Below are 57,671 nucleotides of genomic sequence, written 5' to 3' on the forward strand. Positions count from 1 at the left end.
TGACCACACCCCATCCCCCTGTCTACATCTCATCCTCCAGATCCCCTCTCCCGGCGAACGCAAAAACGCCCTCGGATTTCTCCGAGGGCGTCCCATTTTGTACCCCGTACGGGATTTGAACCCGTGTTACCGGCGTGAGAGGCCGGCGTCCTAGGCCGCTAGACGAACGGGGCGCTGGCCTACCAGGACTCGAACCTAGAATGACGGTACCAGAAACCGTAGTGTTGCCAATTACACCATAGGCCATCGTTCGTCGAACAAAACTCGCACGTCACACACCCTTTGAATGCAGAGCATTTAACGCAGCGAACCTCGTTCGCAACGAGGAATACTATAACCAGAACAGTGAATTACAAGCAAATCAGCTGCTCAGCGCAACTTTTCTAGCGATGGCCGACCGCGTTTCGGCGATGGCTGCCCACGTCTCGGCGACAACCGACCGCTTCTGGCGACAGCCCCATCCGCTTCCGGCTCCAGCCAGCCACTTCCCCGCCCGCGGGAACCGCCTACTGCTGCGCGGGCACAAACGGCGTCTGTTCGCGGGCGGACCGCAGGCGTGCCAGCGTGGACTCCTTACCCAAAAGCTCCATGGACTCGAATAGCGGCGGAGACACAGCCGCGCCACTGATGGCCACACGCAGGGCACCATAGGCCTTACGTGGCTTCAGCTCCATCTCCTCGATTAGCTTCGACTGCAGAGCCTTCTCAATGACATCAGTCTTAAACTCCCCGTCCGCGATGGCCTCCAGCTGCGCGTTGGCAACCTCGAGAACCTCCACCGCGTCCTCCTTCAGGTTCTTCTTCGCAGCCTTCTCATCCAGGGACAAGTCGGCGTCAGAAGTAATGAGGAAGCGCAGCAGACCGTCGGCGTCCGAAAGAGTCTTGATGCGCGTCTGCACCAGCTCCGCGGCGAACGCAAACTTGTCCGCAGGATAATCCGCCGGGAAGTCCTTGTGCTCCTCCAGATAGGCGCGCAAGCGCTGGGTGAAGTCGCCGAGCTCCAACAGGCGAATGTGGTCGGCGTTGATGGCCTCCAGCTTCTTCTGGTCGAAACGCGCCGGGTTGGGCTTCACGTCCGCCACGTCGAAGTTGTCGATGAGCTGCTGCATCGTGAAGATATCCTCATCCGCAGACAGCGACCAGCCCAGCAGCGACAGGTAGTTCAGCATGCCCTCCGGGATGATGCCGTTGTCGCGGTGGTTAAACAGGTTCGACTCCGGGTCGCGCTTCGAAAGCTTCTTGTTGCCCTCGCCCATCACGAACGGCAGGTGGCCGAATGTAGGTACTTGTTTAGCGACGCCTACTCGTACCAGCGCCTCATAGAGTGCGATCTGTCGCGGTGTGGACGGCAGCAGGTCTTCACCTCGCAGGACGTGCGTGATCTCCATCAACGCGTCGTCCACCGGGTTAACGAGGGTGTACAGCGGCTGGCCGTTGGAGCGAGCGACCACGAAGTCCGGGACGGTCTTGCCGTCCACGCTCATGTCGCCGCGAACCAGGTCATGCCATTCGTAGATGCGGTTGTCGGGCATCCGCAGGCGCCAGACCGGCTCGCGGCCTTCGGCCTGGAACTGTGCGATCTGCTCTTCAGTGAGGTCGCGGTCGAAGTTATCGTATCCCAGCTGCGGGTCGCGACCTGCGGCCTTGTGGCGAGCTTGAACCTCCTCATTGGTGGAGTAGGCCGGGTAGACGTCGCCAGATTCCTTTAGCTTTTCTAGGACATCGGCGTAGATGTCCATGCGCTGGGACTGGCGGTAAGGCTCGTGCGGGCCGCCAACCTCGATGCCCTCATCCCAGCCGAGGTTCAGCCACTTTAGGGAGTCGATGATGGCCTGGTAGGACTCTTCGGAGTCTCGCTTCGCATCGGTGTCCTCGATGCGGAAGATGAGCTTGCCGCCGGTGTGGCGGGCATAAGCCCAGTTGAACAGTGCCGTGCGGACCATGCCGACGTGCGGAGTACCAGTCGGTGACGGGCAGAATCGAACGCGAACTTCGCTAACTTCACTCATGGTCTTTAACTGTACCTTTTCGCTTTCAGCGCTTCGCGTTCGCTCGGGAGCCGGGTGCGAAGGAAAGTGGATCTGCTGGCGGTATAAAGAAACCCCCGCGGGTTAGGCGGGGGTTCAGCCACAAACTGGATGCGGATCCATTAAGGAGCTAAAGGCCTAAAGACCTAAAAACCAAAAGGGCTTGAAGCCTAGAGGTGACGCTGGCGGGAGAGGAAGTGCCATGCAGCCTTTGGAGCGTCCGGGGCAAAAGCATTCCAGTTGTGGCCACCGGCATATGCACGCCACAGCACGGTGGAAGCACGGCAGCCGTCGTAGGTGAATCCAGCGGTCAATGCGTGAGCGCGCACCCCATGGAGCGTACGCATGTTGCAGGAGTTACGGCGCGCCGCGTTGTCGAAGGCAGCGCGAGCACCGTAGTAGTGCATGCCGTGGCGGACACCCCCGCCGTAGCGGACCACGTCATCGTGTATGCCGTGGATCAGCATGGTCGGTACATTCCGCCCCGAGCAGTCATTCATGGTGGCGTCATAGTAAGCACCTGAAACAGATACGACACCGGCGACCAGATCGGGAGCCTGGCAGGCCAAGTTCATTGCCATACCGCCGCCATTGGACATGCCGGCTGCGTACACGCGATGAGTGTCAACGTTGTAGCGCTTGGACAGGGAGCGCACCATCTCACGGACGAAAGCAACGTCTTCGCCACGGCGGGTCTTGGAGTACGGCGCACCCTCCCAGGCGTTGTCGATTCCTTGCGGGTGAACGATAATCGCGTTTTTGCCCGCGATGGCATTCAGGCGAGACATGCTCTTGGTTGCAGCAGCGTTGACACCGAGGCCGCCGAACATGAACAGGATTGGCTTCTTGCGGTTCGCCGAGTTTGCAGGGACGTCGACGATCGCGGTGCGGGTCTTTCCCTTGACATTGAAGGTCTGGTATTTATTCGCCGGACGTGGGGAGAGTGAGCCTGCTAGGTCGCTGAAGCCGGCAGAAAGTCTGCTGACGAGGTTCGGGGCGGCACTAGCCTGGGGCGTTGCAGTTTCCGTACCGGCAACTGTGTCCAAAGCTGGACCTGCAAGGGTGCCCATGCCGAGGCCAAGGGCTACCGCCAGGGAGAGAGTGGCCTTGCGGAAGCGACTGGAGCGACGGGACGCCGGGTTGAATGAGCCGGATCCACTGTGGGTCGCTGCAGTTGAGCGGGTTTTACTGTGGGTTGTTGCGGAGCTAGTCAGGCTCGAACGCATGTAGTTGAAAAGCACCGTTCAAATATACACGTTGATCCGAAGAATCAGAAGGTTTTACTTACAAAGCATTTAAGGTGAGTGTCCCCCATGTTAAACAACCCAAAAATTGACCACTTATGTGACTCATGTGAGGCGTTTTGGGGGTACCAATCCCCCCTAGCCAGCGGCTCGCGGCAACGCTTTGTTCTGACGCGCAAGGAAGTTCCACGCCTCGTTTGCAACATCTGGCGCAAAGTGCCAGTTGTGCCCCTGGTCATTAATGCGCCAGAAGACAGCTTCATCCCGGCAGCCAGGGTAACCGAACTGGGTAACATTGCTGGGCTTCTGCTCCACTACCGGCTGCGGAGCGCACCCATTGCGCATCGCACGCGAGTGAATCAGCCTTGGCGCAGGAAGATACGGAGCATTGTGCAGCATCCCACCGTCGTAGTGGGTCAGCTCATCCTGCCGACCATGAATCATGAACGTCGGCACCGACCCTGGCGCACACCCCTCGTTCACCGGGTTATAGAAAGCTCCAGACACGCTCACCACACCCGCAACCAGGTCGGGCGCCTGGCAAGCCAGGTTCATCACGAACCCACCACCGTTGGACATGCCCGCAGCGTAGATGCGGTTGCGGTCGATATTGAATTTCGTACCCAGTTCATGGACGATCTGCCGTACAAAATCCACATCCTGACCGCGCTTCGTCGTGGCGTAGGGTGCACCTTCCCAGGCATTGTTTACCCCGCGTGGGTACACGACAATCGCCTCATTGGCCGCTCCCGTGTTCGAGAACCGCGAGTAGTTGCGGTAATTCTCCGGCGTATCGTCGCGCCCTCCAAAGCCTAAGAGAACCGGAACAGGTTTGGCCGGGTCATAGTTCGAGGTAACGCTCACGATCGCACTGCGGACACTGCCGTCAGGACGGGTGAACTCGATATTCTCTGGTCGCCCCGGTTGCGCCTCTTCTATTGTGGACGCCTTCTTTCCCGCCGGTGCAGGTGCAGGCTTGGGAGCCGGTGCAGGAGCGGGCGCAGGCTTGGCAGCTGGAGCTGGCGCGGGCTTAGGCGCTGGTGCTGGAGCGGGTGCAGGCTTGGGAGCTGGAGCTGGCGCGGGCTTAGGCGCTGGTGCCGGAGCGGGTGCCGGAGCAGGAGCAGGTTTGGGAGCTAGCGCCGGCTGAGCCTGCGCCACACTCCCTCCCCCGACAAGCATGGCAGCAAGCATCGTCACGGCCATTGCGATGGAAATAGCCACGAGCACAACAAACCGCGTGGCTTTCACATTTTTAACAGAAGTCACATGAGTCACAAGAGTAACAGTAGAGGCAATGAGCTCTCCATCACTCTCGTGACACGCCGATTCTCTTATAACTTCATCAGGTTCCCACTACACACAGCCTTGCCGCGCACTAAACGTGCTCGAGGACGACCTCACCCTCATAGCCAGCTTCACGCAGCGCATTGACCCACTCGCCTAGCGGGGTATCCCCACTACCCGGCACACCGCGACCTGGGAAGTCCGCGATTTGAATATGCTCCGGCCACAATTCATACCCCGGCCCACGGTCGGCAAGCCAAGTCCAGTCCTCACCGTTAGCGGCCAGGTGGTAGGCGTCAAGAAGAAGGCGACCACCTGCAGCAACGAGGGGCGCTGCCTCCTTAATACTGGTGACAGGATAGTTCTCAATTCCACTAAGCGGCTCGATAAGCGCAATCCCGCCGAATCTAGCCAGGCGCTTCGCCACCGCTGCGAAAGCCCGCACCTGACGGCGTTGCAACACACGTCCACCACGCCCCACAAGCACATTAAAGCGACGCACACCTGTGAGACGGTGCAAATACTCAATCACATTGAGGTGCTCGATAAGCTCCTCGGTAATAGCGGAGTCACCCTCATCTTCAGGATCCTCCGAACCGACTAAGTGCAGCACTCCCCGATCGCCGGCGGCCAGGTCACCGGCCCACAGGTTCAAAGCGACAAGCTGGCGCGGATTCTCCTGGCGTCCCTTGGCTAACGCCTCCACGAGCTGACGCATCTGCTGCTCAGAAGGGTGCGGCGTATCCCATGGCCACCACAGTTCCACCTTGTCGAAGGGAGAATTCGCGACAGCCTCAAGAGCCTCAGCACCGCTGTGTGCCCCAAGAGAGTAGTTCATTGCCGTGGCAAACTCGACAGACTGTGCATCCGATGTCGACTGTGCACCTGATTCTGTATTCATAACCACCATCATTTCATGCGAGTAGTCCAATCCAGAATTCACAAAAGCACTGCTGGCACCTCACAGTGCTCCACGTGCAACGACAAACTTACCCCTCCGCCCCGTAGCACCCACCCCATACCGAGGCAGCCCGCCAAAACCACAAGCAGTAAAATGGCAGCCATGACCCACGAGCAGCGACCGGCAACCGCCCCGGATTTCCTGCTTTCCCGACCAGATCGCAGTATCCGCACCCAGGGGCGTAAAGCGACCTTCCCGGATCCTTTTGAAGCATCCACAGCACTCCGAAACAAGGATGCAGACTTGATTGTGGGCGCCTTCCCCTTCGACACTTCCCTCCGTGCAGCACTCATGGAACCGGAGACCGTCACCCGTGCCGAAGGGCCGCTAGAACCACCCGCGTTCTTCCGCGGCAAAGATGCCGCCCGCCACCTCACCGTGGAATCCGTCGAGCCACAGACCACCACAGAGGAACACACTGCGATGGTCGCCGCCGCCGTCGCCACAATCCAGCAGTCGCGGTTGGAGAAGGTAGTCCTTGCCCGTGCCGTGGATATCACCTTCGCTGAGACTGTCGACCCGCTGCTTATTGCCGCCCGGCTAATCGACTTGTCCGCTTACCGTGATGGCTTCGCCGTGGATCTTTCTGCCACCGGCCGTGACGAGTACCAGGGCGCGATGTTCGTCGGCAGTTCCCCGGAGATGCTAATCCGCCGCGAAGGCCAAGAAGTCCGGGCCTTCCCCATGGCCGGTTCCGCGCCGCGCACCGGAAACTTCTCTGTTGATGACGCCACAGCGCGCGAACTCGCGAATTCCACCAAGGATTTACGCGAGCACCGCTTTGTGGTGGAGCATTATCGCCGTGTGTTGGAACCATTGTGCGAAAAGCTGGACATCCCGGATACGCCCGAAATCCATGAGACTAACGAGATGATCCACCTGGGAACCCAGATCACGGGCACCCTGCGGGATGACGAATATTCCGCACTGGATTTGGCGCTGATGCTGCACCCCACCCCGGCGATCGGTGGCACGCCGACCGATGATGCATTGGGGGTTATTGCGCAGGAGAAGTCCCCACGCGAGTTCTACTCCGGTGCGGTGGGCTGGTGCGATTCCAGCGGCGATGGGGAGTTTATGGTCTCTATCCGCTGTGCCATCGTGGAGGACAACACTGCACGTGCCTGGGCTGGCGGAGGCATCGTCGTGGACTCGGATCCGATGAAGGAGGCGGAAGAAACGTCCGCGAAGCTGCAAACAGCGCTGCGGGCACTTAATGTGCCTGCAGCGCTGCGGAAGATCTAGCGCGGAGCCGGAAGTTTCGCGGGCTTATTTGCCGTAAGCCTGCACCGGGTTAGCCAGCTTGCCTAGCCCCGGGATTTCCACCTCAATGCGGTCACCTGGAACCATCTCAGCGGTACCGGCGGGCGAGCCAGTGCAAATCACATCGCCCGGCAGCAGCGTAAAGGCAGACGAGACCCACTCAACGATCTCCGGGATGGACTTGATCATCTGGTTGGAGTTGGAATCCTGCTTGGTTTCCGTCTTGCCATCGTGCGTGAGGTGCGCCTTGATCGGCTGGTTATCAATGTCGATGCTGTCTACCGCAGTCTCGATCCATGGACCCAGCGGGCAGAAAGAATCGAGGCCCTTTGCGCGAGCCCACTGACCATCCTGGAACTGCAGATCGCGGGATGAAACATCGTTGACGATGGTGAATCCCAGCACTACGTCTTTCCAATTGTTTCGGTTGACGTCCTTGCACGGGCGGCCGATGACGATCGCCAGTTCGCCTTCGAACTCCACGCGCGTGGCCCATTCCGGAATGCGGATTGGAGCCTCCGGACCCACGACGGCTGTCGGCGGCTTGAGGAAGATAGTCGGCGGCAGGTGTTCCGCACTCTTCTCGAAGACTTCCTTGACGTGGTCAGCGTAGTTTCGCCCGACGGCAACGATTTTCGATGGCAGGATCGGAGCCAGTAGCCGGACCTCTTCGATGGGCCACGACTTTCCGGTGAATTCTGGCTGGCCGAACGGGTGGCCGGCGATCTCGCGGCAGGTGGCGCCGGTTCCATCCGGCTGCCCCCCTTCGACGATCGCAAACGCCATGCCCTCGGGGTGTGCAATTCGAGCAATTCGCATGTTTTCATACCCTACTCCACCTGGCCTGGGCTCTCTCGTTTCGCCCCTCCTCCTGTGCCCACTATTCACCTATTAACCGTGAGTTCGTTTCTGCGTCACGGCTACGACAGATTGAATCGTTAATTTGGCCGTTATGACTTCTCGCAGAAATAATCCTCAATCCTCCAATTTCGATTCCCCCTCGCACACGCCTTCCACACACTCTGCTTTCCTACACTCTGCTTTCCTCACCACCCGCCGTGCATTCCTAGCGGGAGCCGGTACCACTGGTGCCATCCTGCTCGGCACCGGAGTCGCGCAGGCTCTTGGTTCGCAAGCCGGAAGCATGGCCGGTTCCACAGCCGGATCATCGGTGGGCTCCAGCGGCGCAGTGGGATCGGTGGGACTTCGTCGCTCCCGTCCGGTGATGACACATGGCGTCGCAACCGGCGATGTACGCCCCGACGGCGGTCTCGTGTGGTCCCGTGTCGATCGACCGGCGCGGATGATCGTCGAAGCCTCGACAGATCCGGCGTTTCCACGGCACAAGACCAAAACCTTCCACAGCAACAGCGTTCTTACCTCAGAAACGGATGGAACCGGCCGCCTCCGCTTGGTCGGGTTGGAGCCGGGTAAGAAGATCCACTACCGCGTGACCATGGAGGATCAGGAGACCTCCATGCGCTCCGTGCCGGTGATCGGCAGCTTCACCACCGCACCGAGTACCGCCCCGGGCGCTAAAAAGGCGCACAAGAACATTCGCCTGCACTGGTCCGGCGATGTGGCGGGTCAGGGCTACGGCATCAACCCGGACATCGGTGGCATGTACTGCTGGAAGACAATGGCGGATCGCAACCCGGATCTGTTTATTCACTCCGGCGATACGGTCTACGCCGATGGCCCGATCGAAGCGAACCACAAACTGGACGACGGTCGCGTGTTTAAGAACCTCACCAGCCCGTATAAAAACAAGGTGGCCGAAACTCTGGAGGAGTTCCGCGGCCAGCACGCTTATAACCTGATGGACGAGAACTACAAGCTGTTCAACTCCAAGGTCGCACAGCTGGTGCAGTGGGATGACCACGAGACGACGAACAACTGGTACCCAGGCGAGATCCTGGAAGACGACAAGTACCAGGTCAAAGATGTAAACCTACTGGCGCATCGCGGCTTCCAGGCCTTCCACGAGTGGCAGCCACTAGATCGGAAGATGGCGGTGGATGGTCGCGTTTACCGCAAGATTTCCTACGGCTCGCTGCTGGATATCTTCGTACTGGATATGCGCAGCTACAAGGATCGCAACCCGGATGCCGGAGCGTCTGCCACCAAGCCGGGGCACATTCTGGGGCCGAAGCAGGAAAAGTGGCTGATCGACGGAGTTAAGAATTCCACCGCTACATGGAAGATCATCGCCAATGACCTTCCGCTGGGCATCGTCGTGCCGGATGGGGATGACCAGGAGGGCGTATCAAATGGCGCGGGTGGCAAGGCTGTGGGTCGCGAGGCGGAGATCGGTCGCGTCCTCAGTGGCATCAAGGATGTGCGAAATGTTGTGTGGCTCACCGCCGACGTGCACTACACCGCTGCGCACCACTACTCGCCGGATCGCGCGGTCTTCCAGGATTTCGCACCGTTCTGGGAGTTCGTCTCTGGCCCGTTGAACGCCGGCGGATTCGGTCCGAACAAAATGGACGGCACCTTCGGTCCGGAGGTTGTGTACGTGCACGCACCGGCGAAGGATAAGCAGAACTCCTCGCCGCTGGATGATTTCCAGCACTTCGGAGAGGTGGATATCGATGGTGGTTCGAAGGATCTCACCGTCCGGCTGTTCACCACCCGTGGCAAGGAGTTGTGGTCGAAGACGCTGCGCGCACAGTAGAGCACAGCGCAGCGCGGCAAACCACGGCGCACTCGCCCGGCCTATGTGCCGGGCTGGCAACTTTTCCTATTTGAGGTTTGCGACGACTCGGTCGCCAACCTCCGCGGTCTTGACCGGGCCGCCGTCGCGTGAGCTTGCCTCCGCCAGAACCGCGGCCTCGATGGCTTCCGCGTTGGCGTCATCGCCCAAATGGCGCAGCATGAGCGCGACGGACAGGATCGCCGCGCAGGGGTCCGCAATCCCCTGGCCCGCGATGTCCGGTGCGGAGCCGTGCACCGGCTCGAACATGGAGGGGTTCTTTCGCGAGGGGTCGATGTTGCCCGAGGCTGCCAAGCCGATGCCGCCGGTGACTGCGCCCGCCAGGTCGGTGAGGATGTCTCCAAAGAGGTTATCCGTCACAATGACGTCGTATTCCTGTGGTTTGGTGACCATGTAGATCGTCGCGGCATCGATGTGGTTGTAATCCACCTGAACTTCGGGGTACTCCTGCCCCACTGTCTCGATCGCGCGCTGCCACAGGCCACCGGCATTCACCAGCACATTCGTCTTGTGCACCCATGTCAGCTTCTTGCGTCGGCTCTGTGCGCGCTCGAAAGCATCACGCACCACGCGCTCCACACCGAAGTAGGTGTTTTGGGATACTTCGGACGCCACCTCGTGGTCAGTGCCCTCGCGCAGTGTGCCGCCGTTACCGCAGTAGAGGCCTTCGGTTCCCTCTCGCACGACGACGAAGTCAATGTCACCCGGGTTCGCCAGCGGGCTGGAAGATCCGGGATACAGCTTGGACGGTCGGAGGTTCACCGCGTGGTCCAGCTTGAAGCGCAGCGGCAGCAGCAGGCCGCGCTCCAGCACGCCGGCGGGCACGGTGCGGGGGTCGCCGATGGCGCCCAGCAGGATAGCGTCGTGCTCGCGCAGGGAGTCCAGATCCTCGTCGGTCAGGAGTTCACCATTGCGCAGGTAGCGGCGGGCGCCGAGGTCGTAGTCGGTGGTCTCTACATCGTCGCGCAGGGCGTGCAGAACTTTCAGTGCTTCTGCCGTTACTTCAGTGCCGATTCCATCACCGGCAACCACTGCGAGTTTCATTATATGAACTCCTTTGTCTCACTAGTTGGTCAATTATGACCATAGCACGACACCCGGACAGCACTTGCCTAACAACCTAAAAATGGATTACTTCCAAGGCGCTCACACCTCCGCGGCGACAGAAACACTTCTTTGACACCTCTAAACAGACGCCGCTGTTAGTGTGAAGAACATGACTTACGAGCCATATCCCTCACATACAACTACAAATCCGGAGGTCAGCGACGCAGCGCTGGTCATCCGCAATCTATATAAGAACTTCCCTGGCAAGGTGGCGGTAAATAATCTCAGCCTCACCGTGCCAAAGGGCAGCTTTTACGGAATTGTCGGCCCTAACGGCGCCGGTAAAACCACCGCCATCCTCGCAGCTACGGGCATAATTCGCCCCGATGGCGGTAACTCCTGGATCGCCGGCCACCCATTGTGGAGCGACCTTGAGAACACCCAACCCGAAGAAGAAGTACTGGCAGCAAAGCGTAGTTACGGTCTGCTGGTGGACGGCCTTCCCGTGTTCGAGCGCCTCAGCGGCAAGGAATACCTTGAGTATCTGGGCTACCTCCGCGACATCCCCGGCGACGAACTGCAGCAGCGCATTGCAGACCTGCTGCAGGCACTCGATCTAGAGGATGCCGGCAAGAAGTACATCGCCGACTACTCCGCGGGTATGAAGAAGAAAATCCTGCTGGCCGGTGCCCTTTTGCACAGCCCGGAGGTGCTCATCCTCGACGAGCCTTTTGAGGCCGTGGATCCCGTTTCCGGCGAAGTCATCCGCACTATCCTGCGACGCTATGTCGGCGCGGGCGGCACGGTCATCATGAGCTCGCACGTCATGGAACTGGTCGAGGGACTCTGCGACCATGTGGCAATCATCAACCAGGGCACCGTCGTTGCTGCCGGTACCACCGAGCAGGTGCGCGCGGGCAAGTCCCTCTCCGAACGCTTCGTTGAGGCCGTGGGCGGCAAGCAGCTGGATACGCAATCCTTCGGCTGGCTGCGCGGTGGACAAGCCGAACACAGCGGACGTGACCTGCCCACCCACCACCACGAAGGGTAGGACCAGTGTCGAAAACCAAGACCCTTCTCAAACTCCACTGCACACTCTGGGCACACGCCTTTACAGGCAATATCCAGATGATCATTTCGTCCGTAGCCATCACCATCTTCGCAGTGATGGGCTGCGTTGGCCTGGCCTTTACCAGCTACGGAGCCCTCCTGTCCGACGGCAACCCGGCCATGTTCGTGCTGACGATGGGGCTCGGCAGCGTGCTCTACCTCGCGCTATCAGCCATCTTTCCCAGCGAGGAACGCATGCTAGATCCACGCATGTTTAGCTCGTTGCCACTATCCGACCGTGACCTCCTGCCAGGCATGGTCACGGCAATGTTCCTCAACTCCCGCGCCGCGATCTCGCTGGTCAACACGATCATCATGTCTGTGCTCGGTTACCTTGCCTTTGCGAAGATGGCTTCCCCCGGCGCCGGTGCGCTGTGGATCCTCGGGTGCGTACTCCAACTAGTATTCACCCTCCTGGCGGGAGAAGCTCTCGCGGCTGCGCTCAGCAGCATTGCCACCAAGTTCAGCGAACTCTGGGGCAATGTCGCCGGTTTCGTCGTCACTTTCGGCTTTTTGGCGCTGTATCTCTCTCCACAGTTGCTTTCCGATGGCTCGGATCCCACCGCCGCCGTGGAGACCAGCTCCACGATCATGTCCTGGACTCCCTTCGCCGCCGCCGCTGGCGCTGCCGCTGACTTGACCGACATCGGAAATGGTGGCGTCAATACGGGCATCGCCAAGGGTGTGATCTGCCTCGTTTCAATCCTTGCAGTCACTGTTGTGCTGCGCGTGGCCGTCAAGCACGACCTGAACAATCCCCTCCCTCCGCAACATGCCACCCGAGCAGCGAAGGGAGACAGCCTACTACTGCCGCGAGTCCCCGCATCCCCCGTTGGCGCACTGTACTCCCGCGAGATTCGCTATTGGCGCCGCGATAACCGCTTCGTGATGAGCCTGACGTTCGTGGTCGTCTTCTGCGCTTTTTACATGCTGATGGGAATGACCAATAGCGACAGTGGCTGGATGCTGTGGTTCGCGATGTTCTTTGTATCCCTTGGCCCCCAACAGGTGGCGGGCAACTCCCTGGGCATGGACGGGCCGTCCAACTGGGTGCACATGGTCGCCGGTGTGCGCGGCAAGCAGATCGTCACCAGCCGCACCCTTTCCACCGTGACGGTATTGCTCCCAATATGGCTGATTATTTGCATCGCCGCGGGAGCTTTCAAGAGCTTCAGCGCCGCCTGGCTTCTAGCCAGCGCCTTGACGCTGGGGACCGTCTTTATCGCCTCTGCCATGGCGAACTTCAGCGCCGCCTACTTCCCCTCCCAGACCACCGCACCGGGAACCAACGCCTTTAAGCAGCGTAACGGTGGTTCCAGCGCTATCATCTCCGCATTCGTGATCATGCTGATCTTGACCCTATCCATCCTGCCGGGTGCGCTCCTGACGCTCATCCCGTTGGAGACCTCCGCTGGCAACAGCGACAGCATTGCCGACATCCCTCTTCTAAGCTGGGCAGGCGTACTGCTCCACGGGGTCATCGTCATCGGTGTCGTCTGGATCTTGAACCGCCGCGCCTCCCGCCGACTCGATCTACACTGGCCGGACATCGCGCAGAAGGTACAGCACTACCTGTAGCTGCGCGGCGTGGGGCGTCAATAGAAAAGGCCGGGCAGATCCTGCCCGGCCTGACGCGATAACAACTATCGCTTAAACCATTAGAAGTTCAGCACGAACGCGTTGGAGGCGCTCAGCTCTGCCTTGACCTCGTCGACCAGCTCTTGATCCAGATCCTGGGCGACACGCAGAACCAGCGTAGCCTGCGACTCATCGTTGGTCGGGGACAGTGCGGCGGCGTCGATGTTGATGCCCTTGCCGCCTAGCAGCGTACCGACCTTGCCCAGCGCTCCCGGCTGGTCCGGGTAAACCAGGAACAGGTTGGTGCCTGTGGCGCGCAGATCCAGGCCGCGGTCGTTGATGCGAACGATCTTCTCCACGTGCTGCAGGCCGGTCAGCGCACCTGCGACGGAGGCGGTAGCGCCATCGGTGCCGACAACCTTAACCTCCAGGACGGAGCGGTGGCTGACGGACTCGTCGTGGGTCTGTACATCCAGCTCCACGCCGCGCTCTTCGGCGATCTGCGGAGCGTTAACAAAGGTGACCTGCTCGTCGATCACGCCGGAGAACACGCCACGCAGGCCAGCCAGGCCCAGTGCGTCAACGGACTCGGTGGACAGCTCACCACGGGCAGTGACAGTCACGGTGCTCGGAGCGCCGTTCAGCAGCTCGCCGGCCACGCGACCCAGGTTGGTGGCCAGGTTCAGCCACAGGGCAACCTCTTCAGAGACCTTGCCACCGGAAACGTTCACAGCGTCAGGCACGAAGTCGCCGGACAGAGCCTTCAAGACGGATGCGGCAACGTCGGTACCAGCGCGGTCCTGAGCCTCTACAGTGGAAGCGCCCAGGTGCGGCGTAACAACGACCTCTTCCCGCTCGAACAGCGGAGAGTCCGTGCAAGGCTCGGAAGCGTATACGTCGAAGCCGGCGCCGCGGATGTGGCCGGACTTGATGGCCTCCGCCAGGGCGGCCTCGTCCACCAGGCCGCCACGGGCGGCGTTGATGATGATCTGCCCCTTCTTGGACTTGGCCAGCAGGTCCGCGTTGAACATACCCGCGGTTTCCTTGGTCTTCGGCAGGTGGATCGTCACGAAGTCGGAGCGGCCCATCAGCTCTTCCAGCTCTACTAGCTCCACGCCCAGCTGTGCGGCGCGGGCGGGGTTCGCGTACGGGTCGTAGGCGATGATTTCGGTCTCGAAGGCGGCCAGGCGCTGCGCAAACAGCTGGCCGATGTGGCCGAATCCGACGATGCCGATGGTCTTGCCCAGAATCTCCACACCCTTGAAGGAGGAGCGCTTCCACTCTCCGTCGCGCAGGGTCTTGTCCGCCGCCGGGATCTGACGGGCGGTGGATAGCAGCAGGCTGATGGCGTGCTCGCAAGCGGAGTGGATGTTGGAGGTCGGAGCGTTGGCAACCATCACGCCACGGGAGGTAGCGGTCTCGATGTCGACGTTGTCCAGGCCCACGCCTGCACGGCCGACGATCTGCAGCTTCGGCGCTGCCTCGAGCACCTCGGCGTCAACGGTGGTTGCGGAGCGGACCAGCAGCGCGTCTGCGTCTGCGACTGCCTCCAGCAGTTCTGGGCGGTTCGGGCCATCGACCCAGCGAACCTCGACGGAATCACCAAGGGCGTCGACGGTGGACTGGGACAGCTTATCGGCGATGAGGACTACCGGACGGTTGTTACTCACGAATGTTTCTCCTGAGGTGCGTGCGTTGCCTCGCCCGCGCCGAAACGACCGCGCCGACGCGGGAAGGGACCACGCCATCCAAATGTGACGTGCGACCCTTACAGCATATCCTTTACCTCTGCGTCACTCAGCATTGCCTTCCGGAAACGCTGTACTGCTCTGTCTGCATCGAAATTGACGCCGATAAGCACCACTTCGCTGGAGGGGGTGAGCCCGACCTGTCGCCATCCACCGGCGGGCTGAATCCGCAGGTCGGGACCAGCTTGATGCCAGACCTGGGCTAGCTCGGGACGGTCGGCAATCCAGCAGTAGCCCTTGGAGCGCACCAATCCGGTCGTGGAGCGAAGAGCCTCGATCAACCTACCCCGATCGAAGGGGCGATCCCCGCGGAAGACCACGGAACTGATGCCATATTCCTCAGTTTCTGGGGTGTGGGGGTTTTCCAACTCATCGAGGTAGCCCTCGTAGGCGCGGGCTGTGGCCTCGTCGTAGAGATGCGCGCCGAGGATATCGTCGACGGCCGACCGCCCGGCGCCGTCCGCAGTATCCGTCACCTCAGCCGCGCTGCCTGACAAGCCACCAGGGGTCCCGTTCCCGCCCAGCGATCCAGCGGTGACGATGCGGCCGTGAATGAGTTTTTCGATGCGCGCCCGCGGGTTCATCCTGCGCAACAGGGCGACGGTGGCGCGATAGTGTTCCTCACTGACTAGATCCGCCTTGGTCACGTAGATAATGTCCGCGAACTCGACCTGATCGACCAATAGATCCGCAATCGTCCGCTCATCTTCCTCAGTCGCCTGCAAATCCGCCTCTGTGAGCAGCTTCTTCTGCCCTATTTGCGGCAGGAACTGGGCGGCGTCGACAAGGGTGACCATAGTGTCGATCGGCGCAACGTCCGCGAGGCGAGTGCCGTCCTCCCAACGCCATTCGAAAGTTGCGGCGACGGGCATGGGCTCGGAGATTCCCGTGGATTCGATGACGATGTGGTCAAAGTTGCCGCTGCGCGCGAGCGTGCCGACGGATTCCACCAGATCCTCACGAAGTGTGCAGCAAATGCAGCCGTTGGTGAGTTCGACGAAGCGGTCCTCGCCGCGGGTCAGATGACCTTCGCCGGCGATCAGGGCGGCGTCGATGTTGATTTCCGAGAAATCGTTGACGATCACCGCGATCCGGCGACCCCCGCGATTGGCCAGCAGGTCGTTCAGCAGTGTGGTTTTACCTGAGCCGAGGAATCCGGAAAGAACTGTAACCGGTGTGCTGCTTACCTCTGGGTCGCTTGCGGTCGGGTGATCGTGAGTATGGCTATGCAGGTGTCTCATGCGTAGGGATACTACACCTTATTGGGATTCGTTTTCATTAGAGGTGTGTTGCGGTTAGCGATACGGGATTGGCAACACTCGACCCGTTTCCGGATCCCGCACTTTCAAACAGGAAATCCCAAAGAGTTTTTCAACGAGCCCTGCAGACATAACTTCTTCCGTCTCCCCCGCCGCGAGTACCTTGCCGTCGTACATAGCGACAATGGAATCAGCGAAGCGAGCTGCGTGCGTCATGTCGTGCACAACCATCACGACAGTCCGGCCGGCTACATTGAGCTCTCGCACCAAATCCAGGATCGCGATCTGGTGAGCAGGATCCAAGTATGTCGTTGGCTCGTCGAGGAGCAGCACGGGAGTTTGCTGGGCCACCGTCATCGCCACCCATACACGTTGGCGTTGCCCACCCGACAGATCCGTTGCCGGTACGTCAAGGAGAGCGGTAACCCCAGCACGCTCTGCCGCTTCCTCTACCGCGCGGTGATCCTCCGCCTTCAACGAGGCAAAAGCACCGGTGTATGGGTATCGACCATAAGCAATAACCTCCCGGACGCTCACTCCTTCAGGAGTAATGGGTTGCTGCGGCAGGAAGGATACATGCCGGGCAAACTCTCGGGCGCTCATCTCTTGGATAGTGCGATCACCAAGGTAGACCTGCCCCTTCGCGATTGGTTGTTGACGCCCCAACGCTCGCAGCAGCGTAGATTTTCCGCAGCCGTTCGGGCCAATAAGGGCGGTAATCTTCCCCTCCGGAACCTGGAGGGAAACATCTTTCAAGACATCGGGGCCACCGTAACCCACCGTGATATTTTCAGTACGCAAGGCAGTCTCGCTCATCAGGAACTCCTTTCATCCGTGGTGGGCATTGCGGAAGCGCCCGCTGGACTTCGCGACATACGTAACAAGAGATAAATGAAATATGGGGCGCCGACAATGGAGATCAACGCCCCCACAGGGATTTCGGTGGGAGCGAATGCCAAGCGGCCGAGAGCGTCACACAGAACGACAAGTCCCGCACCTGCCAAAGCGGATACAGGCAACACTCGCCTTCCCACCCCGCCGACAAGCAAGCGCGCAGCATGCGGAACGATCAATCCTGCAAACCCCAGTACACCCGCCGCGGCTACCGCGGCAGCCCCCAGCAGAATCGCAAACAACACTGTCACCGTACGCCATGTGCGCTCGCTGACGCCTACTCCTGCCATTGCCGAAGAGTCCAGGTTTAGCATGTCCAGATGCCTAGAGAGCACGACTGCTACTGCGATGACCACCAGCACCACGGGCCCTACGACTTGCGCATCTGCGAGAGTGCGGGCGTAAAGCGAGCCTTTGAGCCACGTCATTGCCGCACCGGCTTCCGGGGCAGCTTTCACCAGTAGCAGCTGAGTAAGCGCGCCCAAACCAACAGAGACCGCCACTCCTGTGAGAGTGAGCCGTACCGGATCAGTTGCTCCCCGCCCGGCAAGCAGTAACACCAGGCCTGCACCTACCAGTGCACCAACGAACGCCACTGGAGTAAGCGCCTGCGCCGGCAATGCTCCGACACTTAACAGAGCCGCTACGGCGGCAAGACCGCCACCCGCGGTGACGCCCACAGTATCCGGCGCTGCCAGCGGATTACGCAATGCAAGCTGTAATAGCGCACCGGAGACAGCCATTGCCCCGCCAGCGAGGATACCTACAAGCACGCGGGGCATGCGATAGCGCCAAATAAGTTTCCCGCCCGTGAAAAGGTCGTGAATTGTGTCCGCTGGAGGCTTCATAACAGCCCCGACACTGAGCCCCAAGACTATTGCGAACGCCAGCAGACCCAGGAGAGCTACGTACACCGCTACAACGCGAGTCGCCTTGAAGCCGGAGCCACGCCGGGAGATTAGCGTGCGATTCAACCTGCTATTCCTCCTGTTGTTCATCGGCGCGCACCGCCCGGTTGAAGTCGATTAATCCCCCATAGCAGCAGTGGCACACCGGCAATGGCAGTTACCACGCCCACCGGAGTCTCCGCGGGAGCCCACAACGCCTGCGCCACGGAATCCGCCACCAACAGAACCGCTGCACCCACCACGGGAGCAATTACCAGCCCCGCCCGGTGCCGCGGGCCTGCCGCCCGATGCGCCACAACCGCTGCCATCAGGCCAAGAAAACCGATCGGTCCAGCAGCTGCAACCGCCGGGGCGATCAGTAGCACGGCGCCCACGACCGCAAATATTCGTAGCCGGTGGGGGTTAGCTCCGACGGAGGACGAAAGGGCGTCACCAGCAAAGAGAGTATCTAGCCCCCGACCAACAGCAATCGCGAGAGGCAACACCACCGCAACAGCAATCATGCTGGGTATTACGTCCCCGAAACGCACCCCACCCAAGCGGCCCGAAAGCCACGACAGGACAGTCGAAAGCTGAGCCTCATCGATCACCAAAGTGATCGCAGTGCATGCTGAGAATAGTGCAGAAACAGCTATGCCCAGCAGAATCATCCTCTGTACCGACTGAGCACCGGTCGGATCTCCTACTGTTACACGCATTCCAATGCCCACCGTTATCAGCGCTCCAAGCGCCGCGCCACTCAGTGCACCCGGCAGCACCGCGGCGCCGGACACCGATCCCGTTATCGTCGTGCACAGAACCGCGCCAAACGCAGCCCCAGCGTTCACGCCTGTGATTTCCGGATCCGCTAGTGGATTGCGAGTAGCGGTGCGCAGCAACACACCCGCGGCACCCAAGGCCAGGCCGATCACTGTCGCCGCCAAAAGCCGGTCGCGCATGACGGCGTGCACCTCCCCTGCCAGTTCTGGCGCGTTCGGAGGCACTTCCACACTGTTCATGCGCCAAACCCACGTCGCGAGAATAACGGCCAACCCCAGCGCCAGCAGGATCCACTGCGTTGTACGGCGTGGTTGTAGCTCTCTTTGCACTTCACTTCCCTCGGTCGCTGACGCTCGAAGGTGCGTTTATTTACGAGCGTTTTCCGTTTCGATGATCTGATCCAGCATTGCTTCTGCGGCCAGTGGGCCTCGAGATCGGGACCACGTGTCCTGCTCCACGTCCACGATGTCCTTGACCACGTCCTTGTATGGGCTGGACTTAAAGCCTTCAATGTCGTTGTACAAGTACATTCGATCCAGCTTCATCGCCGGGAGCTTATCGCCTGTCATTTCAGCAACGTCAGTCTTGGATTCGATCGCGGTGCGGGAACCGTCGTAGCCGTAGACGTAGCCGGCGTCAGAAAGAAGGGATCCTGCGAAGGAATCCTTGATCCACGCATAGAGAGTGCCCTTCGACCATCCAACCAGTGCAGCACGAGTGTCCGGTTTAACGAGCTTCTTTGCCTCTGAGACTTTGCCTTCAATACGCTCGCGGATCTCCTTTGCCTTATCTTCTTTGCCCAGCTTCTTTGCGATGTCATCCATGGCATCAAGGACGTCGGTGTAGCTGGCGTCGCTGTAGGACTTTGTCTCCGCAATTTCCTCCAGCTGGGGCATGATCGATTCCTGACGCGTTGGGCTAGCGAGGATCAAATCGGGCTCAAGAGACTGAATAACCTCCAGGTTTGGCTGCTTAGCCTGGCCGACCGATTCGATGCCCTCGAGCTTGCCCTCCAGGGTTTTCGGCCCGGATGACTTGCCGATCTCGACAATTCCTACCGGTTTTACGCCCAGAGCCTCGAGGATTTCCTCATAACGCCAGTCCAGAGCAACGACCCGCAACTCGCCATCTTTTGCGCCGTTATCGTTGGTGCCACCGGAACCGCATGCAACCAAAGTTGTGGCTCCTAGAATCGTCGCGACTATGAGGGCAAGGGCGCGTCGGAGGGAGCCGCGCAGGGATTTTCGAGAATTCATCATTCCCCAGACACTACCCGATTTAGGGTTACCTAAACAAGGTAAGCCTATATCCTAGACTTGCCGCTATTGTGAACAGTTTTCCGAGCCCTTAGCAGACATTTTGCGGCCCCTCATGGCCTGCGTGTGCGGCACGCTCCACCTGAATGGTGGCGTGCGCAATCCCCCACTCCTGTAATTCCTGCTGTGCCGCGCACAGCACCGTAGCTGGGTCACAGCCGTCCGGAACCACAAGGTGCACTGAGGCTAGAGCGCTTGTGCCATCCAGCGACCACAAGTGCAGGTCGTGCACGTCCAGCACGTTGTCGACCTGCCGCAGCAAAGCGTCGATCTCAGCGGGTTGATACCCCGGAGGAGCTTGCTCGAGCAAAATGCGTAGGGCCTGCATCATCAGCTGCCAAGCCCGCGGCAGTACCAGCGCAGCGATTACCAGCGAAGCAATAACGTCGGCATATTGCCAGCCGGTCACGATAATCACACCGCCAGCCACAAGCACCGCGACGGATCCCAACATGTCCGCCAACACATGCAGGAATGCACCTTGCACATTGACAGAGTGATCCCGTTGGCGATTCAAAACCCACGCGGAGATCGCGTTGGCCAGAAGACCGATCACGGCGATAATCATCATCGGACCGGCCATAATCTCAACCGGCTGGTGGAGCCGCTGGAACGCCTCAACCACAATCCAGATTGAAATCCCCAACACAGTCACCGCATTAACGAGTGCGGCGACCACTTCTACCCGTCGATAGCCGAATGTCGCCTGCACTGTAGCAGCTCGACGGCCGATGAAAATGGCTACGACGGCAATAATCAGCCCGGCAGCGTCCGACAGCATGTGCATAGCATCGGCGAGCAGCGCGACGGAGCCGGTAATCAGGCCACCAATCAACTCTGCAAAGAAGACTGTGCCAGTGACTCCGAGAACGATAAGCAAAGCGCGCAGCGGAGAATTCGTCGGAACATAGTGCGAATGCGCAGAACCGTGGCGGTGTTCATCGACACCACCACGGTTCTGTGGTTGTTGTTGAGCTGCACTTGTTGGAGCGTTCATGCCCTCACTTTAAGCAGCTTCAACCTTATTGACAACTTATTGAAAATGGGGACTGAGAGCACGCAGCTTTTAGGGAAGCCTGTTTGGGCAGGCTGCCCTACGCAGTCTCGGCGCGAGCGTCGACCTTAACCCAGCTCATCAGGTCGCGCAGCTTGGCGCCCGTCTGCTCGATCTGGTGATCGTTGTAGGAAGCGCGCAGCTCCTCCAGCTCCTTGTTGCCGCCCTCGACGTTGGCAACCAGGCGCTTGGTGAAAGTTCCGTCCTGAATGTCGGACAGAATGTCCTTCATGCGCTTCTTGGTGTCCGCGTCGATGACGCGCGGACCGGACAGGTAGCCACCGAACTCTGCCGTGTCAGACACGGAGTAGTTCATGTTGCCGATGCCGCCCTCGAACATCAAATCCACGATCAGCTTCATCTCGTGCAAGCACTCGAAGTAGGCCATCTCCGGCTCGTAGCCAGCCTCGACCAGAACTTCGAAACCGGTCTTGATCAGTTCTTCGGTGCCACCACACAGAACGGCCTGCTCACCGAACAGGTCGGTAACGGTCTCCGCCTCGAAGGTCGTCGGGATCACGCCAGCGCGTGCACCACCGATGGCGGCTGCATAGGACAGAGCCAGGTCGCGGCCGTTGTTCTTCGGGTCTTGCTCAACGGCGATCAGGCACGGAACACCCTTGCCGTCGACGAACTGGCGGCGAACCAGGTGGCCCGGACCCTTCGGGGCAACCATGCCGATGATGATGTTGTCGGCCGGCTCGATCAGCTTGAAGTGAATATTCAGGCCGTGTCCGAAGAACAGTGCATCACCGTCGTTCAGGTTCGGCTCGATGTCCTCGGTGAAGATCTTCGCCTGGGAGGTGTCCGGAGCCAGCAGCATGATCACGTCGGCCCACTTTGCAGCCTCTGCGTTGGTCTTCACGGCGAAGCCAGCCTCTTCCGCCTTTGCACGGGACTTGGAGCCCTCACGTAGGCCGATAACAACCTCCACGCCGGACTCGCGCAGGTTCTGCGCGTGTGCGTGACCCTGGGAGCCGTAGCCGATGATGGCTACTTTGCGACCCTGGATGATCGACAGATCAGCGTCGTCGTCGTACAAAACATCAATTGCCATAGGGAGCATCCTTTCGTTGACTATCTACATTTATAGCAGACTTTATTTCATTTAGTGAGACTTTTTTGCCCACATAGTGAACTCTGTGGGCTTCTTGCCCTCTTTCGTAGGTAGTGACGCCCCCGGCTGCATACCGAGGGACATCACCACAAGCATTAAAGATTCGCTGGATACATGGCACGAGGGCCACGGCTAATCGCAGTCGGTGAGGCTTCAACCAACTCGCGAATGCCGAACGGTTCCAGAACATCCAGCAAAGCCTGCAACTTCGACGGCGTACCGGTGCACTCAATGATGACCGACTCCGGGCCGACGTCCACGACATGGGCACGGAATAGCTTGGCGGACTCCACAACCTGGGTGCGGTTCGAGTTGTCTGCGGAAACCTTCACCATCATCAAGCCGCGGGAGACGATTGCCTCCGGATCATGACGCGTGACCTTAATAACGGGGATCAGCTTGTTCAGTTGCTTCGTGATCTGCTCGACCACATGATCCTCACCTTCGACAATGATGGTGATGCGGTTGATGCCCTCCACTTCCGTGCGCCCCGAACTGATCGAGATGATGCTGAACGCACGGCGGGTGAACATGCCGGAGATTCGCGAGACGATACCGTCAACGTCCTCACACAGGACGGACAGAGTGTGGACCTGTTCCTTACTCGTGCTCATTAGTCTTCCTCACCTTCCTGGGTGATCTCGTGGATCTCCGCGGGCTCTTCCGCCGCCGAGGATTCCTCGTCGAACAACGGTCGCAGGTTGCGTGCGTACTGGATTTCTTCGTTGGACGTGCCGGCGGCGACCATTGGCCACACCTGCGCGTCCTCGCCAACGATGAAGTCGATGACGACCGGGCGGTCGTTGATTTCCTCCGCCTTACGGATGGTCGGCTCCACGTCTTCTGGCTTCGTGACGCGGAATGCCGCGCAGCCCATGGACTCCGCCAGCATGAGGAAGTCCGGCAGGTACGTCTCCCCCGGCTTCAGGTTGGTGTGGGAGTAGTGCTGGTCGTAGAACAGCGTCTGCCACTGACGCACCATGCCGAGGTTTCCGTTGTTTATAAGAGCAACCTTGATGGGCAGTTTCTCCACCGCGCAGGTAACGAGCTCTTGGTTGGTCATCTGGAAGCAGCCATCACCGTCGATGGCCCAAACGGAGGTATCTGGCTTGCCGGCCTTCGCACCCATGGCCGCGGGCACGGAGTAGCCCATTGTGCCGAGACCACCGGAGTTCAGCCAGGTGCGAGGATTCTCGTAGTCGACGAACTGCGCAGCCCACATCTGGTGCTGCCCCACGCCGGCAACATAGATAGCTTCCGGCCCGACGGTCTTCGACAGCGTTTCAATAACATACTGCGGAGCGAGCTTGCCATTGGGCTGCTCATCATAGCCGCGGGGGAAGTCCTGCTTCAGCTTGCGCAGGTAGTTCAGCCAGCCCGCGGTAGCGGGCTTCTTCAGGTCCAGGTTACGCATCGCCTGATGGAGAGCTGCAAGTACTTCCCTAGCGTCTCCGACAATCGGGACATTAGCTTCGCGGATCTTGCCGATCTCTGCCGGGTCGATGTCGGCGTGGATGACTTTCGCATCGGGCGCGAAACTCTCCACGTGACCGGTGACGCGATCGTCGAAGCGGGCGCCGATGGTGATCAGCAGGTCGGAACGCTGCAGCGCTGCCACCGCCGGAACACTTCCGTGCATGCCCGGCATGCCCATGTACAGCGGGTGCGAGGCCGGGAAGCTACCCAGTGCCATAAGAGTCGTGACGACTGGGATGTCGTTCGCCTCTGCAAATTCCAGCAGCTCCGCGTGAGCCTCTGCTTTAATGACGCCACCGCCGATGTACAGCGTCGGGCGCTTTGCAGCGCTGATCATCCGCACAGCTTCCTCGATCTGCCGCGGGTGCGGGCTGGTGACTGGCCGGTAGCCAGGCAGCTCATACGTCGGTGGCCAGCTGAAATCTAACTCTGCGTTCTGCACATCCTTTGGGATATCCACCAACACCGCACCCGGGCGGCCAGTGGAGGCTACATGGAAGGCCTCCGCGATGGCGCCGGGGATGTCCTCCGGGCGAGTCACCATGAAGTTGTGCTTGGTGATCGGCATGGTGACGCCGCGAATATCTGCCTCCTGGAAGGCGTCAGTACCCAACAGCCCCTTACCCACTTGGCCGGTGATCGCAACCAGGGGAACAGAGTCCATGTTGGCGTCAGCGATGGGGGTTACCAGGTTCGTCGCACCCGGTCCGGACGTTGCGATACACACGCCCACCCGGCCAGTAGCCTGCGCGTAGCCGGTGGCAGCGTGGCCAGCGCCCTGCTCGTGGCGAACGAGGATGTGGTTCAGCTTTTCGGAGTCGTAGAGAGCCTCGTAGAGCGGCAGCACGGCGCCGCCAGGCAGGCCGAATACTACGTCGGCACCTAGCTCTTCTAGCGAGCGCACCACGGCCTGTGCGCCGTTAATTCGCTCCGGCTGCTTGCCGCGGGGGTTCTTCGCCAAGGTGGCGGGGCTGGGTTGCGAGCGTGATGTGTGTGTCACGTTTTCCTTCGCTCCTTGAGTCCTTGAGTCCGTCCTGCCTTCAATTCTTTGCCCTTAGCTCCCTGAACGATTGGCGCAACTCTGGGTCGCCTACCGCCTCTAGGAAGCGAAAAGCCGAAAATCTTCGGTGTGGAATCGCTTGTTCGGTTTGGATGTATGTCCTCCACACAACAAACAACAAAAGCCCCCAAGCAGCCGACCCTGTGAGTCGGTTGTCGGGGGCGCCGTGTCGAGCTCGACGAGGAAGCTAGTGGCGCCCCTCGATAATGAGTACTCGTACTAGTTGCGTGGACTTCATGGCTCTAAATATAGCGCTTTCCATCAAGGCCGTCAAGCGTTTGACCACATGTTTCTCAAAGTATGGCGCCCGGATCTCATATATTGAACACTCTAAAACCGCCCCCGACCTGTGTTTCCCGGCGCCACGCGCCCGACCGATCTCAAGTCAGAAAACCGGCCTTTTACCGACGACTGCCAGCTTCCCAACAGGTTCCCTGACTACGGTGGAACACCATGTTGAAGTTCTATGCTTTCCAACTCTGGGAATGGCTAGTCGTTCACGGCATTCCTTTGAGCGCACTGATAATTATCGCAATTTTGATCCCGCGCTTGGGTCGTTTGGCGATTCGCATTGTTAGCAGTCGATTTGACGAGGGCGAAGAGGCCACCAAGTCGCGCCTAGCTCTCGTCGGCGCACTGGTTTACGTATTGCAGGCAATTGCGTATTTCGCAATCATCATGCTGGGGCTAACAAACCTCGGCGTACCCGCAATGGGCGCTGCACTGCCAGCAACGGTGGTGTCGGCTGCCATTGGTTTCGGTGCGCAGAACGTGATTGGAGATTTTCTCGCGGGCTTCTTCATCATCTCCGAGCGTCAATTCGGTGTGGGCGACTTCGTCGCCTTCGACGGAACATCCAGCAACATTTCCGGCACCGTCGTCGGGCTGACATTGCGTGCCACGAAGGTTCGCACGGCTTCCGGCGAGGTCGTAACCATCCCCAACGGCTCAGCCGGTGTAATTACCAATTACTCCCAAGACTGGTCGCGCGCGGTGGTCGACCTGGCCGTTCCTCTGCAGCCGGGCGAGTCCATGTCGAAGCTAACGCAACGCGTCGAAACGACTGCAGGTCGCGCTTTGGAAGACGAATCGATTGCCGACGACGTGACGGGCGAATTAGAAGTTTTGCCCGCCACGGATATTGTCGCCCCCACCGCTGCTGGGCAGCCGTGGCAGGTGAACTTTCGTGTGATGGTCGTTGTGAACCCAGCGCGCCAATGGGCAGTGGAACGTGTTCTGCGGTCGGCGCTGGTCAACGTGTTCTGGGATCGCTACGACATGCCACGGGCGTTCCTCGGCGGTGCTGAAGCTCCCTCCACCGACCCCCGTAAGGCCGTAGCGGCAGAGCACGCGCTGGCTCCCACGGAAGTCTTGCCCACTCAGCATTCCCACGCAGCCGCAAGCGACGCGGCTAAGGCAGAGCAAGGATCTACTCAATCCACAGTTGATAACCCGCTTCATCCCGCTTCGAAGGACGATGGTCCGGGAGTCAAGCCACTTGATAGCGACGGTACCGTTGGCCGTACGCGAGGCGCACACGCTGGCCAGGTCACCTCGGACGGAACAGTCGCTGATACAGCCACTACAGGCGGCGCACATGATGCGGACATTGCAGCCGAGTCAATCGAAGATAAGACAGGCGACGAAGAGTCGGCCGAGTTCGAGGGCATTTGGCGCAACACCGAGTACCAGTCGAAGTTCAAGAAGCTAATGAGCATCGGAGGCCGTACCCGCCCATCAACGACGGGTCTGATCTTGGCGCTACTTCTGGTCGGCGGGTTGGCCTTGGCGTCGTCCAACCCAGAGGGTGGCGACACCGGATGGCTTTCCCCGGATTATTGGCGCGATCGCCAGCCCAAGAGCGAATCGACAGTGGATCCAAAGGCAAATGAGACGTCCGACTCCGATGCAACGGGCGAGAGCGCAACCGCCGATAACGCAACAGAAAGCAATGCCACGGACGGAAATGCCGCGGATAGCAGCGTGACAGACCGCAATGTGACGGACGGCAATGCCAACGAAAACAACTCCGAAGCAGGCGGAAACAGTCAAAGTGTAGACGGCGGCTCCTCCGGAAGCACCGCCGAAACATCTGCTGGTAATCCCAATAGACAAAACGGACAGGCGCGCACGAGTGCGCCTGCTAATGGCGGTCAAAGCGCAACGCAAAACCCTAATGCGCAGAACGAGCCCAATGCGACCGACACCACCCGCGGCTGATTAAATGACATACATGAGCTCGAAGGTTTTCCACCCCAGCCGTGAACACATCCTCGGCGGGATCGTCATGTTCCTGATCTGCCTACTTTTCACGGGCTATAAGGTCGCCTGGTTTTTCTGGGTTCCACTGGTGCCGCTAGTGTTTATTCTGTGGACTTTGCGAGTGCGCACCACCGTCACCGACAAAGCCATCACCACGCGCTACCTCTTCCGCGCAGGCAAAACCATGCAGTGGGAAGACTTCCGGGCGCTGCGCTTTAACCGAGCCGGACGCGCCTACGCAGTGGACAAGCAGGAAAATAGCTTCTGGCTTCCCGGCATTACTTTCAACTCCCTTATCGACCTACACAAGGTAAGTGGCGGACGTATCCCCGACCCTGTCACCCCAGCACGCGAAGCGACGGAGGACAAGGTTCAGGTGGTCAATAAGGACGGATACGCCGTTCTCATGGACAAGGACGAGTACAAGGAGTACGAAAAGCAGCGCCGCCGCGAAGCGGGAGTGGAAACAGAAGCTGAAGTACCGGAAGGCAGCTCCAAGCACGGAAACGCCGAGCGGGGAAACAGCGAGCAAGAAAACACCGAGCGCAACACTGAAACTAGCGAATAGCGCAAACCAAAATCAGCAGTTGCGCACGGTGGCCAGTCGAAAACTGCTAAAAACAGAACAGACCTTCAACGACGAAGACGAGAACCGAGAACAGCATGAATGCCATCCCCTTGAGATCCACCGTCACCACCCAAGGCCGTAACGCCGCAGGCGCTCGCGCCCTATGGCGTGCCACGGGCATGACGGACAAGGACTTCGAGAAGCCCATCATCGCCATCGCGAACTCTTATACACAATTTGTCCCGGGGCACGTGCACCTGAAAGACGTTGGCGAAATCGTCGCCGACGCCATCCGCGAGGCAGGCGGTGTGCCCCGCGAGTTCAACACCATTGCCGTAGACGATGGCATTGCCATGGGGCACGCGGGCATGCTCTATTCGCTGCCAAGCCGCGAAGTGATTTCTGATGCCGTGGAGTACATGGTCAACGGCCACGCAGCCGATGCGTTAGTTTGCATCTCCAACTGCGACAAGATCACACCCGGCATGCTGAACGCTGCCATGCGTCTGAACATCCCGGTGGTTTTCGTTTCCGGTGGGCCGATGGAAGCAGGCAAGGCGGTGGCTGTCGATGGCGTCGTGCAAGCTCCGACGGACCTCATTACCGCCATCTCGGCCTCTGCTTCTGACAAGGTTGATGCGCAGTCTCTGTTGGAAGTTGAGTCAGCCGCCTGTCCGACGTGTGGATCCTGCTCCGGCATGTTCACCGCCAACTCGATGAACTGCCTGACCGAGGCACTGGGGCTTTCGCTACCGGGCAATGGTTCCACACTGGCTACCCACGCCAAGCGCCGTGACCTGTTCACCAAGGCTGGCACGACCATCGTCGAACTCTGCCGCCGCTACTACGGCGAAGGTGACGCCTCCGTCCTGCCGCGCAACATTGCGACTCGCGAAGCGTTTGAAAACGCCATGGCACTGGACATGGCAATGGGCGGATCTTCGAACACCGTGTTGCACATCTTGGCAGCTGCCCAGGAGGGCGAAGTTGATTTCGACCTCCACTCCATCGACCAGCTTTCCCGCGAGGTTCCCTGCCTGTCGAAGGTTTCCCCGAACTCCGATTACCACATGGAGGACGTCCACCGCGGAGGCGGAATCCCCGCCATTCTGGGCGAGCTCTATCGTGCCGGCAAACTGAACGAAGGCGTCCACTCCGTCCACTCCGCCACGCTGAAGGAGTGGCTGCTGGCCTGGGATATCCGCTCTGGCGCCGCCACAGAAGAAGCCATCGAGTTGTTCCATGCTGCCCCCGGTGGGGTCCGCACGACCGAGCCATTCAGCACAGAGAACCGTTGGTCCAACCTGGATACCGACGCAGAAGGTGGCGTCATCCGCGATGTAGAGCGCGCATACACCACGGACGGCGGATTGGTTATCCTGCGCGGCAACCTCGCCGAAGACGGTGCTGTGATCAAGTCCGCGGGTGTTGACCCGTCAATCTGGCACTTTGAAGGCACCGCGCTGGTTGTTGAATCTCAAGAAGAAGCCGTACGTGTGATCCTGGACAAGAAGGTCAAGCCCGGACACGTGGTAGTCGTCCGCTATGAGGGGCCTGCCGGTGGGCCGGGAATGCAAGAGATGCTGCACCCGACTGCGTTCCTCAAGGGCGCTGGCCTGGGCAAGGAATGTGCACTGATCACCGACGGACGCTTCTCCGGTGGTACGTCTGGCCTGTCCGTCGGCCACATCTCCCCCGAGGCTGCGCACGGCGGTCTGATCGGTCTGGTTCGCGATGGCGATCCCATCACGATCGACGTCCACGAACGTCGCCTCGAGTTAAACATCTCCGACGCTGAGATCGAGCAGCGCCGTGCCGAGATGGAGGCCTCCGACAAGCCCTGGACCCCCACCACCCGCCAGCGAAAGGTCACCAAGGCACTGCGCGCGTATGCCGCCATGGCAACTTCCGCAGACCGCGGAGCCGTCCGCGAAGTCAGGTAGTGCCCTGCCGGCAGCCATTGCGCCGTCCGTAGACTGGGAAGCATGCAAGATTCCACCTCCCAGTCCCCCGCACACAACGCAACAGATGGTGGCAGCACGGATGGCATGATCCGCGTCCGCGACGCGCATCTGCGAAATCTCAAACATCAGAACGTTGAGCTTCCGCGCAATGCGCTTGTGGCAGTGACGGGTGTTTCTGGATCGGGGAAATCTTCACTTGCGTTTGGAACGCTGCATGGGGAGGCACAACGCCGGTATCTGGAGTCGGTCGCACCGTTCGCACGGAGGTTGATCGGTGGAGCCGTGGACCCGCGGGTCGGTTCCGTGGAGGGGCTACCACCGACGGTCGCTTTACAACAAGGCGCATCCGCGGGAGGGGCGCGCTCGACGGTAGGAACGGTATCGAACCTGTCGAATACGATCCGTCTGCTGTACTCCCGATGCGGGGAGTATCCGTCGACGTTGCGGAAGCGCCGTGGCCGGCTGGATTCTGATTGCTTCTCTCCTAACACCACGGTCGGTATGTGTCCGGAGTGCCAAGGCACTGGAGTGGTGCATGAGCCGACGGAGGAATCGATGGTTCCGGATCCGTCGCTCAGCATCGACGAAGGCGCCATCGCAGCCTGGCCGGGTGCCTGGTTGGGTAAGAACTTCCACGATATCGTGGCGGAACTTGGATTCCCGATGGATACTCCCTGGCGTGACATTCCGCGTGCCGACCGAGATTGGATTCTCTTCACCGACGAGCGCCCCGTCGTAACAATCCATCCACATCGCGGGGCGGATCAGATTCAGCGAACATATGAAGGCACCTGGCGTTCGGTGGCCTCCTATCTGCGGAAAACATTGGCCGAAACAGGATCCGACTCCACGCGCCGGCGGGTGCTATCGTTTATGCGCTCGTCACGCTGCGGCACATGCAAAGGGCGTCGGCTAAATACCGAGGCGCTTTCCGTTAACTATCTCGACTACCCCATCGATAGCCTCGGAGCGCTTCCTTTAGAGGAGGTGGTAGCGCATTTCATAGAGCGTCGAGCAGACCTCCCAAACACATCCAAATCCTCCGACGGCGCAGCCGCTGAAGCCGAGAGGATCCTGCTGGATCAGGCAATTCCCACATTACAGTCGGTGGTGGATTTGGGGCTCGGACATCTCAGCCTGGATCGAGCGACAGCGACGCTGTCAGCGGGCGAGCTGCAGCGACTCCGATTGGCGTCTCAATTGCGCTCGGGACTCTTCGGCGTGGCCTATGTACTGGATGAGCCCTCTGCGGGGCTGCACCCCGAAGAACGCCGCGCAGTGTCGAAACTTATCCGCAGGTTCCTGGACGCGGGCAACAGTGTCCTTCTCGTCGAGCACGATATGCACCTAGTTGCAGAAGCCGACTGGGTTGTCGACGTCGGTCCTGGTGCAGGCGAACTCGGCGGCGAGGTGCTCTACTCCGGCCCCGTCAGTCCTACAACGGGACAGCGCGGACTGGCCGAGATGGATTGCCCCACCGGACGAGCACTCTCCGCCGGGCCTTTGGAGCTGACCAGCGACTCTAAGGCTCGCACCCCTTCCGGGGCGCTGGTACTCCGGGACATCAACCAGCGCACCCTGGACAATCTCACCGTAACTATCGGCCTCGGCACGTTCACCGCTTTCACGGGCGTATCCGGTTCCGGCAAATCCACCCTCCTCCAGGTTCTCGCCAGTACTCTACGCGAACAAGTCAAGACAGCCGTGAACGATGGAGACGTGGAATCGAAGGAGAAGAACAGCGGCGGTGAAAGCCATAGTGTCGACCGGCTAGTACAAATCTCTCAGAAGCCCATCGGCAGGACTCCTCGCTCTTGCCTTGCAACCTATACCGGGCTATTCGACCGCGTTCGGAAATTGTTCTCCCAGACCCGCGAGGCGAAGCAGCGCGGGTGGACCGTCTCCCGATTCTCCTACAATGTCACCCAAGGGAGGTGCCCGACTTGCAGCGGCGAAGGGCAGATCGAGATCGAGTTGGTCTTCCTGCCCGGCAGCTATGCTCCTTGTCCAGACTGCCACGGTGCACGATACAACGCGGAGACACTCGAAGTGACGTGGAACGGGAGGACGATCGCGGATGTACTGGGGCTGACGGTCGCCGAAGCCAAAGACGTTTTCGCGAACGAAGAGCCGATCGCTCGCGCTTTGCAAGCGCTATCTGCTGTGGGTTTGGATTATTTGCGGCTCGGCCAGCCGGCGACGGAGCTATCCGGTGGCGAAGCTCAACGGATCAAGCTGGCGACCGAGCTGCAGCGTGCGCAGCGTGGGCACACCGTGTATCTCATGGACGAACCGACCACTGGATTGCACCCCGCGGACGTAGACCTGCTGGTGGCAGAGATGCAGCGCTTAGTCGACAACGGGAACACGGTGGTGATTGTGGAACACGACATGCGCGTTGTCGCCCAGGCAGACCGAGTGATTGAAATGGGACCAGGTGCAGGCGCGCGCGGAGGGCAAGTTGTGGCAGATGGAAGCCCCGCCGCAGTGGCCCAAACGGACACCGCGACGGGGCGGATACTGGCCGAGCGCAGTTGAATGCTACGACGACAGAAGAACGTTCCCTAGTTGAACGGGTTACCTCCGCCGACCGCGAGCCAGAGACCAGCAGTCGCCGCCACTGCAACCACGAAGAAGATCCACGCCGAGGCTAGTGGACGAGTTGCCCATCCTCGGCTGCGATCAAGACTGATACGGCCAGGACCGACGAAAATAAGGCTGATCGAAACCACTGTCAGAACGACCCATAGCTGGATATAAGGGCTCATTCCATATGGCCAAAGGGATCCTTGGAAGTTGTTGAGGTTGTGGAATGCCATGAAACCTGCAACCACCGTAGCCAGCGCCGCACCGAACGGTGTGAGTAGACCAAGCAACAGCAGTCCACCGGCTACAACCTGCGCTACTGGGATGCCGATAGCCAGGATGTCCGCGAAGTTGTAGTTCTCCAGCTGGGTCTGGAAGACATCCACGCCGGGGTCTCCGCCGAAGGAGAATAGCGTCTGCAGTCCACGAACTAGCAGGTATGCGCCTAACGCTGCCCGCAGCACGAAGAGGCCAAAGCTTGTGGTTCCGCGCTTCGCGGTTGCAGAAGCGTCTTCCGTGGGCGTCCCCACAGTGTCACCTGGCTCTGCGGTGTTCTGCGTTTCAACCGCTGCCGGTGCCCCGACGGCTGCGGGCGCCACAACAGTCTCAGGCGCAGTAGTACTCTCTGGCGCAGCTGCGGTCTCAGGCGCAGCAACTGCGGATCTCTCCGTTTCCGCGGGTGCGACGCCGGCCTCTAGTGGGCGCTTCTCCTCAGGCAAGGACTGGTCGCTAGCTCCCGATTCTGGATACTGCGCGACGTCGGAATCATCGATCTTGTCCCAGCGATCCTCCGCAGTCGTACTAGCGGCGCCAGTGGCGCTTGCCGCGCCAGCTGTGCCGGCTGCGGTGGATTTGGTGGGAGCGTCAAGGTTAGTCAGATCTACGTCAGAATCCTTGGACTCAGCGGGAGCAGGTTCCGCTGCCCTGCTCTCAATTCGCTGGGGCCGGGCGCGACCAGCCAAGGCGTAGATATCCCGCTTCGCGGGTTTAGGCTTACCTTCCGCGGCTGATTCTGGAGCTGGCGCAGCCTCAGCTCCGGGCTCGTCCTCAACTTCGCTCGGCTTCTCAATTTTCGTCGAACCGGCTGAGGGCTCGTCTGCAGCAGGCTCCTCAGCGGCGGGCTCATTCGCTTCACGACGGTAGACCGGCACGTCGATGTCATTGTGCATGTCATCCGCCAGATCGTCATCTGGACTAGTGGGCCTAGGGTTGTTTGGCTTCGCGTTGTTATTCACGCCACCCAGACTATTCCGACCTTTAGAGCTTGTGGGGGAGGTCACTCGGCATGTCTCGGACGGCTTAAATGGCAGCAGCCCGCTTTGCTGCCCCTTTAGCTGAGCTTCTTGGCGATAAGTTGGTTCACCTGAGCAGGGTCAGCCTTGCCCTTAGTGGCCTTCATCACGGCGCCAACAATCGCACCAGTGACCTTCTTGTTGCCTGCGCGGTATTTCTCCACGATGTCGGGGTTGGCAGCAAGTGCCTCATCGACGGCAGCTTCGATGGCGCCGTCATCGCGGACAACTTCCAAACCACGAGCGTTTACGACCTCATCGACGTCGCCTTCACCGGCTAGTACGCCGTCCACGGCCTGGCGTGCGAGCTTGGTGGTCAGCTTGCCCTCATTTACCAATGACGTCACCCGCGCCACCTGGACTGGCGTGATGTCTAGCGCAGACAGTTCCACGCCCTGTTCGTTTGCCTTTCCTGCGAGGTAGGAGACCCACCAGGAACGCGCCTCATCGGGCTTGGCTCCCGCTTCGACGGTGTCGATGACGAGATCGAGGGCACCGGCGTTGACCAGGTCTCGCATCTCTTCGTCCTTCAGTCCCCATTCCTTTTGAATGCGAGCACGGCGAATCCACGGCATTTCCGGCAGGGTGGAGCGAATCTCCTCCACCCATTCGGCGGGCGCCAGTACGGGTGGTAGATCCGGGTCGTTGAAGTAGCGATAATCCGCCATGGTCTCCTTCGGGCGACCCTTGGAGGTGGTTCCGTCGGTTTCCTGGTAGTGGCGGGTTTCCTGCACGATCTCCACGTCGTTGACAAGGCATGCTGCCTGACGCTGCATTTCAAAGCGCACTGCCTGCTCAACGGACTTCAGGGAGTTGATGTTCTTCGTCTCGGTGCGCGTGCCATATTCAGTGGTTCCCACGGGGCGCAGCGACAGGTTCGAGTCGACGCGCATGGAGCCCTGGTCCATGCGCGCGTCGGAGACACCCAGGGCCTTCACGAGATCGCGCAGCGCAGAGACGTATGCCTTCGCAACCTCGGGAGCGCGTTCGCCGGCGCCTTCGATCGGCTTGGTCACGATCTCAATCAGCGGCACTCCGGCGCGGTTGCAGTCTACGAGGGAGGCGGTTGCGCCATGGATGCGACCGTCGGCACCGCCGAGGTGCGTCAGCTTGCCGGTGTCCTCCTCCATGTGAGCGCGTTCAATCTCCACGCGCCATTCGGATCCGTCTTCCAGGACAACATCCAGGTACCCGTCGTAGGCGATCGGCTCGTCATACTGGGAAATCTGGTAGTTCTTCGGCTGGTCCGGGTAGAAGTAGTTCTTCCGCGCGAAGCGGGACTTCGGAGCAATCTTGCAGTTCAGTGCCAGGCCAATCTTGATTGCCCATTCCACGCCCAGCTTGTTCACTACCGGCAGCGCACCCGGCAGGCCAAGGCTGCAGGGGTCAACGTTGCTGTTAGGTGCATCGCCGAACTCTGCGGAAGAGGTGGAGAACATCTTCGTCTTCGTTGCGAGTTCGACGTGAACTTCCATGCCCATTACCGGGTCGAAGCGCTCCAGCACTTCGTCGAAGTCCATCACATCATCGGAGTAATCGTAGACAGGCGCAGTCATGCCAGCCATCTTAATACGTCCCCGCTGCTGTGTGTCGTTGGGGTCGCTACCGCTGGGCGCACCGCCGCCTCCCTTCTCCGGCTATTCCCGCCGAACGTCCTTGGGCGCGGCCCGCCCGGGTGGCAACCAGGTGACGCATCCGCTTACCCGCGCCATCCTCCCTCGGTTTGGCTGTCCATTTACTCTGTTGTGGTACGGGCATAAAAGCGACATGTTCTCGGGGTTCGTTTCCCCTCCTCGTGCAAATTCCTGAAGGTGGTGTACTTGGCATTCACTCGCAGGACGCCCACACCCCGGCCAGGCGCATTGCGTCGTTTCGGCTTCCAGCATTCGGCGCTGCTTTTGTGACGCCAACCGCCTCACCCGATATAGGTTCACCGGTCCTTGCTCCGCCGATATCAGAGTTATGTAATCCCCATTCCTCAATTCAACGCCGTTCATTTCAACGCCGCTCAACTCGGAGGCGCCCAACTCGGCGGCGCTCACTTCAACGGCATGCGGCTCTACCCCACTGGATTCTGCGAAGCGTCGGGCGACGTACTCCGCTCCGGTGAGGACTGCTCCATTGGTCGCACGTAATTCCACTTCATCGCCCTGACCGCTAAGCACCTGCATGTATTCGTCTAGCTCGACGACAACATTGGTGGTCAGCGTGCTGCGCTGAATGGTTCGATTCTCGGTTAACCATGCCAATGGGTCTAGGCGTGCAGACTCCCAGATCTCCGACATTTCGTGTGCCGGACCGGTGAACTGGATGGTGGTCTTCGTTCCGTGGAGGATGCGACGTCCGCCATCGTCTGGCACTCGTGGCCCTTGCATGCGGCGTCGAAGCTGTGTGGCGCGGCGAGAGATCGCCGTCAGGTCTCCGGCTGTGTTGCACAGTTGCTCCGTGAAGACGTAGCGATGTTTGATACCCAATGTGCGCGCCCGCTCGGCAATGAGCATCAGCACGTCCAGGCCGTGACGATTGCGGCGCGCAGCTTCCAGCGCGCGCTTCTTGTAACGCGAATACGCCGGCCCGGAGAAGTGCTCCGCCGCCCGCGCCACTCTCCTAGCGAGTTCTTTTTCCAAGGGCAGCTGCTCGGCAGGAACGCCAAAGGCTTCGCTCAGCAGATCAGCGCCGTGGCGCTGGGCCGCTGCCACTTGGCGCTGAAGCTCCCCGAGCTGCCGCAGTTTTTCCATAGCGCCAACGCTAAAACATCGCGCCTTTTCTCGCCCCGCCGCAAGAAACTCCCTGTGGATAACTCTCACCGAAAAAACGGTTTTCCACAGGGAAAACAATTCTCCCTTGACAGGCGCCCGACTCCTATGCCTTGCCGTCCGCTCTAGTGGATGGCGCGGTGTGTCACTACCCGAACAGGGAACGTGCCGTCTCGTAGCGCTTCTCGGGAACTTCCTTCAACGTTCCGACGGCTTCTTCAAAGTCAATCAGATCAATGTCGCCGCCCTTAAGCGCCACGACCTTGCCGAAATCTCCGTTGATTGCAGCCTTGGTGGCGTTCACGGCAAAACGCGTTGCCAGGACGCGGTCGAACGCAGTGGGCGTACCGCCGCGCTGGATGTGTCCGAGGACGGTGGAACGCACGTCGGTATCCAACCGGTTCTCGATCTCCTTGGCAATCAGCGCCGACATGTTCTGGAACTTCTCGTGGCCGAACTGATCCACTTCACGCTCCGCAACCTCCAGGGTGCCTTCCTTCGGTAGCGCTCCCTCGGCGACAACGATGATGCCGTACTTCTCCCCCAGCTGGAAGCGGCGTGCCATGCGACGGCAGACGTCATCAATGTCGAATGGAAACTCCGGAATGAGGATCTCGTGCGCACCGCCGGCCATGCCCGCGTGCAACGCAATCCAGCCAACGTGGCGGCCCATGACCTCCACGATCATCACGCGATCGTGTGATTCAGCGGTAGTGTGCAGGCGATCAATGGCATCGGTCGCGACGGCGACGGCAGTGTCAAAACCAAAGGTGTAATCCGTGCCGTTGACATCGTTGTCAATGGTCTTCGGCACGCCGATCACCGGGACTCCATTGTCATGCAGGAAGCGCGCGCCCTTAAGTGTGCCCTCGCCACCGATGGGGATCAGAGCGTCAATGCCCGCGTCAGCGAGATTAGCCTTCACGCGGTCGATGCCTGCCATAAAGTCTTTCGGGTGCAGGCGACCGGTACCCAAGATGGTGCCTCCGCGGCGCAGAATACGATCGATGAAGTCGTCGTCGTACAACTGCACACGACGATCTTCCAACAGTCCCTGCCAGCCGTCTTCAAAGCCAACGACGGTATGGCCTTCCCCTGCCGCCGTACGCACAATGCCTCGGATGACGGCGTTCAATCCTGGGCAGTCTCCACCACTGGTCAAGGTCGCAATACGCATGCTTCAAAGTTTAGCGATATGGCGTCGGATCTGCCGGACGGCAAGGGAATGTACGCCTATGGACGCCTACGCGTCTCCGTGACTCGCCTCTTGCCGAGCCATGCTGGAAGCCAGTGCGCCGAGGATGAGCATGACTACCGCGGGTAGCAGTGATTCTCCGAAGGCTTGGGGGCCGACTACGCTAACGCGTGCTTGCACGACCGCGGCGATCACCGCAGCGCCGGTGACTGCACCGAGCTGCCTGGTGGCGTTGTACATTCCGGAGCCCGCACCGGCGAACTGCGGCGGCAGGTCTCGCAGTGTGGCGGTGGAGTTCGGCGCCCAGACAAAAGCATTGCCAAAGCCCAGGATCACGAATGATCCGATGATCATCCACAGCGGGCGCTCGGGTCGCATGGATAGCGCCAGCGCGGCCACTCCAATGGCCATCAAGCAGAAGCCCAACACGGCGAAACGCCGGGGATCGTAGCGGTCAACAAGCCTGCCGACGAATGGCGCCATCACCCCCGCGATGATGGCCATGGGAGTTACAACGAAGGAGGCTTTCATTGGACCGAAGCGATGGACTTCCTGCAGGAACAACATCACCGGAACCATCATGCCGGCGATGGTGAACCCCATAGTGAAAATCGAAGCGTTACCGAAGGCAAAATGGCGACGGGTAAACAGCGCGATGGGTACCAACGCGCTGCCCGCGGACAGGCAGGATTGCAGCCAGACAAAGGCGATCATCATCGCCACGCCGCCGACCAGCAGCGCCCAAATCCACGGAGCCCAGCCGGCGGGGTCGCCTTCCTGGATGCCGTAGATCACCATCGTCATCGCCACCATGGAAAGCAGGATCGACGGCACATTAATGCGGTCGCGCGTCGGCCGGAAGCGCGGCACCCACCGGGCAACCATTACTACGGACAGCACGCCGATCGGCACATTGATAAAGAACACCCAGTGCCACGTGGCGTACTCCGTAATGAAGCCGCCGAGCAGCGGCCCGGCGAGCGTGGAAATTCCTGCCGTCGCACCCCAGATACCCAATGCTGCTCCGCGCTTGTCGCGCGGGAAGATGCGGTTGATCACGCTCATGGTCTGCGGCGTCAAAAGTGACCCGCCGATGCCCTGCACGGCGCGGGCGGCAATCAGCATTTCGATGCTGCCCGCCAGGCCGCAGGCCAATGACGAGAGGGTGAAGATCGTCATTCCCGCTATATATAGGTTCTTTGGCCCGAAGCGGTCGCCTAGCCGGCCTGTGACCATCAGGGGCACTGCGAATGTCAACAGATAAGCGCTGGTGACCCACAGCACCTGCCCGTAGTCGGCGTGCAGGTCTGCTTGGAATGCTGGCGTGGCGACGGCCACGATCGTCTGATCCAGCAGGATCATGAAAAACCCGATACACAACGCCACGAGGGCGCGCCACGCCTGTGACAGCGGCAGAGGCAGTGCGGGATAGGTTTCTTCTGCAGAGCGAGTGCGGTGTGTGGGTGGGAGCTGCTGTGCGTTCACTTACAGTGAGTCTACTGCCGCCCTCAAAGCAGACAAACTTGTTTGAAACTCCGGCATGAGCGGCAGCTCCTCCAACCGGTCAATGGGTTGCCACAGCAGCTCCAGCGATTCGGCGGTCGGATGAAGTTCCAGGTGATCGGCGCAGGTGGCTAGGACAGTGGTGTACGTCCACTCAGTGATTTCCGGATTGACGTACTGCCACCAGAACGTGCCTCCGAGTCCGAAGATGCCGTGAGCCTCCAGGTCGGCGTCGAGGCTAGGGTGCCGAACAGGAAAGTCCTGCAGGGCTTGGCGGGGATCCCCGTTGCGCTCGATGATCTTTTCAATTCCCGCAAAGAGGTGCCGTTCTTCTTCGCGAACTGGAAGGCGGCAGTACGCCTTCTTGACAGGCACGGTCGAGGTCACGATTTCTTGGTGGACTTTTACTGCTGACGCCCCCACGCCTGTTTCTTCCCACGTTTCTCGTAGGGCGCCGTCGGTGGGTGACTCGCCGACGTCGATCGCTCCCCCAGGCAGAGCCCAGGTTCCGCCACGGTTCGTCCACTTGGCGCGGTGCTGCATCAGAACGTGGCGGTCGTCAGTGACGAGAAACAGCCCCGCGGCGCCGAGCACACCCCAGCGGCGGGAGCCGTCGGGGTGTTCGACGAAACCATCGCCTGTGTAAAGTTCGGGAAGCTTACCCATGACTCCCACCATACGCGTGCGGCTACGGGCGGATCCCGCCCCGCCAAAAAGCTAGCTAAAAGCTAGCTGAAAGCTAGACGGCTAGCCACCGGTCAACGATCAGTTTTGGCGTGCTTAAGCACGCTTAGGCGCGGCCGGCTTCGAAAGCGGCGCCGACGCGGTACAGACGGTCGTCGCCATGTGCTGGGCCCATGATCTGCAGACCGGTCGGCAGGCCGGAATCGCTTGCAAAGCCACCGGGCACGGACATGCCGCATACGCCCGCCAGGTTCAGCGGCAGGGTAAACAGGTCAAACATGTACATTGCCAACGGATCGTCGACCTTCTCCCCCAGCTTGAATGCGGTGGACGGGGTAACCGGTGCGACGATAGCGTCGACCTGCTCATAGGCTTTGGCGAAGTCCTGAGAGATCAGGTTACGTACGCGCTGCGCCTGCAGGTAGTACGCGTCGTAGTAGCCAACGGACAGGGCGTAGGTCCCCAGCATGATGCGGCGCTTCACCTCGGAGCCGAAGCCCTCGGCGCGGGTCAGGCTCATCACCTGGTCGGCGGAGCGTGTACCGTCGTCTCCCCGGCGCTGGCCGTAGCGCATGCCGTCGAAACGAGCCAGGTTGGAGCTGACCTCACAGGGCAAGATCAGGTAGTAGGCGTTCATGGCATGGTCGAAGTTCGGGCAATCAACTTCCACCAGTTCAGCGCCCTGAGACTTCAACTGTTCCAAGTTGGCGTGGTATGCCTCCAGCACGCCGGGCTGGAAAGCTTCAGCTCGCTCGAACTGCTTGACTACGCCGAGCTTCACACCGTTGAGGTCTCCGGAAACGCCCTGCTTTGCAGCCTCGACGACCGGTGCGACGGCGTGGGTGGAGGAGGTGGAGTCGTTGGCGTCATGCCCTGCAATAACCTCGTGCAGCAGCGCGGTGTCCAGTACCGTACGCGCCGTCGGGCCGCCCTGATCCAGAGAGGAAGCGCAAGCCACCAGGCCATAGCGGGAAACGGTGCCATAGGTGGGCTTCACGCCCACGGTGTTGGTCAGTGCGGCGGGTTGGCGGATCGAACCACCGGTGTCCGTGCCGATAGCTAGTGGAGCCATGCCTGCAGCCAGAGCTGCGGACGAGCCACCACCGGAGCCGCCCGGAGTGCGCTCCAGGTCGTAGGGGTTCTTGGTCGGACCGTATGCGGAGTTTTCCGTGGAGGAGCCCATGGCGAACTCGTCCATGTTGGTCTTGCCCAGGATCGGGATACCCGCTGCGCGCAGGCGCATGGTGACGGTCGCGTCATAGGGGCTCATGTAGCCCTCGAGCATCTTCGATGCACAGGTGGTCGGCGCGTCCATGGTGGTGAACACGTCCTTCAGCGCCAACGGTACGCCCGCCAGCTTGCTGGTCGGCTGATCGCCTGCGGCCAGCGCCTCGTCGACATTCGCGGCTGCGGCGAGAGCCTCGTCGGGACCAACGTGCAGGAACGCGTTGATATCCCCGTCAATCTCACCGATGCGGTCCAGGTGAGCCTGGGTAACCTCCTGGGAGCTGATCTCGCGCGCGTGGATCTTCTCCGCCAGTTCGGCGGCGGTCCAGGTGGTGAAGTCCGAGTCATCCCGGGAACCGACGATGTACTTGTTCTCAGCCATGAGTGTTCCTACAGTTCCTTATTTCTCTAACGTTCGTTGTTCTAACGGGTTCTAAACGGTCTGTTGGCGTTGTGGCTAGTCCGCGAGGATCTGCGGCACCTCGAAGCGCTGCTCGTTCTGCTTCGGAGCCTGGTCGAGTGCCTGCTCGGGCGTAAGGCTCGGAACGACCACGTCTTCACGCATGACGGCAACGTCGCCGTCAACGTTTTGGGTGGGGTGGCTCAATGGCTCAACGCCTTCGGTGTCCACCTTCCTGATCGCTGCAACGTGATCGACGATTCCATCGATCTGAGCTGCGTATTCCTCCAACTCCTGTTCCCCTAGGTCCAGGCGAGCCAGGCGGGCCAGGTGGGCAACATCTTCGCGCGAAATCTCAGACATGGGTTCTACTCTAGCCAAGCCAACCTGCCCCCGTGGACTTCAGGTGGCGCTAGTATCGGTTCCATGTCTTTCCTCATGCGTGTCCGTATGCCTGATTCCCCCGGATCCCTTGGCTTGCTAGCCATGGCACTGGGGACTGTCGGCGGCGATATTCGTGGCGTGGATATCGTCGGACCAGCGGAGGATGATCCGGACTCCGTCATCGACGACATTGTCGTTTCCATCCCCTCGGGACATCTGCCGGATAGTCTCATCACCGCCACGCAGGAGCTCGATGGCTTCTATGTCGATTCGATCAGACCTTTTTCCGGCAAGATCGACCGACGTGGCCAGATTCAGATGCTGTCTGGAGTGGCGGAAAAGCGGCGTCAACTACAAGAAGCGCTAGAGATCATGATGCAGGATCTGCCACGCTCCATGACGGCGGGCTGGGCGCTGGTGTTGGATACGTCGCCACGAACGCACCGGGTAGCTGCCTCCTCCGCCGCCCCGGAGGATAACGGGCTTGAACTCGACCACCCGCCACTAACCGAGGCCCGCGTGTTGAACCCAGAGCGCGAGGATTGGATTCCCGAGAACTGGGTTGTGATGGAGTCCGCGTTGGCGGGAACGCCAATCAAGGGAACTGACTTACTGCTCATAGTCGGCCGCCCGGGCGGGCCGGACTTTCTGCTTAGCGAGGTAGAACACCTGCGGCAGCTCGGCGCTATCTTTGGGGCGTTCTTTAGTTAGCCACTGTCTTTAGATAGCCACTGTGCCCGCCGGCAGCCCGCCGGCACTATTGGCTGCGGATAAAGAAGTTATACGCCGGGCTATCCGTCACATCGGTCGCGTGGTATCCCAGCTGCTGCAGGTGTGCTTGGAACTCGATATCGCCGGATACGTCCTCAAACGCCGCTAGCACGCGACCGTAGTCCATGCCGAAACTGCGGTAGTGGAAGCCGGTGATATTCCAACGGGTTCCCAGCACTTCCAGGAAGCGCAATAGTGCGCCGGGGTGCTCGGGGAATTCAAAACTATACGCGGTCTCGTCAACGCGCTGACCGGGTGTGCCTCCGATCATGTAGCGCACGTGTTCCTTGGCGACGTCATCGTCGGAGAGGTCGACCACTCCATAACCTGCGCTGCTGAGATCCGCGGCGATGCCCTTGCGCTCCTCCTCGCCGTTTTTCAGTTTGACGCCCACAAAGATTCGGGCTGGTTCTTCCCCACCACGCTGGCCGACTCGGTAGCTGAACTCTGTGACGGAACGCTGGCCGAGGATCTTGCAGAACTCGAGGAACGCACCTTCGCGCTCGGGAATTGTCACGCCGAAGATGCCCTCGCCACCCTCACCGATTTCCGCACGCTCGGAGACATAGCGCAGGGAGTGGAAGTTCACATTCGCACCGGAGAGGACGTGAGCCAGGGTTTCGTCTTGAATTTTGTGGGTAGCAACATAGCGCTTCAGCCCCGCCAGTGCGACGGCGCCGGCGGGTTCGGCGATGGCTCGCGTGTCGTCGAAGATGTCCTTGATGGCAGCACTGATCTCGTCGGAGCTTACGGTGATCACGTCATCGAGGTAGTCGCGGCAGAGGCGGAATGTCTCTGCGCCGATTTGTTTGACGGCTACGCCTTCGGCGAAGAGGCTGACGTGGTCGAGGGCAACGGGTTGGTCTGCTGCGAGGGCTTGGGTGAGGCAGGCGGATTCTTCCGGCTCCACTCCGATGACCTGAATTTTGGGGTTCAGTTCTTTGAGAAGCACGGCTACGCCCGCTGCCAAACCACCGCCGCCGACCTGTACGAACACGCGGTCAACGTCCGGTCGGGATTGGAAGATTTCGAGGCCAGCGGTTCCCTGCCCGGAAATGACCGCCTCGTCGTCGAACGGGGCGACCCAGACCATGCCCTCCTGGTCGGATAGTTCCATGGCCTTTGCCTTGGCTTCGTCGAAGTTAGCGCCGTGTAACAGTACTTCCCCACCGAAGCTGCGCACTGCGTCGATTTTGATGCTGGGGGTGACCTCCGGCATCACAATGACAGTGCGGATTCCCAGTTCCGTGCCGGATAGTGCCACGCCCTGTGCATGGTTTCCGGCGGAGGCGGCGACGACTCCGCGGCGGCGCTCTTCTTCCGTGAGCTGTGCCATGCGGTTGAATGCGCCGCGGATCTTGAAGCTATGCACGGGCTGCAAGTCTTCGCGCTTGACCAGAATTTCGTTTCCACTGCGCTTCGACAGCGTGTCCATGTACTCAAGCGGGGTGTTTTTGGCCACGCGGTACACGGGTGCGGAAACGATTTTCTTCAGATAGTCCGCGCCGGTGGCAGTAGATTCCGTGGCAGCGGGGGCTTGTGAAGCTTCATGTGACATGCGCTTCAGTATAGTCCTGCCGGTGATCCCCCTTACACGGCAGTGCCCGTCCACCGCACCTCTGCGGCAGACGGGTTTGCACGACTGCAGTTACTGCTGACGGTAGTCGTCCAGGTTTACCTGCGGGGTGGGCTGCAGGTGATCCGTTGCGGGGTTCTTCACCGACGGGTACTTGAGGTCGACATCATGGTCATCTGCGGTTCCAACATATGGATCCTCGCCGTTGAGCACGCGCTTGACCTGTTCCTTATCCACGGTGTGAGTCCACTTGCCAACCAACAGAGTGGCCACTGCGTTACCGGAGAAGTTGGTCAGGGCGCGGGCCTCAGACATGAAGCGGTCGATGCCAGCGATGATGTCCACGCCGTCCAACAGCTCCGGACGGTGCGATTGCAGACCGACAGCCAGGGTTGCGATACCCGCGCCGGACACACCCGCGGCACCCTTGGAGGCGATAATCATGAAGATCAGCAAGCTGATCTGATCCCCCATGCTCAGGTGCACGTTCATGGCGTCCGAAATAAAGATGGCTGACATGGTCAGGTAAATCGCGGTGCCGTCCAGGTTGAAGGAGTAGCCCGTCGGCACGACGATTCCGACCGTGGACTTGTCCACGCCGACGTGTTCCATCTTGCGCATCAGGTTCGGCAGCGCGGACTCAGAGGAGCTGGTAGCGAAGATAAGCAGGTACTCGCGCCCCAGGTACTTCACCAGCTTGAAAATATTGAAGCCAGTGAAGACTCGCAAGATGGTTCCCAGAATCACGAAGATGAAGATGATACAGGTGATGTAGAAGCCTAGGATCAAGATACCGAGCTGCAGCACTGCCTTAATACCAGTGCCGCCGACTACGCCAGCCATCGCACCAAACGCGCCGATCGGGGCCAACCACAGGATCCAGGACAGGATCTTGAAGACCAGCTTCTGCAGAGCGGCCACGAAGCCCAGGATCGGCTCGCCGGCCTTGCCCATGGATTGCGTTGCGAAGCCGACCAACAGGGCGATTAGCAGTACCTGCAGAATCTTGCCTGAGGTGAAGGCGCTGAAGAAGGTTTCAGGAATGATGCTTTGCACGAACCCGGTCTCTTGCCCTTTTTTGGCGTCGAAGCCACCGGTATTTCCAATGTTCAGCCCTTCGCCCGGCTGCAGCAGGTTTCCCACGACTAGGCCTACTGCGAGGGCGAAGGTGGACATCGTGATGAAGTAGGCCAGTGCCATGCTTCCTGCTTTGCCTACTGACGCCGCAGACCTCACCGAGCCAATTCCCAGCACGATCGTGCAGAAGATCACCGGCGGGATGATCATTTTGATCAGCGTGACGTAGGTGGTTCCGAGCTCTTTGAACCCCTTTGCGACATCGGGTGCCACGAGGCCGAAAATGATGCCGGCGATCACGGCGACGATCACGCCGATGTATAGCCAGTGTGTGTTGTCTTTCTTCTCTTTCTTCGGCTCCGCGATCTGCGGGGAGCTAGCTACCGCAGCCCCCAACGAAGCTTTTACTTCCTGCGCCTTTTGCTCGGTGACGTGGTGATCAACGTCATGCTGCTGCGCGTTTTCGTGATCCGCATTGTGGTCTGCGCCCTGGGGATTGTGCTTGTCGTTCATGGATCCCTAGTGCCCCATTTCGATGTCTATGAGATGGACTCTTGAAAGTGCTGATCTTTTCCCCCTTGTCAGTCCGCAACAGCCATGGGGCTCGGTGGGAGCCGTGTGGGCGTCACAAAAACCACGCAGGAGTTAACCTCAACACCTTTATTGTGCTACTTCACCAAGATAAGAAACAAATAGAGAAAGCGATAGGTTTCCCCGAGGATTTTCGTCCAGCGGGCGGACAGTGTTGACCTGCCTTTTCTTAGAAGGAAGTCCGAATAAATGGTTGCTGGAGCTGCTGGAGCTGCTGGAGCACTGTGCAGCGCCATAGTGCAGCGCAGCTAAATAAGGCGCTTTATAGCGAGCAGTACCCCCTGAGGGTACGAAGCAGAAGCCTTTTCCTGCGAAAAGGTGAATCGTTCCCTAGTGTTCTCCCTAGCATTGATTCTCCACAGCATTGTTTCTTTTCAGCATTGATTCTTTGCAGTGGAGAACTTTTTCACGTTGGGAACATTGCGTGGCCACGCTTCATCCCATCCCTATAGAACACCAACAGACCCAGAAAGGCGCTAGTTCCTCGTGCGGGCTCCTCAAGCAAAGACCCATCAGCTTCCACAAACTTGGCGATTCGCTGCTGCAGTGTTCGCGTTTCTCACCGGCATGGCTCTGCTGCCGATCTTCGCCGTTAACGCGAACGCCGCCGACGAAAGCAGAGTCGCCGGAGTTTATGAAGCTGCAGGTACACCCGTCCAGCTATCCGACGATGCCACCGACGCGTTTTACCTAGGCGAGGGTTTGTACCAAAGCACCGTGCCCGGATCCAGCAACAGCGGAGATGATGGTGACGATAAGTGGTTCAACATCAGCGTCCCTCAAGGGAGGAAAGCTGTGATCTCCGTCAATGCTGTTCCCCTGGGATCCGCTAAGGACGATTCAGCCTCATACGGCACCCGGGTGGGATATAAAAACGACTCGTGCAGTGACGAAGTCAGTGGTTATTCCACTTCAAATAGCTGGCCCGATCCACCGGAGGCGGAAACTATAACAATTGTTCCAGAGGATGGATGCGACCCGACGAAATACCGTGTGAATATCAGTTCTGCGGGTAGCAGCTTTGACGGCGAAATCCCGGTGGAAATTGTCGTCGGCTTCCCGCCTCTAGTCGACGGTGCCGAAGCCGGTCCGGAAAACGACAGAGAAGCCCCGGATGGCGATGACAAGGACAAGGTCAAGGTGCCACACACCGACCCGAAGTCGACCCCTGGTGGCCTGTCTTATGACAAGGCGACCGAGATCACCCCAGGCACCGTTTCTGACACCCTAGTTCCAGGCGAAACAAAGTTCTACCGCATGAACGTCGACTGGGGCCAGCGCCCCATCGCAGAGGTGGAATTCGATAAGAAGCAGACCGATGATTCCCGCAGTGGAAAAATCTTCGTCGCTTCTCCGCGACGTGTTCAAACGTCATATTCGTCTTCGGAATCTCTTGATGAGGATCTTCCAGTTACCGCCCGCGCAGTAGGCACGCCCTATGTCTTCTTTCGCAATGGCGAAGGAAGCTCATCCCAAGGCGATGCCAAGGAAGCTGGCCAGTGGTACGTGATGGTCTCGCTTGATGGAGGCAGTGATAACGGCATGCAGTCCGAGGAAATCGAGTTCCGCCTGTCCACCGCCCTGGAAGGCGACAAGGTCGATGGACCGGAATGGCGTCAACCCCTAGAGCCCGGTCCGGCGCCAACCCTCGAGCCCACAAGCAACGAAAACAACAGCAATAGCGGCGAAAGTGCCAATAGCGCCAGCTCCGGAAACGAGAACAGTTCCCAGAGCAACGCCGTGCTGTACGTTGGCCTCGGAATCCTGGCAATCATCCTGATCGCTGCTGTGGCGGTCTACTTCACCGCCGTTCGCCGTCAGTAGCGATTTTCCGCCAGTAGCGCTACGCCGCCGGTGGCGCTACTCCGCTAGTGGCCAGGCGGTGTTGACGGGCACGTCCCTGCCCTTCTTCTGGAACCATTCCTGCAGCCCCTTCTGGGACTCGTAGAACCAGGTAGCCTGGGAGAGCATCAGTTCATCTGCTGCCATTTGTGTCAGCTCGGGGTATTTCCGCGCCAACATCCACGCCACGCGGGCAGCGGCCACCGCATCCGCCGTCGCCTCGTGAGCGTTATCCAAACTCACACCGTAGTGTTCGCACACACTCTCCAAGGTGCGCTTGCCTTTGCGATACTGATCCTTCGCCCTATCAACAACATAGGGGTCGAACACTGGCCCGTCGACGGTAAAGCTGGGCTCCAATGCCCGCAACACACTGAGGTCGTAGGCGGCGTTGTAGACGATCAATGTGGCTCCGGCGCGCCAGGCCTCCCGAATTCCTTCGATGGTTTTTGCCAGCACTTCACCGTGGTCTTCGCCGTGCTCACGGGCGTACTCGGTAGTGATGCCGTGCACATCAGAAGCCTGCTGCGGAATCTCCACGCCCGGATCAGCCAGCATCTCTAGGTCTTTTCTTTCCTTGCCTTTGATCGTCACCAGGGCGCTGGTAACGATGCGGGCTGTCTTTGGATCTACGCCGGTGGTTTCCAAGTCAAAGCTCAACATGTGTGCCGGATCAAAATGCGGTGCAGTCATGTCGACCACTTTATAACGAGCGCCGGACACCCCCTGAACACCCGAAGGAAAGAGTCCTTTTCCTGCGGAATCTATCGATGTTCCCTAGGATTTCTACCCAGATTGGGAGATTTCTCACAGGAACTTTCCACGCATCGGGAACATTGCGTTGCCGTGAAGCGTCATACCCTCGTAAGGAAAAACTCTCTCAGGCTAAGCCAGCAACTAAACGGCATATCCAAACCAGAAAGGCGCTGATTCCCCGTGCACGAAGTTAAATCTGCTCACCAGATAAAAGTGAAACAAAGGCCTGGTACAGGACGGCTTGCTGCGGCGGTGCTCGCTTTCCTCACTATCATGGCGCTGCTGCCGATCCTCGCAGTCAACGCGAACGCCGAAGACAATGAAAACTCCGGCAACGCTGGTGGCGACGGCGATGGCAAGGTCGCTGTCGTTCTCGACGCCTCAGACTCCATGGCCGAAAAAGATGCTGGCAACGGTGAAACCCGCATGGACGCAGCCAAGAAGGCTGCCAACGACACGGTGAAAACTCTGGCCGACAAAACCGAGACCACCGTCATCGCCTACGGCTCCAAGGAATCCAACGCTCCTGACAACCGCGAAAAGGGCTGCAAAGACATCACCACGCTGGCGCCCCTAGGCAAAAACAAGCCCGAGGATTTGGAAGGCAAGATCAACGAACTCGCTCCCAAGGGCTACACCCCCATCGGCAACGCCATCAAGAAAGCAGCCGCCGAACTCGGAGACTCTGGAACACGCAACATCATCCTCGTCTCTGATGGCATCGACACTTGCGCCCCACCACCAGTCTGCGAAGTAGCGAAAGACATCGCTGGCGATGGCATCGACCTAGCCATCCACACGGTCGGCTTCAAAGTCGACAGCAAAGCGCAAAAGGAACTCGAATGCATCTCCGAGGTCTCCGGCGGCACCTATTCCTCTGCCGACGACACGGATGCACTCCAAGAAGCCCTCAGCGACGTCGCGCAACGCGTCGCCGGAGAATATGATTCCGCAGGCACCCCCGTCCAGCTATCCGACGACGCTACCTCTGGTTTCTACCTGGGCGAAGGCCTCTACCAAAGCACCCTGCCCGCTGCACGCGGCAGCAACGAGGACGGCGATGATAAGTGGTTCAGCCTGAGCATCCCGGAGGGAAAGACAGCTCAGGTCACCGCAAACCTGGTGCCCGTTGGTTTCGAGGGCGGCGACACCATCTACTACAACGCAGACGTCGAGTACAAGAACGAAACCTGTAATGACAGCGGTTCTGGCTACTACGGTGGGTCTGATTGGCCGGGGCCACCACAAGGGGAGACCGTAACCATCACTCCGGAGGACGGATGTGATCCGACGAAGTATCGCGTGAAACTCAATCATTCTGGCACCGGCATTGATCACGATCTGCCAGTCGAAATCATGGTTGGTTTCCCGCCCCAGGTCGATGGCGCCGAGGCAGGTCCGGAAAATGATCGAGAAATCCCGGAGGGCGACGACAGGTCCAAAGTCAAGGTGCCACACACTGACCCGAAGCCGACCCCCGGTGGCCTCTCCTACAACCAGGCCACCGAAATCACCCCGGGCACTGTATCCGACACACTGGTACCAGGCGAAACAAAGTTCTATCGCATGAACGTCGACTGGGGTCAGCGCCCCATCGCAGAAGTGGAATTCGATAAAAAGCAAACCGATGATTCCCGCAATGGTGACATCTACGTCGCTTCTCCCCTCCGAACATTTACAACAGAGAACAACATCAATTCCCTCGATAAAGATGTCCCCACCACCGCACTAGCCGTAGACACGCCTTATGTCTTCTACCGCAACCGCGAAGAAAACGTGAAACATCAGGAAGCCTCGGATGCGGGTCAGTGGTACGTGATGGTCACCCTTGAGGGGTACAGCGACAACGGAAAGCAGGATAAGGACATCGAGTTCCGCCTGTCCACTGCCCTGGAAGGCAACAAGGTCGATGGACCGGAATGGCGTCAACCTCTAGAGCCCGGACCAGAGCCAACCCTCGAGCCCGCCGGCAACGAGGAAAACAACGACAACGGTGGCGAAAGCGCCGAAAGCGCCAACGCCGGTAACGAGGACAAGTCCGACGCACAGGCGAAGGACATCGAGAACACCTCGCAGAGCAACACCGTGCTGTACGTCGGCCTGGCAATCCTGGCGATCATCCTGATCGCTGCCGTGGCGGTCTACTTCACCGCCGTCCGCCGCAAGTAAATATCCCGCAAGTAGACTAGCGGGGGTGAGTACTCATTCCCGCTGGCAAGAACTCGCTGACCAGGTGCGCCACCACCGGCAGCTCTACTACTACGGCGATCCGGAAATCTCGGACGCGGACTTCGACGCCCTGCTGCAGGAACTCAAAGCCCTGGAGCAGGCGCATCCTGAAGTCGTCACCGGGCCGTCCCCGACCGAAGAGGTCGCTCCGGCGCCACCCACCAGCAGCCCGTTTCGAAACGTAAACCACCGCGAGCAGATGCTCAGCTTGGACAATGTTTTCGACACTGAGCAACTCGCCGGCTGGCTGGATCGCACGCCCGCGAGGACATACCTGACGGAGTTGAAGATCGACGGGGCGTCGATAAATCTGCTGTATATCAAGGGCAAGCTGGAGCTTGCGCTGACCCGCGGCGATGGTACGACGGGCGAGGACATCACTCACAACGCACGAACCCTCGACGATATCCCGGACACTCTCCACGGCACCGATGAATTCCCCGTCCCCGAACTGGTAGAGATTCGCGGCGAGGTGTTCATCGACGTCGAGGACTTCGCCACGATGAACGCACAGCGCCAGGCCGAGGGCCTAAAGATGTTCGCGAATCCCCGTAATGCCGCCGCCGGTGCCATGCGGCAGAAAAATTCCGCGGATACGGCCAAGCGTCCCCTGAAGTTGATCTGCCACGGGATCGGTGCACGCGAGGGCTTCTCCCCCGCTTCACAGCACGATGCATACCGCGCGATCGCTGCGTGGGGGCTGCCGGTGAGCCCTCATACCAAGCAGGTCCACTCCGCTAAGGAGGTCCAGCAGCAGGTTGAGTACTGGGGCAACCACCGGCACGATGCGGCGCACGAAATGGATGGGTTGGTCGTCAAGGTCGATTCCCTGGACGAGCAGTTGGAACTGGGCCACACCAGCCGTGCCCCGCGGTGGGCGATCGCCTACAAATACCCGCCAGAAGAGGCCATGACCACTTTGCATAACATCCGCGTTGGCATTGGCCGCACAGGGCGCGCCACACCTTATGCCGTCATGGCGCCCAAGTATGTTGCTGGTTCCACGGTTTCGATGGCCACGCTGCACAATCCGACGGAGGCGCACCGCAAGGGCGTGATGCTCGGCGATACCATCACCATCCGCAAGGCCGGCGAGGTCATCCCGGAGGTGCTGGGCCCGGTCGAGGACAAGCGCACGGGTACAGAGCGACCTTTCCTGTTCTCGACGTTCTGCCCCGAGTGCGGCACGCGGTTGGCTCCCTCGAAGGTTGGTGACGCCGACTGGCGCTGCCCTAACACTCAATATTGCCCTGGCCAGTTGCATACGCGGCTGACGTATCTGGCGTCCCGCAAGGCGTTTGATATCGACGCTTTGGGGGAAAAGGGCGCCTACGATCTGATCCACTCCGGCGTGCTGGCGGATGAGTCGGAGCTGTTCGACTTGAGCCCGGAGGATCTGGAAAAGACCAGTTCCTATGCAACGAAAGCCGGGAGGTTGAATAAGTCCGGCGAGACTTTGTTGGAGAAGCTTCAGGCCGCGAAGGAGGCAGATCTATGGCGGGTGCTGGTCGCGCTGTCGATCCGGCACGTCGGCCCCACCGCAGCCAAGGCGCTGGCTAAGCAGTTCGCTTCCGTGGAGGATATTTCCACAGCCACGGTGGAGGACATGGCCGGGATCGACGGGGTTGGTGAGACGATCGCTGAATCCATTTCCGCGTGGTTCTCCGTGGATTGGCACCAGCGCATTGTGGAGCGCTGGGCCGCCGCGGGTGTGCGGATGCACCAGGAGGCCGCGGATGCGTCCGGCGCAGCCGAAGGCATGAATGCGGCGCTCCTGGAGGGTCTGACGATCGTGGTCACCGGATCGCTGGAGGATTTCGATCGCACGGCGGCGAAGGAGGCCATCGAGGCACGCGGCGGTAAGGCGGCGGGCAGCGTATCAAAGAAGACTGACTTCCTGGTTGCGGGAGAAAAGGCTGGCTCGAAGCTGACGAAGGCGCAGGATCTGGGGGTACCGGTGCTGGACGAGGATGGTTTCAAGAAGCTTCTGGACAGCGGCGCTCCGGGTAACGCGGGCAGCTAACAGGCCATCAGTTATCAGCGGGGCATCAAAAGAGTTGAGTGTACAGAGTCGAAAGTGAGGAAACGATGACTAAGAAGTCAGCACTATCCCTTCCAGAAATCGGGCTAGGCACGTACAAGATGCAGGGCCAGGCCGGCGCGGACTCCGTGGCAGCGGGCATCCGCGCAGGCTATCGATTGATCGACACGGCCTACAATTATGAGAACGAAGGCGCAGTTGGCGCGGGCATCCGCGCAGCGACCGGCACCGACGCCTCCGCAGCCGTTATCTCCCGCGACGACGTGATCGTCACCTCCAAGCTGCCTGGACGTTACCAGCGGCATGACGAAGCTGTCGCCTCCGTCGAAGAATCCCTGTTTCGCTTGGGGCTAGACCGCATCGACCTGCACCTGATCCACTGGCCGAACCCGCGCCAGGGGCACTACGTCGAGGCGTTTGAAACGCTGCTAGAGCTGCGCGAACGCGGGCTCATCCGGCACGTCGGCGTATGCAATTTCCTGCCCGAACACTTGGAGGCCGTGCACGCGGCCACGGGTGAATATCCGGTGGTCAACCAGATCGAACTACACCCGCATTTCCCACAGGTCGAGGCCGTTGCGGTACACCGCGAGCTGGGTATAGTCACGCAGGCTTGGTCGCCACTGCTGCGCGGCGCGGTCTTGGAGGAGCCAGTCATTGCCGATATTGCGGACGCCCACTCCGCAACTGCCGGACAGGTCGTTTTGGCCTGGCACCGTGGCCGCGGGGTGTTGGCAATCCCGAAGGCCTCCTCGGCGGATCGGCAACGCGAGAACCTCGACTCGTTGGACATCTCCCTAAGTGATGAGGAGATCGAGGCCATCACTGCACTGGGACGTCCTGATGGGCGCCGCAAGAACCAGGATCCGGCAGTCTACGAAGAGTTCTAGCACGGCATCAGTTACGCCAGAGCAATGCTGCTGCGTGGCGAGCGCGGGCGGCGGCCACGGAGGCCTGCGCCGCTGTACGCTTCCCCTCGGGCACCACAATGTCCACCAAATTCGGCAGTTGATCGGCGGGAAGTGTCCATTGCTCCCACTGACGCAACACGGCACGGGCGATCGCCCCGGCGGCTTCCCCTGCCGCATCCGAGCCAGTCCCCGGCGTGCCCGTCGGCGACACTGCCCAACCGATCCCCTGACCACGCCCGAGCATCCCGCCGACCATATCCTTTCCCCCAGTCGTAAGCAACTGATCCACCGGTACCACGATGCGGTGGAAGCCGGGCGCGTGCGAGAGGGCGTCGTCGATAAAAGAGTCCGTGTCCAACACCACGGGGCACCCAACCTGCTGTTGGAAGCGCTGCCACACTCCATAGATGAACTCGCGGTCGACGGCGGGAATGGTCTCGAAACGCGTGGCTCCGGGCAAGCCACCCATGACTTCGCAGACGCGTGGCTCGTGCAGGGCTACAATCACCTCGCAGCCAAGCGTGGCCGACAGTGTGCGGGTGATCTGTTCCGCACCAAAGCCCAGGTGCAACGCGCAGTCTTTAAACGCCGGACGGTCGCGCAGCACTGGATGGCCGCGGAACTCCACGTCCGCGCCAAACGTCCACGGACCAGTGACGTGCAGCATCAGCCGCTCGGTTTTCCCCGCAAGCAACTCCTCGGCAATGTCCGAGGCCTCCCGCACCCAGCCGTCCATGCGGCGAGACTCGAGGCTAGGGTGGGCAGTCAGCTCCCAGCCGCGCGGGTTCGCGCGAATCGGCAGCTGAGCAAAGCTGGCAGACAGCGCCGTGAGATCCCCTGCCCGTCCGCACCGCGGAAGCGACAGGGTGGGCGGCACGCCCGTATCCTCATCCACGTCGCACGTGCGGGTGAGTGCGGATTGGGCGGCGGCGCGCAGATCCGCGTGGTCCGTGACGGTGTTTTCCCACCAACCCAGGCGCCCCATGGGCTCGGGTTGCGTTGCGTCATCTGCCATAGTTCGCGCTACGCCTCTGCTGCAGGCGCTGCAGACTCAACAGGAGCTGTATCCGCCGCACCTGCGCTGCTCCACGGCGTGGTGGCACGAATGGTGCCGCTGCCCAATAGGATGTCACCATCTGCATCCGGCTGGTAGACCACTGCCGCCTGCCCGCGCGCCACGCCCTGCAGTGGCTCATGCAGTTCTAGCTCCAGGCGCCATGGGCTCTCGCCGTCCTTCTTGACGCGCCCTGCCGGCGTGATCCCCTCCGGGTCGTCGACCAGTCGTGCGGTGGCGGGCACTACCCCTCCATGCGCACGAACCTGCACCTCGCACTCAAACTCGCGACCGTGTACGGAAGGGTCCAGGCGCTTCAGACGATCTGCCGTGATCCCGCCGATGCGTAGGTCGTCACGCTGACCGACGGTTACGGTGCCCGTGGCGGCGTCAATATCCGTTACATAGCGCGGCTTTCCATCCAGACCTTCGCGTGGCAGCCCCAGCCCCTTGCGCTGGCCGATGGTGAATCCGTATACGCCCTCGTGTTCGGCGACGGTGGAACCGTCCTGATCCTTCATTAGCCCCGGGCGCAGGCCGATCTTTTTGCCCAAGAAGGCCTGCGTTTGCCCGTCGGGGATGAAGCAGATGTCGTGGGAATCTGGCTTGGAGGCCACGCCGAAGCCATGGCTTTTCGCCTCCTCGCGGATCTCCGGCTTAATTGTGTCTCCAACCGGGAACATGCAATGCGCTAATTGCTCGTCGGTCAGCACGCCTAGGACGTAGGACTGGTCTTTGTTGGGATCCACTCCGCGGCGCATCACGCCATCGTGCAAGCGGGCATAGTGGCCGGTTACCACGGCATCGAAGCCCAGTGCGATGGAGCGATCCAGCAGTGCCTCAAACTTGATCTTCTCGTTACAGCGCAGGCACGGGTTCGGGGTTTCGCCAATAGCGTAGGAATCCACGAAGTCGTCGATTACGTCTGCCTTGAAGCGGTCGGAGAAGTCCCACACGTAGAACGGAATCCCCAGTTTGTCTGCTACGCGACGCGCATCCGCGGAATCTTCCAGGGAGCAGCATCCGCGCGAACCTGCCCGCACGGCCTCCGGAGATTGGGAAAGCGCCAGGTGCACACCGATCACTTCGTGCCCGGCTTCGAGCGCTCGGGACGCTGCCACGGCGGAATCTACACCGCCACTCATTGCTGCTACTACTCGCATGAGTGGCACCCTACTCGCGTTCCGGTGGATTAGGCCATTCCGGTTAGGCCATTCCGGCGGCACGCGCCTGTTCGACCACGCGCGGCAAGATTCCTGCCAGGTATTCGACTTGCTCATCGGCGATGTCCGCACCGATGGTGAGTCGCAGCGCGCCTCGGGCCACATCTACGGGAACTCCCATGGCAGTGAGCACGTGGCTGGCGCGGTTCACCCCGGCGCTGCATGCCGAGCCCGTCGAGGCGTCCACCCCGGCGGCGTCCAAAAGCATGATCAGCGAGTCGCCCTCGGCGCCAGGGAAGCTCATGTGCAGGTGCCCGGGCAGCGCGCCGTCCTCAGGCGTCCAGATCCGTACTCCGTCGATCTCCTGCGCCGCCGCCCGGAGCGTCTCGCGCGCGATGCGCATTCTGGCGGTTGCTTGGTCTAGTTCCTTTATTGATGACGCCAGCGCGGCCGCACATCCCACCGCACCCTGGACGTTCACAGTGCCGGAACGGAGCTTTCGCTCCTGTCCGCCTCCACGCACGGGGCTCAGGATGTCCGCATCTCGGCGGGCAAGCAGCAAACCGGTGTTCTTCGGGCCGCCGAACTTGTGGGCGCTTGCGGCCAGTGTGGTGGCACCGAGGGCATGAAAGTCGACTGGCAGATGGCCGATTGCCTGCACTGCGTCGGTGTGGAAGGGAACGTTGTGCTCCCGGGCGAACTCCGCCAGTTGTTGCACCGGCTGGATCGCGCCGGTTTCATTGTTGGCCCACATGCAAGTCAACAGCGCCAGGTCGCTAGGTGTGTCCGCGCCGCCTTCTAGACCGGCTATCCACTCTTCGGCGCGGACGCGACCGGTGGCGTCCACAGGAAGAACGGCACGGTCAAAGCTCAGATCGAGCGGCCCCATGGTAAGCCAGTCGACGGACTCGACTACGGCGGGGTGCTCGATGTCGGAGCTGGCGATAACGTGCGCACCCCGATGAGCCTTCGAGCCAAATGCGAGCCCTTGAATGGCGATATTATCCGCCTCCGTGCCGGAGCCGGTGAAGATTACCTCTGCTGCATCCGCGCCGAGGAGTTCTGCGATCTGTTCGCGGGCTTCCTCAAGGCTGCGGCGGGCTTCGCGGCCGGTCTTGTACTGGCCTGCAGGGTTCAGCAGACTTGCGGCTCGCTCCATCGCCTCCTGCGCTTCGGGGCGCAAGGCCTGGGATGCTGCGTTGTCCACATACAGGCGCCCTTGCGCGCTCGCTGCGTGGTTTGTCTCGTTCACGCCCCTACCCTACTTGTTTCTCGAATTCGGATGCTTCAGGGTCATGGGAGCTAGATCCTGGTTTTTCTTTCACTTCAAAGATCTAACAATTAAACCGGGATCTAACACTTCTAACAAGACCGCCAAGATCTAACGGATCTAACATAATCCACCAGGGTGGCGCTATGCTATGAGGCATGTCCGAGCACCCACATCAGACGCCCACACCCAGCCAGCGCAACCCCTTCCGCCCCAGTTTCGGCACATCGCCATATTACTTGGCAGGCAGGGCGGAGCTGCTACAGGATTTCGAACTCAGCCTAGCCGAAGGGCCCGGCTCCCCGCATCGCACAATCCTGGCCAGCGGTCTGCGTGGCGTGGGCAAGACAGTGCTACTCAACGAGATCGAGGACAAGGCCCGCACCCAGGGCTGGATCGTCCTGCGCGCCTACCCGAATAGCGACATGATCTCCGAGCTGGTTGAAACAACCATCCCCGCCGCCATCACTAGCATCGAGCAGCCACCAGAGCGCAAACTCTCCGGCGCCTCCCTCACCGGCGTAGGCAGCTTCCGCACGGAGGTTCACTCGCGAGCCGAGGAGCTCCGCAGTGTGCCCACACTCATCACCCGTCTACGCGAGCTCTCCGACGCAATCACCGGCACTGGCATCCTCATCACCCTCGACGAGTTGCAGTCCGCCGACCTCGACCAGCTCCACCGCCTAGCCACGGCAGTCCAGGACCTCATGCGTGACGAGCGCGATATCGCCTTCGTCTGCGCGGGACT

Annotated in this window: 44 protein-coding genes, 2 tRNA genes and 1 pseudogene (1 of these 47 running past the window's edge); 14 read left to right on the top strand and 33 right to left on the bottom strand. The window is 60.3% G+C overall.

Annotated features, from left to right (window positions below):
• Nucleotides 1-100: 100 nt before the first annotated feature.
• From ACWXWJ_RS04170 to ACWXWJ_RS04195, 6 genes are all read right to left on the bottom strand, one after another.
• Nucleotides 101-173: transfer RNA gene (locus tag ACWXWJ_RS04170), tRNA-Glu, on the bottom strand.
• A 1-nt stretch (nucleotide 174) separates the two neighbouring features.
• Nucleotides 175-246: transfer RNA gene (locus ACWXWJ_RS04175), tRNA-Gln, on the bottom strand.
• Nucleotides 247-506: 260 nt separating this feature from the next.
• The gene (gltX, locus tag ACWXWJ_RS04180; protein ID WP_473963642.1) at nucleotides 507-2,009 is read right to left on the bottom strand and encodes a glutamate--tRNA ligase; all 1,503 of its coding nucleotides are present in this window, start codon (nucleotides 2,007-2,009) and stop codon (nucleotides 507-509) included.
• A gap of 188 nt (nucleotides 2,010-2,197) precedes the next feature.
• Nucleotides 2,198-3,268 carry a CE1 family esterase gene (locus tag ACWXWJ_RS04185; protein ID WP_473963643.1) on the bottom strand — a complete coding sequence of 357 codons (1,071 nt, stop codon included), beginning with the start codon at nucleotides 3,266-3,268 and terminating at the stop codon, nucleotides 2,198-2,200.
• Between the two features lie 141 nt (nucleotides 3,269-3,409).
• Nucleotides 3,410-4,537, bottom strand: coding sequence for a CE1 family esterase (locus tag ACWXWJ_RS04190; RefSeq protein ID WP_473963644.1), 1,128 nt, complete (start codon nucleotides 4,535-4,537; stop codon nucleotides 3,410-3,412).
• A 109-nt stretch (nucleotides 4,538-4,646) separates the two neighbouring features.
• On the bottom strand, nucleotides 4,647-5,456 hold the full coding sequence (locus ACWXWJ_RS04195) for a TIM barrel protein (RefSeq protein ID WP_293789906.1): 810 nt from the start codon (nucleotides 5,454-5,456) through the stop codon (nucleotides 4,647-4,649).
• Nucleotides 5,457-5,618: 162 nt separating this feature from the next.
• On the opposite strand from ACWXWJ_RS04195, the gene ACWXWJ_RS04200 reads away from it, so the two are divergent.
• Nucleotides 5,619-6,761 carry an isochorismate synthase gene (locus ACWXWJ_RS04200; RefSeq protein WP_448307547.1) on the top strand — a complete coding sequence of 381 codons (1,143 nt, stop codon included), beginning with the start codon at nucleotides 5,619-5,621 and terminating at the stop codon, nucleotides 6,759-6,761.
• A gap of 24 nt (nucleotides 6,762-6,785) precedes the next feature.
• On the opposite strand, the gene ACWXWJ_RS04205 is transcribed toward ACWXWJ_RS04200, so the two are convergent.
• A complete protein-coding gene (locus ACWXWJ_RS04205) occupies nucleotides 6,786-7,598 on the bottom strand; it encodes a fumarylacetoacetate hydrolase family protein (RefSeq protein ID WP_448307546.1) in 813 nt (270 codons plus the stop codon).
• Nucleotides 7,599-7,731: 133 nt separating this feature from the next.
• Between ACWXWJ_RS04205 and ACWXWJ_RS04210 the strand changes: the two genes are divergently transcribed.
• Entirely contained in the window at nucleotides 7,732-9,456 is a 1,725-nt protein-coding gene (locus ACWXWJ_RS04210; protein WP_473963645.1) for an alkaline phosphatase D family protein, read from the top strand.
• 66 nt (nucleotides 9,457-9,522) lie between these two features.
• Here ACWXWJ_RS04210 and ACWXWJ_RS04215 read toward each other — a convergent pair whose 3' ends face one another.
• Nucleotides 9,523-10,539, bottom strand: coding sequence for a 3-isopropylmalate dehydrogenase (locus tag ACWXWJ_RS04215; RefSeq protein WP_473963646.1), 1,017 nt, complete (start codon nucleotides 10,537-10,539; stop codon nucleotides 9,523-9,525).
• A gap of 172 nt (nucleotides 10,540-10,711) precedes the next feature.
• Between ACWXWJ_RS04215 and ACWXWJ_RS04220 the strand changes: the two genes are divergently transcribed.
• Both ACWXWJ_RS04220 and ACWXWJ_RS04225 read left to right on the top strand, forming a co-directional pair.
• Nucleotides 10,712-11,593 (top strand): ABC transporter ATP-binding protein, encoded by an 882-nt coding sequence (locus tag ACWXWJ_RS04220; RefSeq protein ID WP_274706393.1) that lies wholly within the window; start codon nucleotides 10,712-10,714, stop codon nucleotides 11,591-11,593.
• A 77-nt stretch (nucleotides 11,594-11,670) separates the two neighbouring features.
• Entirely contained in the window at nucleotides 11,671-13,230 is a 1,560-nt protein-coding gene (locus ACWXWJ_RS04225) for an ABC transporter permease (RefSeq protein WP_473963647.1), read from the top strand.
• Between the two features lie 80 nt (nucleotides 13,231-13,310).
• Here ACWXWJ_RS04225 and serA read toward each other — a convergent pair whose 3' ends face one another.
• The 11 genes and pseudogenes from serA to ACWXWJ_RS04280 all read right to left on the bottom strand — a co-directional run bounded on the left by serA (nucleotide 13,311) and on the right by ACWXWJ_RS04280 (nucleotide 24,761).
• Nucleotides 13,311-14,900 carry a phosphoglycerate dehydrogenase gene (gene serA, locus ACWXWJ_RS04230; RefSeq protein ID WP_473963648.1) on the bottom strand — a complete coding sequence of 530 codons (1,590 nt, stop codon included), beginning with the start codon at nucleotides 14,898-14,900 and terminating at the stop codon, nucleotides 13,311-13,313.
• A gap of 98 nt (nucleotides 14,901-14,998) precedes the next feature.
• The gene (locus ACWXWJ_RS04235) at nucleotides 14,999-15,454 is read right to left on the bottom strand and encodes a GTP-binding protein (RefSeq protein ID WP_431832502.1); all 456 of its coding nucleotides are present in this window, start codon (nucleotides 15,452-15,454) and stop codon (nucleotides 14,999-15,001) included.
• A gap of 65 nt (nucleotides 15,455-15,519) precedes the next feature.
• A pseudogene (locus tag ACWXWJ_RS04240) lies at nucleotides 15,520-16,219 on the bottom strand (GTP-binding protein); the annotation flags it as partial.
• A gap of 54 nt (nucleotides 16,220-16,273) precedes the next feature.
• Nucleotides 16,274-17,053, bottom strand: a complete 780-nt coding sequence (locus ACWXWJ_RS04245; protein ID WP_473963649.1) for an ABC transporter ATP-binding protein — start codon at nucleotides 17,051-17,053, stop codon at nucleotides 16,274-16,276.
• Entirely contained in the window at nucleotides 17,053-18,105 is a 1,053-nt protein-coding gene (locus ACWXWJ_RS04250) for an iron ABC transporter permease (protein ID WP_473963650.1), read from the bottom strand. Before ACWXWJ_RS04250 ends, ACWXWJ_RS04245 begins: the two co-directional genes overlap by 1 nt.
• Nucleotides 18,106-18,125: 20 nt before the next feature.
• Nucleotides 18,126-19,037 carry a FecCD family ABC transporter permease gene (locus ACWXWJ_RS04255; protein ID WP_284819941.1) on the bottom strand — a complete coding sequence of 304 codons (912 nt, stop codon included), beginning with the start codon at nucleotides 19,035-19,037 and terminating at the stop codon, nucleotides 18,126-18,128.
• Nucleotides 19,038-19,163: 126 nt separating this feature from the next.
• Nucleotides 19,164-20,057, bottom strand: coding sequence for an ABC transporter substrate-binding protein (locus tag ACWXWJ_RS04260; RefSeq protein WP_473963651.1), 894 nt, complete (start codon nucleotides 20,055-20,057; stop codon nucleotides 19,164-19,166).
• An 88-nt stretch (nucleotides 20,058-20,145) separates the two neighbouring features.
• Nucleotides 20,146-21,111: a cation diffusion facilitator family transporter gene (locus ACWXWJ_RS04265; RefSeq protein ID WP_284819885.1), complete on the bottom strand. Its 966-nt coding sequence runs from the start codon at nucleotides 21,109-21,111 to the stop codon at nucleotides 20,146-20,148.
• Between the two features lie 97 nt (nucleotides 21,112-21,208).
• Complete coding sequence (ilvC, locus tag ACWXWJ_RS04270; RefSeq protein ID WP_473963652.1) at nucleotides 21,209-22,225, bottom strand: ketol-acid reductoisomerase; 1,017 nt, start codon at nucleotides 22,223-22,225, stop codon at nucleotides 21,209-21,211.
• Nucleotides 22,226-22,380: 155 nt separating this feature from the next.
• On the bottom strand, nucleotides 22,381-22,899 hold the full coding sequence (ilvN, locus tag ACWXWJ_RS04275) for an acetolactate synthase small subunit (protein ID WP_434816108.1): 519 nt from the start codon (nucleotides 22,897-22,899) through the stop codon (nucleotides 22,381-22,383).
• A complete protein-coding gene (locus ACWXWJ_RS04280; RefSeq protein ID WP_473963653.1) occupies nucleotides 22,899-24,761 on the bottom strand; it encodes an acetolactate synthase large subunit in 1,863 nt (620 codons plus the stop codon). Before ACWXWJ_RS04280 ends, ilvN begins: the two co-directional genes overlap by 1 nt.
• A gap of 513 nt (nucleotides 24,762-25,274) precedes the next feature.
• Here ACWXWJ_RS04280 and ACWXWJ_RS04285 point away from each other — a divergent pair.
• The 4 genes from ACWXWJ_RS04285 (at nucleotide 25,275) to ACWXWJ_RS04300 (ending at nucleotide 32,153) form a co-directional block, all read left to right on the top strand.
• The gene (locus tag ACWXWJ_RS04285; protein ID WP_473963654.1) at nucleotides 25,275-27,041 is read left to right on the top strand and encodes a mechanosensitive ion channel domain-containing protein; all 1,767 of its coding nucleotides are present in this window, start codon (nucleotides 25,275-25,277) and stop codon (nucleotides 27,039-27,041) included.
• A 13-nt stretch (nucleotides 27,042-27,054) separates the two neighbouring features.
• Complete coding sequence (locus ACWXWJ_RS04290; RefSeq protein ID WP_473963655.1) at nucleotides 27,055-27,651, top strand: PH domain-containing protein; 597 nt, start codon at nucleotides 27,055-27,057, stop codon at nucleotides 27,649-27,651.
• Between the two features lie 95 nt (nucleotides 27,652-27,746).
• Nucleotides 27,747-29,594, top strand: coding sequence for a dihydroxy-acid dehydratase (gene ilvD, locus ACWXWJ_RS04295; RefSeq protein WP_473963656.1), 1,848 nt, complete (start codon nucleotides 27,747-27,749; stop codon nucleotides 29,592-29,594).
• Between the two features lie 42 nt (nucleotides 29,595-29,636).
• A complete protein-coding gene (locus ACWXWJ_RS04300; RefSeq protein WP_473963657.1) occupies nucleotides 29,637-32,153 on the top strand; it encodes an ATP-binding cassette domain-containing protein in 2,517 nt (838 codons plus the stop codon).
• 26 nt (nucleotides 32,154-32,179) lie between these two features.
• Here ACWXWJ_RS04300 and ACWXWJ_RS04305 read toward each other — a convergent pair whose 3' ends face one another.
• From ACWXWJ_RS04305 to gatC, 8 genes are all read right to left on the bottom strand, one after another.
• Nucleotides 32,180-33,436 (bottom strand): DoxX family protein, encoded by a 1,257-nt coding sequence (locus ACWXWJ_RS04305; RefSeq protein WP_473963658.1) that lies wholly within the window; start codon nucleotides 33,434-33,436, stop codon nucleotides 32,180-32,182.
• 95 nt (nucleotides 33,437-33,531) lie between these two features.
• Nucleotides 33,532-35,049, bottom strand: coding sequence for an Asp-tRNA(Asn)/Glu-tRNA(Gln) amidotransferase subunit GatB (gatB, locus tag ACWXWJ_RS04310; protein ID WP_473963659.1), 1,518 nt, complete (start codon nucleotides 35,047-35,049; stop codon nucleotides 33,532-33,534).
• A gap of 81 nt (nucleotides 35,050-35,130) precedes the next feature.
• Nucleotides 35,131-36,231, bottom strand: coding sequence for an HNH endonuclease signature motif containing protein (locus ACWXWJ_RS04315; RefSeq protein WP_473963660.1), 1,101 nt, complete (start codon nucleotides 36,229-36,231; stop codon nucleotides 35,131-35,133).
• Between the two features lie 166 nt (nucleotides 36,232-36,397).
• The gene (locus tag ACWXWJ_RS04320) at nucleotides 36,398-37,426 is read right to left on the bottom strand and encodes an ATP-dependent 6-phosphofructokinase (protein ID WP_293789865.1); all 1,029 of its coding nucleotides are present in this window, start codon (nucleotides 37,424-37,426) and stop codon (nucleotides 36,398-36,400) included.
• Between the two features lie 66 nt (nucleotides 37,427-37,492).
• A complete protein-coding gene (locus ACWXWJ_RS04325; RefSeq protein WP_473963661.1) occupies nucleotides 37,493-38,929 on the bottom strand; it encodes a DHA2 family efflux MFS transporter permease subunit in 1,437 nt (478 codons plus the stop codon).
• The gene (locus ACWXWJ_RS04330) at nucleotides 38,930-39,613 is read right to left on the bottom strand and encodes an NUDIX domain-containing protein (RefSeq protein ID WP_473963662.1); all 684 of its coding nucleotides are present in this window, start codon (nucleotides 39,611-39,613) and stop codon (nucleotides 38,930-38,932) included. It lies immediately after the preceding gene.
• 124 nt (nucleotides 39,614-39,737) lie between these two features.
• Nucleotides 39,738-41,240, bottom strand: coding sequence for an Asp-tRNA(Asn)/Glu-tRNA(Gln) amidotransferase subunit GatA (gene gatA / locus ACWXWJ_RS04335; protein ID WP_473963663.1), 1,503 nt, complete (start codon nucleotides 41,238-41,240; stop codon nucleotides 39,738-39,740).
• A gap of 75 nt (nucleotides 41,241-41,315) precedes the next feature.
• Nucleotides 41,316-41,621, bottom strand: a complete 306-nt coding sequence (gene gatC / locus ACWXWJ_RS04340; RefSeq protein ID WP_473963664.1) for an Asp-tRNA(Asn)/Glu-tRNA(Gln) amidotransferase subunit GatC — start codon at nucleotides 41,619-41,621, stop codon at nucleotides 41,316-41,318.
• 63 nt (nucleotides 41,622-41,684) lie between these two features.
• On the opposite strand from gatC, the gene ACWXWJ_RS04345 reads away from it, so the two are divergent.
• Complete coding sequence (locus tag ACWXWJ_RS04345) at nucleotides 41,685-42,353, top strand: ACT domain-containing protein (protein WP_293789855.1); 669 nt, start codon at nucleotides 41,685-41,687, stop codon at nucleotides 42,351-42,353.
• A gap of 46 nt (nucleotides 42,354-42,399) precedes the next feature.
• On the opposite strand, the gene ilvA is transcribed toward ACWXWJ_RS04345, so the two are convergent.
• Together ilvA and ACWXWJ_RS04355 are read right to left on the bottom strand one after the other, a co-directional pair.
• The gene (ilvA, locus tag ACWXWJ_RS04350) at nucleotides 42,400-43,971 is read right to left on the bottom strand and encodes a threonine ammonia-lyase, biosynthetic (RefSeq protein WP_473963665.1); all 1,572 of its coding nucleotides are present in this window, start codon (nucleotides 43,969-43,971) and stop codon (nucleotides 42,400-42,402) included.
• Between the two features lie 90 nt (nucleotides 43,972-44,061).
• Nucleotides 44,062-45,579: a cation:dicarboxylate symporter family transporter gene (locus ACWXWJ_RS04355; protein WP_473963666.1), complete on the bottom strand. Its 1,518-nt coding sequence runs from the start codon at nucleotides 45,577-45,579 to the stop codon at nucleotides 44,062-44,064.
• Between the two features lie 564 nt (nucleotides 45,580-46,143).
• Here ACWXWJ_RS04355 and ACWXWJ_RS04360 point away from each other — a divergent pair.
• Entirely contained in the window at nucleotides 46,144-47,481 is a 1,338-nt protein-coding gene (locus ACWXWJ_RS04360) for a hypothetical protein (RefSeq protein ID WP_473963667.1), read from the top strand.
• Nucleotides 47,482-47,517: 36 nt separating this feature from the next.
• Here ACWXWJ_RS04360 and ACWXWJ_RS04365 read toward each other — a convergent pair whose 3' ends face one another.
• Nucleotides 47,518-48,192 (bottom strand): 3'-5' exonuclease, encoded by a 675-nt coding sequence (locus tag ACWXWJ_RS04365; protein WP_293789849.1) that lies wholly within the window; start codon nucleotides 48,190-48,192, stop codon nucleotides 47,518-47,520.
• 336 nt (nucleotides 48,193-48,528) lie between these two features.
• Here ACWXWJ_RS04365 and ACWXWJ_RS04370 point away from each other — a divergent pair, with 336 nt between their 5' ends.
• The 3 genes from ACWXWJ_RS04370 (at nucleotide 48,529) to ACWXWJ_RS04380 (ending at nucleotide 53,415) form a co-directional block, all read left to right on the top strand.
• Entirely contained in the window at nucleotides 48,529-50,424 is a 1,896-nt protein-coding gene (locus ACWXWJ_RS04370) for a vWA domain-containing protein (RefSeq protein WP_473963668.1), read from the top strand.
• Between the two features lie 25 nt (nucleotides 50,425-50,449).
• Nucleotides 50,450-52,507, top strand: a complete 2,058-nt coding sequence (ligA, locus tag ACWXWJ_RS04375; protein ID WP_473963669.1) for an NAD-dependent DNA ligase LigA — start codon at nucleotides 50,450-50,452, stop codon at nucleotides 52,505-52,507.
• 65 nt (nucleotides 52,508-52,572) lie between these two features.
• Nucleotides 52,573-53,415 carry an aldo/keto reductase gene (locus ACWXWJ_RS04380; protein ID WP_473963670.1) on the top strand — a complete coding sequence of 281 codons (843 nt, stop codon included), beginning with the start codon at nucleotides 52,573-52,575 and terminating at the stop codon, nucleotides 53,413-53,415.
• A gap of 7 nt (nucleotides 53,416-53,422) precedes the next feature.
• On the opposite strand, the gene ACWXWJ_RS04385 is transcribed toward ACWXWJ_RS04380, so the two are convergent.
• From ACWXWJ_RS04385 to ACWXWJ_RS04395, 3 genes are read right to left on the bottom strand one after another with little or no spacing between them, the layout of a single operon-like run.
• On the bottom strand, nucleotides 53,423-54,451 hold the full coding sequence (locus tag ACWXWJ_RS04385; protein WP_473963671.1) for a uroporphyrinogen decarboxylase/cobalamine-independent methonine synthase family protein: 1,029 nt from the start codon (nucleotides 54,449-54,451) through the stop codon (nucleotides 53,423-53,425).
• An 8-nt stretch (nucleotides 54,452-54,459) separates the two neighbouring features.
• Nucleotides 54,460-55,653: a tRNA 2-thiouridine(34) synthase MnmA gene (gene mnmA, locus ACWXWJ_RS04390; protein WP_408925477.1), complete on the bottom strand. Its 1,194-nt coding sequence runs from the start codon at nucleotides 55,651-55,653 to the stop codon at nucleotides 54,460-54,462.
• A 43-nt stretch (nucleotides 55,654-55,696) separates the two neighbouring features.
• Complete coding sequence (locus ACWXWJ_RS04395; RefSeq protein WP_448307515.1) at nucleotides 55,697-56,905, bottom strand: cysteine desulfurase family protein; 1,209 nt, start codon at nucleotides 56,903-56,905, stop codon at nucleotides 55,697-55,699.
• A gap of 176 nt (nucleotides 56,906-57,081) precedes the next feature.
• On the opposite strand from ACWXWJ_RS04395, the gene ACWXWJ_RS04400 reads away from it, so the two are divergent.
• Nucleotides 57,082-57,671 carry the 5' portion of an ATP-binding protein gene (locus ACWXWJ_RS04400; protein ID WP_473963672.1) on the top strand. 565 nt of this gene lie beyond the right edge of the window, so the window shows 590 of its 1,155 coding nt (coding positions 1-590); it begins with the start codon at nucleotides 57,082-57,084; its stop codon lies beyond the right edge, outside the window.

Source organism: Corynebacterium sp. p3-SID1761 (assembly GCF_055862885.1).

Coding starts and splice junctions, on each gene's coding strand:
- gatB (WP_473963659.1), bottom strand. CDS start 35,049: ATGACTGCGCCTGTCTACGATTACTCCGATGATGTGATGGACTTCGAC.
- ACWXWJ_RS04315 (WP_473963660.1), bottom strand. CDS start 36,231: ATGGAAAAACTGCGGCAGCTCGGGGAGCTTCAGCGCCAAGTGGCAGCG.
- ilvN (WP_434816108.1), bottom strand. CDS start 22,899: ATGAGCACGAGTAAGGAACAGGTCCACACTCTGTCCGTCCTGTGTGAG.
- ACWXWJ_RS04290 (WP_473963655.1), top strand. CDS start 27,055: ATGAGCTCGAAGGTTTTCCACCCCAGCCGTGAACACATCCTCGGCGGG.
- ACWXWJ_RS04220 (WP_274706393.1), top strand. CDS start 10,712: ATGACTTACGAGCCATATCCCTCACATACAACTACAAATCCGGAGGTC.
- ACWXWJ_RS04210 (WP_473963645.1), top strand. CDS start 7,732: ATGACTTCTCGCAGAAATAATCCTCAATCCTCCAATTTCGATTCCCCC.
- gltX (WP_473963642.1), bottom strand. CDS start 2,009: ATGAGTGAAGTTAGCGAAGTTCGCGTTCGATTCTGCCCGTCACCGACT.
- ACWXWJ_RS04300 (WP_473963657.1), top strand. CDS start 29,637: ATGCAAGATTCCACCTCCCAGTCCCCCGCACACAACGCAACAGATGGT.
- ACWXWJ_RS04365 (WP_293789849.1), bottom strand. CDS start 48,192: ATGACTGCACCGCATTTTGATCCGGCACACATGTTGAGCTTTGACTTG.
- mnmA (WP_408925477.1), bottom strand. CDS start 55,653: ATGCGAGTAGTAGCAGCAATGAGTGGCGGTGTAGATTCCGCCGTGGCA.
- ACWXWJ_RS04320 (WP_293789865.1), bottom strand. CDS start 37,426: ATGCGTATTGCGACCTTGACCAGTGGTGGAGACTGCCCAGGATTGAAC.
- ACWXWJ_RS04385 (WP_473963671.1), bottom strand. CDS start 54,451: ATGGCAGATGACGCAACGCAACCCGAGCCCATGGGGCGCCTGGGTTGG.
- ACWXWJ_RS04245 (WP_473963649.1), bottom strand. CDS start 17,053: ATGAGCGAGACTGCCTTGCGTACTGAAAATATCACGGTGGGTTACGGT.
- ACWXWJ_RS04265 (WP_284819885.1), bottom strand. CDS start 21,111: ATGAACGCTCCAACAAGTGCAGCTCAACAACAACCACAGAACCGTGGT.
- ilvA (WP_473963665.1), bottom strand. CDS start 43,971: ATGTCACATGAAGCTTCACAAGCCCCCGCTGCCACGGAATCTACTGCC.
- ACWXWJ_RS04225 (WP_473963647.1), top strand. CDS start 11,671: ATGATCATTTCGTCCGTAGCCATCACCATCTTCGCAGTGATGGGCTGC.
- ACWXWJ_RS04355 (WP_473963666.1), bottom strand. CDS start 45,579: ATGAACGACAAGCACAATCCCCAGGGCGCAGACCACAATGCGGATCAC.
- gatC (WP_473963664.1), bottom strand. CDS start 41,621: ATGTCTGAGATTTCGCGCGAAGATGTTGCCCACCTGGCCCGCCTGGCT.
- ACWXWJ_RS04195 (WP_293789906.1), bottom strand. CDS start 5,456: ATGAATACAGAATCAGGTGCACAGTCGACATCGGATGCACAGTCTGTC.
- ACWXWJ_RS04260 (WP_473963651.1), bottom strand. CDS start 20,057: ATGATGAATTCTCGAAAATCCCTGCGCGGCTCCCTCCGACGCGCCCTT.
- ACWXWJ_RS04255 (WP_284819941.1), bottom strand. CDS start 19,037: ATGAACAGTGTGGAAGTGCCTCCGAACGCGCCAGAACTGGCAGGGGAG.
- ACWXWJ_RS04330 (WP_473963662.1), bottom strand. CDS start 39,613: ATGGGTAAGCTTCCCGAACTTTACACAGGCGATGGTTTCGTCGAACAC.
- gatA (WP_473963663.1), bottom strand. CDS start 41,240: ATGGCTGAGAACAAGTACATCGTCGGTTCCCGGGATGACTCGGACTTC.
- ACWXWJ_RS04345 (WP_293789855.1), top strand. CDS start 41,685: ATGTCTTTCCTCATGCGTGTCCGTATGCCTGATTCCCCCGGATCCCTT.
- ACWXWJ_RS04285 (WP_473963654.1), top strand. CDS start 25,275: ATGTTGAAGTTCTATGCTTTCCAACTCTGGGAATGGCTAGTCGTTCAC.
- ACWXWJ_RS04380 (WP_473963670.1), top strand. CDS start 52,573: ATGACTAAGAAGTCAGCACTATCCCTTCCAGAAATCGGGCTAGGCACG.
- ACWXWJ_RS04205 (WP_448307546.1), bottom strand. CDS start 7,598: ATGCGAATTGCTCGAATTGCACACCCCGAGGGCATGGCGTTTGCGATC.
- ACWXWJ_RS04200 (WP_448307547.1), top strand. CDS start 5,619: ATGACCCACGAGCAGCGACCGGCAACCGCCCCGGATTTCCTGCTTTCC.
- ilvD (WP_473963656.1), top strand. CDS start 27,747: ATGAATGCCATCCCCTTGAGATCCACCGTCACCACCCAAGGCCGTAAC.
- ACWXWJ_RS04215 (WP_473963646.1), bottom strand. CDS start 10,539: ATGAAACTCGCAGTGGTTGCCGGTGATGGAATCGGCACTGAAGTAACG.
- ACWXWJ_RS04370 (WP_473963668.1), top strand. CDS start 48,529: ATGGCGCTGCTGCCGATCCTCGCAGTCAACGCGAACGCCGAAGACAAT.
- ilvC (WP_473963652.1), bottom strand. CDS start 22,225: ATGGCAATTGATGTTTTGTACGACGACGACGCTGATCTGTCGATCATC.